Raw genomic sequence first — 55,903 nt, 5'->3', positions numbered from 1 at the left:
CGTCCGGCAAAGCGGTGGCGCCCGAGTGGTAGCATCGCCCGTCATGCCAAGGCGTACGACGGGCTCCAGGTCGCGAGGGGGCGTCAGCCGCGCCGAGCTGGAGCCGCCGCAGGATGGCGCGACGATGGCGGGAACGCGTCGGTCGGGCGCGAGGTCGATGATGTCAATGAGCCGGTGATCAGGGGTGGACCAGTCGTGACCGTTGGACAATCGATCGTCTTCAACGGCGACCTCGGCAGCGGCAAGAGCACCGTGTCGGTCGAGATCGCCAAGCGGCTCGGCATGCGCCGGGTCAGCGTGGGGGACCTCTACCGGGAGATGGCGCAGCAGCGGCAGATGACCGCGCTGCAGCTCAACCTGCACGCCGAGCTCGACCAGGCCGTCGACGGCTACGTCGACCAGCTCCAGCGGGACATCGCCGCCTCCGGTGAGCGCCTCGTCATGGACTCCCGGCTGGCCTGGCACTTCTTCACCGACGCGCTCAAGGTGCACATGATCACCGAGCCGGGCGAGGCGGCCCGCCGGGTGCTCGCCCGCCCCTCCGGGCCGGCGGAGAGCTACGCCTCCCTGGAGGAGGCCAAGGCCAAGCTCCGGGAGCGCAGCGCGAGCGAGCGCAGCCGGTTCATCATCCGTTACGGGGTGGACAAGGCCCGGCTGCGCAACTATGACCTGATCTGCGACACCACCCGGGCGTCCGCCAGCGAGGTGATCGAGCACATCGTGGCCGCGTACGAAGGCACGCTCGGCGCCGAGGTGCTGCGCGACGCGCCGCCGCTGCTGCTGCTGGACCCGGCCCGGGTCTACCCGACCGAGGACATCGCCACCCTGCGCGGTCTGTGGGACACCGACTTCGTCGGTGGGGTGGCCGAGGCCGGCGACGAGGCCCTCGAACCGCTGAAGATCGGGTTCACCGGCGAGTACTTCTTCGTCGTCGACGGTCACCGCCGCCTCAGCGCCGCCCTGCAGAACGGGTTCTCCCTGGTTCCCGCCCAGCTGGTCGCCGAGGTCGACGAGCCGGTAGTGGGTGGGATGACCGCGATCGACTACTTCGCCGCCCAGGTGCGCCCCGGCCTGATCTACGACTGGGAGGCGGCCCACAAGATCCAACTGCCGCTGCCCGAGCCTGCGCTGCTCCGCGGCGACGCGGTGCTCGCGGGCGACCCGGGCGCCAGCGTCTGAACCCAGCGTGAGGCCGGGCTGACGCGCGGGGTACGCGCGCCGGCCCGGAGTCGTACGGCCTTCGCCGCGACGGCTCAGCCGAGGATGACGCCCGAGGCGCCCACTGCGGCCATGCCGGAGAACATGTCCTCGTAGTAGCTCCGCCAGGCGCAGACCCGACGGGCGGTCACGTAGCCGGTACAGGCGACGTGGAACTGTCATACATTGGCAACCGTCTATCGAGCTGCGTCGGCCCGGAATTACCCTGCCCGTGCGCATCCGGGGGGCCGGATGACCGGGGGTGGGGGTCACATGTCCGAGCCGTGGATACCTTCCGGCACTCATCAGACGTCACACGGGTCAGCCCAGCTGGTCCGCGCCGGCATCGAGGCGCAGACACTTCCCGAGTTGGCCGGGCTGCTGCGCCAGCTGCGCCGCCGCGAAGCCCGGCAGCAGGGCGAGACCCTGCTGACGTACCGGCAGTTGGCAGCGAAGACCGGCTGGTCGCGCGGGATCATCGGGGAGTACTTCGCCGGCAACATCCTGCCGCCGCCGGAGCGGTTCGACGCCCTCATCCGACTGCTCGGGGCCACCCCCGCCGAGCAGGGGGTGCTGGCCACCGCGCGGGACCGGGTCGAGGAGCGACGTCGACGCCCGAACCGGGAGCACGCCACCACCGGGCGGGCGGTGCCGCGGGCCAGGGTCGGCGGCTCGCGCGCCGGCACCACGTCCCCCCGGTTCCCGATACCCCGCCAACTGCCCCCGGCGCTGCCCGGGTTCGTCGGGCGTGCGGCCCAACTCGCCCAGCTCGATGCCGAATGCGCTCGCGCCGTGGCGCCCGAGAACGACGGCGTGGCATCGGTCACCGTCATGACGTTGTCCGGTACGGCCGGGGTCGGCAAGACGACCCTCGCGGTCACCTTCGCGCACCGGGTCGCCGATCGCTTCCCGGACGGCCAGCTCTACGTCGACCTGCGCGGGTTCGACGCCACCGGAACGGTGGTGACGGCCGTCGAGGCGGTCCGAGGTTTCCTGGAGGCCCTCGAGGTGCCGCCCGAACGCATCCCCACCCACCTGCCCGCGCAGGTGGGCCTCTACCGCAGCCTGCTCGCCGGCCGCCGGGTGCTGGTGCTGCTGGACAACGCCCGCGACGCCGACCAGATCCGACCCCTGCTGGTCGGCAGCCCGAGTTGCCTGGTCCTGGTAACCAGCCGCAACCGGCTCGCCGGCCTGATCGCCGCCGAAGGTGCCCGGCCGATCGGCGTCGACCTGCTGAGCGCCGCCGAGGCCCGGCAACTGTTGGCCCGGCGGCTCGGCACGAACCGGTTGGCGGCCGAGCCACAGGCGGTGGACGAGATCATCGAGCGGTGTGCGCGGCTGCCGCTGGCGCTGGCCGTGCTCGCCGCGAGAGGAGCGGAGAAGCCCACGTTCCCGCTGGCCACCCTCGCGGCCGAACTGCGGGCGGCGCCGCGACCACTCGACTCGTTCGACGGAGGGGACGCCGGCACCGACGTGCAGGCCGTCTTCTCCTGGTCGTACCGGAGTCTGACCCCGGCAGCGGCCCGCCTGTTCCGGCTCTTCGGCTGCCATCCCGGACCGGACATCGGGTTCGCCGCGGCGGCCAGTCTGGCCGGACTGCCCCGGGCCCAGGTGCCCCGACTGTTGGCCGAACTGGCCCACGCGCACCTCGTCACCGAGCACGCCCCCGGCCGGTTCGGCGCGCACGACCTGCTCCGGGCGTACGCGGCCGAGCAGGTCGAACGTCTCGAACCCGAGCAGGCCCGGCGGGCCGCGATCCGGCGCGGGCTGGACCACTACCTGCACACCGCCCACGCCGCGGCGCTGCTGCTGCAACCGGGTCGGGACCCGGTCACCCTCACCGCCGCCGCGCCGGGTGTGCTGCCCGAGGAGATCACCGACCTCGGTCAGGCGCTCGCCTGGTTCAGCGTCGAGTATCCGGTGCTGCTGGCGGCGGTCGCCCATGCGAGGCGGGCCGGTTTCGACGGCCATGCCTGGCAACTGGCCTGGACACTGGTGGACTTCCTGCAACGCCGGGGGCGGTGGCCGGACCTGGCCGTGGCCCAGCGGAACGCCCTGGCCGGGGCGCAGCGGGCCGGCGACCGACCCGGGCAGGCGAACGCCCACCGCGACCTGGCCCGGGTGCTGTCCCGGCTGGGTCGGGTGAACGAGGCGGCGAGGAACTACCGACAAGCCCTGGTGATCTTCGCGGAGCTGGGCGACCACACCGGGCAGGCGCGCACCCACCGGGCGTTCGGCGCGATGCTGGACGGGCTCGGCCGGCACGCCGAGTCCCTGGAGCAGAGCGAGCGGGCCCTGGCGCTGTACCGGGCCGCCGGTCACGTCGCCGGGGAGGCCAGCGCCCGCAACGCGGTGGGGTGGGCGTACGCCCAGCTCGGCCGGTACGAGCCCGCGCTCGGGCACTGCCGGGAGGCGTTGGCGCTGCTGCGGACGACAGGCGACCGGCACGGTGAGGCGAACACCTGGGACAGCATCGGCTTCATCCACGCCCGACTGGCCGACCACCGGGCGGCGATCCGCTGTTTCCAGCGGGCCCTCGGGCTGTACCGGCGGGTCAGCGACCGCTACGACGAGGCGGACACCCTGTCCCGGCTGGGCGAGAGCCGACGGGCGGTGGGGGACGTGACAGGCGCCGCCCGTACCTGGCGGCGGGCCCTGGTCATCCTCGACGATCTCGGCCACCCGGACGCCGAACGGGTTCGGGAGCTGTTCGCCGGGACGCCCGCCGGTGACGCTGGGCACACCGGCGGTGGTTGAGCGAGGTGCGCCGCCCGGCGCCCGGCCGGGCACTCCGTAGACTGGTACGGCACCGCTCGTCCACCCGAAGAAGGAGCCGTCCCGCGTGACCGTCCAGCCCATCCGTCTGTTTGGGGATCCGGTGCTGCGCATGCCGGCCGATCCGGTGGTCGACTTCGACGCCGAGCTACGTCGGCTCGTCGCCGACCTCACCGACACGATGCGTGAGCAGAACGGCGCCGGCCTGGCCGCGCCGCAGCTCGGTGTGAGCCTGCGGGTGTTCACCTTCGACGTCGACGACGTCCTCGGGCACCTGATCAACCCGGTGCTGGAGTTCCCCGACGAGGAGGAGCAGGACGGCCCGGAGGGCTGCCTGTCCATCCCCGGGCTCTACTTCGACACCAAGCGTCGGCAGAACGTCGTCGCCAAGGGCTTCAGCTCGTTCGGCGACCCGATGCAGATCGTCGGCACCGGCCTGATGGCGCGCTGCGTGCAGCACGAGACCGACCACCTCGACGGGGTGCTCTTCCTGGACCGACTGGACCCGGAGGGGCGCAAGGAAGCCATGAAGGCGATCCGCCAGGCCGAGTGGTACGACGCGGCGGCCCCGCCCACTGTCAAGCTCAGCCCGCACATCAGCGACCCCTTCGGTCTGGGGCGCTGACCCGGATGCGCGTGATCTTCGCCGGTACGCCGGCCGTCGCCGTTCCCGCCCTGGCCGCCGTCGCCGCCTCGCGGCACGAGCTGGTGGCAGTGGTCACCCGGCCCGACGCGCCCGCCGGGCGTGGGCGGGGTCTGTCCCGCTCACCGGTCGGCGCGTGGGCCGACGAGCACGGCGTCGAGGTGCTCACGCCGGCCCGCCCCCGCGACCCGGAGTTCCTCGACCGGCTGCGCGAGCTGGAGCCGGCCTGCGTGCCGGTGGTCGCCTACGGCGCGCTGGTGCCGCCGGCGGCCCTGGAGATCCCCCGGCACGGCTGGATCAACCTGCACTTCTCACTGCTGCCCGCGTGGCGTGGCGCCGCACCCGTGCAACACGCCGTGCTGCACGGCGACGAGCTGACCGGGGCCAGCGTCTTCCAGTTGGAGGAGGGCCTGGACACCGGCCCGGTCTACGGCACGCTGACCGACGAGATCCGCGCCACCGACACCTCCGGCGACCTGCTGGGGCGGCTCGCCGAATCCGGCGCCGGGTTGCTGGTGGCGGTGCTCGACGCGATAGCCGACGGCACCGCCCGCGCCGAGCCGCAGCCGGCCGACGGGGTGTCGCTGGCGCCGAAGCTGACAGTGGACGACGCGCGGGTGCGCTGGAGCGACCCGGCCTTCGCCGTGGACCGGCGGATCCGGGCCTGTACGCCCGCGCCGGGTGGCTGGACCACGTTCCGCGACGAGCGGGTGAAGCTCGGCCCGGTCGTCCCGGTGCCCGACGGCCCGCAGCTGAAGCCGGGGGAGTTGCTGGTGGAGAAGTCCCGGGTGCTGGCCGGCACGGCGACAGTGCCGGTACGTCTCGGCGAGGTCCGCGCCGCGGGCAAGCGGGCGATGGACGCTACCGACTGGGCGCGCGGCGTCCGGGTCGGCACTGGAGAGGACTTCGCGTGACGGCACCGGAGGGAACCCGACCGACGCGCTCCGGCCCGTCGACCGGCCGTGGCGGGGACCGGCGCCCGGTCCGACCACCGCTGGACCGACCGCGCCGCGCCGCGTACGAGGCGGTGGCGGCGGTGCACCGGGACGACGCGTTCGCCAACCTGGTGCTGCCCATCATCCTGCGGGAAGAGGGGCTGTTCGGTCGGGACGCGGCCTTCGCCACCGAGCTGACCTACGGCACCCTGCGCCACCTGGGCACGTTGGACGCGATCCTGACCGACGCGGCCGGCCGGGACGTGGCCCGGATCGACCCGCCGGTACGCGACGCGCTGCGGCTCGGGGCGTACCAACTCCTGCACACCCGGGTGCCGGCGCACGCCGCGGTGTCGTCGACTGTGGACCTGGTCCGTTCGGTCGCTCCGGGCGCCACCGGTTTCGCCAACGCGGTGCTGCGCGAGGTGTCCAGCCGTGACGCGGACGCCTGGGTGGCGAAGCTCGCCCCACCGATGGAGACCGACCCGGTGGGGCACCTCGCGTTGGCGTACAGCCACCCGCAGTGGATCGTGCGGGCCTTCTCCGAGGCGCTCGGCGGCGATCTGGGCGAGACGGAGCGCCTCCTGATCGAGGACAATGAGCGCCCGCCGGTGCACCTGTGTGCCCGGCCCGGCCTGATCGACCCGATCGAGCTGGCCGACCAGGTCGGCGGCGCGCCCGGCGCCTTCTCGCCGTACGCCGTCTATCTGCCCGGCGGGTCGCCGGGCGACATCCCGGCGGTGGTCGACGGCCGGGCCCACGTCCAGGACGAGGGTTCCCAGCTGGTGGCCACCGCGCTCGCCGACGCGCCGCTGGACGGCCCGGACGGACGTTGGCTGGACCTGTGCGCCGGCCCGGGTGGCAAGGCCGGGTTGCTCGGCGCGCTGGCCGCGCAGCGGGGTGCCCGGGTGACAGCGGTGGAGGTGGCCGAGCACCGCGCCCGGCTGGTCTCCCTGGCGACCCGGGACCTGCCGGTGGCAGTGCTGACCATGGACGGCCGTGAGGTCGGCGGCGACCCGAAACTGCCGGAGCAGCACTTCGACAGGGTGCTGGTCGACGCCCCGTGTACCGGGCTGGGGTCGCTGCGTCGTCGGCCGGAGTCGCGGTGGCGTCGCCAACCGTCCGACCTGCCGCCGCTGACCCGGCTGCAACGGGAACTGCTCGGCGCGGCGCTGCGGGCGGTCCGCCCGGGTGGCCTGGTCGCCTATGTGACCTGTTCGCCGCACACCGTCGAGACGCACGTGACGGTCACCGAGGCGGCCCGCCGTAGCGGGGTTGCGGTGGACTTCGTGGACGCCCGCCCGCTGCTGCCGGCCGGCATGCCCGGTCTCGGTGACGGGCCGACAGTGCAGCTCTGGCCACACCGCCACGGCACCGACGCGATGTTCCTCGCCGTCCTGCGCCGAGGCTGATCCGTTCCACGCGTCCGGCCGGTCGACCGACCGGCCGGACGCCGTGCGCGGCGCGCTCAGGTGACCGGGAGGCCCTTGGTGCCGGCGTTCTTCATCGAGCGGGTCAGGTTCCGGTCGGAGATCCAGAGGAAGCACTGCACGCCCCGGTTCCCGTTGCGCCACTCCTCCTCGTACGGCTGGTAGTAGATCGTGCCGGCGCGGAAGTCGAGCTGGGAGTTGTCCGGGACCTTGGCGTACTTGGCGATCATCGTCTGGCAGGCCCGGTGGGTCCGCTTGGTGCTGCGGGTGAACTCGGCGTAGGTGGTGTCCGGCGCCTGCCAGACGCCGACGAACTCGGCGTGGTGCTTGGCGGTGCAGGAGACCGGCACCATCTCGTCGATGTCGTCCTTGACCAGCTTCGGGTTGAAGCAGCGGTACGCCAGCGGGGCCGCTCCGGACAGCGCGCCCCGGAGGCTGCCGGTGCGCAGGTCGACAGCGGTGTCGTCGATGCTGGCGATCTCGGTGACGTCGCAGCGGTACCAGCGGGCTCCGCCCGACCAGGCCTGCGGCGACGGCAGCACGACGGTCAGGCCGAGCCGCCCGGAACGCCAGTCGGCCCCCACCGCCTTGTTGACCGCCGTGTCGCACCCGGTCTGCGCGGCCCGCATGCCGGCGGAGCCGGGCTGCGGAGGCGTGCCGCCGTCGGCGCCCGGACCGGTGAGGGTGCCGACGTGCATGGTCTCCACCCGGTGCGCCTCGGTGCACGCCGTCGGGTTGTAGCCGGTCAGGAAGCCGACCTGCTGGGAACTCTGGTGGCAGACGTCGGCTGCGGGGACGAACTGCTGCGCCGCGACGGGCGCCGGCCAGTCGTCGATGAGGTCACTGTCGATTCCGGCGGGTGCGCCGCACCCGGCCAGCGCCAGGGCCAGCGCACCACCCCCGGCGAACGCCGCCAGCCACCGTCGCATCCCGACCTCCCGCTGCTGCTGGCCCCCGACCGGACCCAGCCGGTCGATAGCGCCACGGCGCAGCAGCATACGGCAACGATGTTCAGATCGCGGGCAGTCCCTCGGGACCGGCGCCGCGCATCGAGCGGGTGAGTTTGCGGTCGTCGCTCCACAGGAAACAGCGCACTCCACGGTCGCCGTCCTCCCACTCCCGCTGCGACGGCGGGTAGTAGATGGACCCGGCCCGGTACGGCAGCTCGCTGTTGTTGGGCACCGCCGCGTACTCGGCGATCAGCGCCATGCAGCGCCGGTGGGCCTGCTCGGCGGACTTGGCGAACTCCGCCCAGCTCATGTCCCGCTCCTCGTAGACACCCACGAACTCGGCGCGGTGCGGCTCGGTGCACAGCACCGGCGCCATGTAGTTGAGGTTGTCGCCGATCAGTTTGGGGTCGAAGCAACGGTGCGTCAGGGGCGTGTCGCCGATCAACGCGCCGCGCAGGCTGCCGGTGCGGTTCACCGGGCGGGTGTTGTCGATGCTGCCGGTCTCGCTGAGGTCGCAGCGGAACCAGCGGGCGCCGCCGGCCCAGGCGGGCGCGGACGGCAACGCGAGGGACAGCGCGAGTCTGGCCGTGTGCCAGTCGCCGCCGAGCACCTGGCGGGCCCGCTGGTCGCACTCGGCGCGAGCCGTGCGCAGCGCCGACGATCCGGGTTCCGGTCGGGCCTCGGTCAGCGCGTCGGGCCCGACGAAGGTGCCGACGTGGATGGTCTCGGCCAGGTGGTTGCGCGCGCAGTCCACCGTCTCGTACGTGCTGGCCTGCACGACAGTGGCGATCCGCGGCAGGCAGGTGTCGGTGGCGGGGGTGAACGGCTTCGGAACCCGCAGCGTCGGCCAGTCGTCGGTGAGATCACCGTCCGCGCCTCGCGCCGGCGCGCAGCCGGCCAGCAGCAGCATCGTCGTGACGCTGGCCAGCACCAGCGCTGGAAGCCACCGTCGCATCGTCCGCCCTCCCGGGAGCTGGCGGCCGGTCGCCGCGCCCCGCGGCGAGACCCCGGCGGGCGTGCAGCCTACGGCACCGTCCCGGTTGGAGTGTCGTCGCGTTTCCGTCGATCGGCCAGTGGCTGATGTCTGTTCGTCCGGATTCGAGGGTCCGGAGCGTCCAATTCTGCACCAATGGTCACTGCTGGGTCACAGGGCGTCCCCAAAGGTGCCGCGATGCGGGTGGCGGGTGGCCACCTTCGTACACTGGCCCCGTGACCGTACCGCCGCCGATCGTCGCGCCGAGCATCCTGGCCGCCGATTTCGCCCGCCTCGCCGAAGAAGTCCGTGCCGTCGAGGACGCCGCGGACTGGTTGCACGTCGACGTGATGGACAACCACTTCGTGCCGAACCTGACCATTGGGCTGCCCGTGGTGCAGAGCCTGCGGGCCGTCACGACGATGCCCTTCGACGTGCACCTGATGATCGAGGACCCGCGCCGGTGGGCCCCCGGGTACGCCGACGCCGGGGCGTACAACGTCACCTTCCACGCGGAGGCGTCCGACGACCCGGTGGCGCTCGCGAAGGACCTGCGTTCGGCCGGTGCGAAGGCGGGCCTGGCCATCGACCGGGACACCCCGATCGAGCCCTACCTGGACCTGCTGCCCAGCTTCGACACCCTGCTGATCATGACGATCAAGGCGGGCTTCGGTGGGCAGCGGTTCATTCCGCAGCTCCTGGAGAAGGTGCGGACGGCCCGGCGGCACGCGTCGGCCGGGCACCTGGAGCTGCGCATCGAGGTGGACGGCGGGATCGCCGCCGACACCATCGAGCAGGCGGCCGCGGCTGGCGCCGACGCGTTCGTGGCCGGCACCGCCGTGTACGGGGCCGCCGACCCGGCGGAGGCGGTACGGCACCTGCGGGCACTGGCGGAACGCGCGGCGCCCGGGGCCTGAGGTGGAGCCCGAGGCCGACCGCAAGGACATCATTCTCGTCGTGGACGACGACGCGGACATCGCTCGGTTCGTCGAGTTCAACCTGCGGCTGCACGGCTTCGAGGTGATCCACGCCAGCGACGGCCAGGAGGCCCTGGAGGTCATCGAACGCCAACGGCCGGACCTCGCGGTGGTCGACCTCATGATGCCCCGGATCGACGGGCTGGAGCTGACCCGCCGGCTGCGCGCCGACCCGATGACGTCAGCCCTTCCGGTGATCATGCTGACCGCCAAGGGGATGACCGTCGACAAGGTGCACGGGCTCAGCGCCGGCGCGGACGACTACCTGGTCAAGCCGTTCGACACCGCCGAGTTGGTGGCCCGGGTCTCGTCCACGCTGCGCCGCAACAAGGAGTTCCGGGAGGTCTCCCCGCTGACCGGGCTGCCGGGCAACAGCCGGATCCGTCGGGAGATCAGCGATCGGGTCCGAAACGGCGTGGACTACGCCGTCGGCTATGTCGACATCGACCGGTTCAAGAGTGTCAACGACCGGTACGGCTTCGTGCGCGGCGACGACTTCATCTCCGCGCTGGCCCGCAGCCTGCACCGGGCGGTGGTGGGCGTCGGGCTGCCACCGGCCTTCCTCGGTCACGTCGGCGGTGACGACTTCGTCATCGTCTGCGCCCCGGACCAGGTGCGCCCACTGACGTCCCGGGCGGTCGTCGACTTCGAGAACGCCGCCGACACGCTCTACGACCAGACCGACCGGGAGCGCGGCTTCGTCGAGTTGAAGGATCGACGCGGCAACATCCGGCGGGCGGCCCTGGTCACGCTCTCCATCGGGGTGTCCCTCTCCGACGCCGGCAAGCGGTTCACCGATCCGCTCGAGGCGATCGCGGTGGCCTCGGAGATGAAGACGGTGGCCAAGAGTCAACCGGGCTCGTACGTGGCGGTGGACCGGCGTCGCGGCGTCACCTGAGCGTGATACCGCTGTGAAGTAGCTCGCCTAGGTGGCGACGGAGCGGGATCGGCGTGTAAGACTTTCCGGGTACCCACCACGCGCTGGCGGGACTCGGTGAAATTCCGAACCGGCGGTGATCCACGGTCCAACCGTGGTCAGCCCGCGACCCGGACGGCTCTGCCGTCCGGTGGACCTGGTGAAAATCCGGGGCCGACGGTTGGGGGCGGTTCGTCCGCGCCCAGACAGTCCGGATGGGAGACAGCGCGCGGGACGGACGGGTCCGAGCCGGCCGCTGGCTTCAGCGTGCCGACCCGACCCCCCGGGGCGGCTGTGCCGTTCCCGGAATCCGCCACCGCCTGCCCGTGGCCCCATGGCCACCGCCTCCCTGACCGCCCGCGCGCGGACCGGCGAGTGAGAGGGCAGGGGCAGCGCGATGGCCAGCGTCTCCGTTGATGAGGCGATGCGGCGTGCGATCGAGTTGGCGGCGCGCGGGCTCGGCACCACCAGCCCCAACCCGGTGGTCGGGTGCGTGCTCCTCGACGAGAACGGCGAGGTCGTGGGCGAGGGCTTCCACGCGTACGCCGGGGGGCCGCACGCCGAGATCGTCGCCCTGGCGCAGGCCGGGCAGCGGGCCAAGGGCGGCACCGCTGTCGTCACTCTGGAACCCTGCGACCACACCGGCCGCACCGGCCCCTGTAGTTCCGCGCTCGTCCAGGCCGGGGTGGGCCGGGTGGTCATCGCCGTACCCGACCCGAACCCTGTCGCTTCCGGGGGCGCCGCCACCTTGCGCGCCGCCGGGGTCCGGGTCGATCTGGGGGTACGCGGTGAGGAGGCCGAGGCCGGCAACGTCGCGTGGTTGACCTCGATGCGCCGGGGCTGGCCGTACGTGATCTGGAAGTACGCCGCCACGCTCGACGGGCGCTCCGCCGCGGCGGACGGCACCAGCATGTGGATCACCTCGGAGGCGGCCCGGATCGACGTGCACGCGCTGCGCGGCACTGTCGACGCGGTCATCGCCGGGGTGGGCACCGTGCTCGCCGACGACCCCCGGTTGACCGCCCGCAACCTGCGCGACGGCAGCCTGGCCATCCGGCAGCCGCTGCGGGTGGTGGTGGACAGCTCGGGGCGTACCCCGGCTGACGCCAAGGTCCGCGACGGCGCCGCCCGCACGTGGATCGCGACCGCCGACGAGGTCGGCGCCGACCCGGACGGCCGGGTCGACCTGTCGGCGCTGCTCGCGGCGCTGCACCAGCGCGGGGTCCGCGCGGTGCTGCTGGAGGGCGGCCCCCGGCTGGCCGGCGCGTTCCTGGAGGCCGGCCTGGTCGACAAGATCGTCGGGTACGTCGCGCCGCGGCTGCTCGGCGCCGGCCCGACCGCTCTGGTCGACGCGGGAGTGACCACCATCGCCGAGGCCATCGATCTGGAGTTCGTCGACGTTACGCAGATCGGTCCGGATCTGCGGATCACCGCTTTGCCCCGCAAAAGGGAGGGCTGAGATGTTCACCGGCATTATCGAGGAATTGGGCGAGATCGTCCGGGTGGCGCCGACGGCAGGGGATTCGGCGCTGCTGGGCGTACGCGGCCCGCTGGTCACGTCCGACGCCCGGCACGGCGACTCGATCGCCGTCAACGGTGTCTGCCTGACCGTCGTGGAGGTGGCCGACGGGGTCTTCACCGCCGACGTGATGGGGGAGACGCTGCGCCGCTCCGCGCTGGGCGCGCTGCGCCCCGGCGACCCGGTCAACCTGGAGCGGGCCGCCGCTCTCGGTAGCCGGCTCGGCGGGCACCTGGTGCAGGGCCACGTCGACGGCGTCGGTGAACTGATCTCCCGGGAGCCGGCCGAGCAGTGGGAGACCGTCCGGTTCCGGCTGCCCGCCGCCCTGTCCCGCTACGTGGTGGAGAAGGGCTCGATCACCATCGACGGTGTCTCGTTGACAGTCGCCGCCGTCGGCGCGGACGAGTTCGCCGTCGGGTTGATCCCGACCACGCTGAAGCTGACCACGCTCGGCGCGAAGGGCGTCGGCGACCCGGTCAACCTGGAGGTCGACGTGCTGGCCAAGTACGTCGAGCGGCTGCTCGGCGACCGGCTCACCAACGCCGACGCCAGCGGGGCGGCCGCGAACCCGGGCGGGGCGGCCTGATGGGCCCGCTCAGTTGGCTGCTGGACGCCCAGGTGCACGTCGCCGGCTCGCCGGTGCTGGCCAGGGAGATCGTCGGCAACGCGTTCGGGCTGGTCTCGGCGCTGCTCGGGTTGCGCCGGCTGGTCTGGGCGTGGCCGGTCGGCATGGTCGGTAACGCGCTGCTCCTCACCGTCTTCCTCGGTGGGGTGTTCGCCACCCCACAGGAGCACGACCTGTACGGGCAGGCCGGCCGGCAGGTGTTCTTCTTCGCGGTCAGCGTCTACGGCTGGTGGCGCTGGCAGCGCAACCGTCGCGCCGACGCCGGGCAGGCCGCTGTCGTGCCGCGCTGGGCCACCGGACGGGAGCGACTGATGCTGCTGGTGGCCGCCGTGATCGGCACCGCCGCGGCGTACCCGCTGCTCAAGGCCTTGGGCTCGTGGGGCCCGCTGCCCGACGCCTGGATCCTCACCGGCAGCCTGCTGGCCACGTACGGCATGGCCCGGGGCTGGGTGGAGTTCTGGCTGCTCTGGATCGCTGTGGACGCGGTCGGCGTGCCGCTGCTGCTGCGCGGCGGGTTCTACCCGTCGGCCGTCATGTACCTGATCTACGGCGCCCTCTGCGTCTGGGGCTTCGCCGCCTGGTGGCGCACCTCGCGCGCCATGGCCACCGTCCGTACGCCCATCTACCGGGAGGCCGTCGCATGACCAGCTTCGGGAGCATTGAGCAGGCGATCGCCGACATCGCGGCCGGCCGGCCGGTCGTCGTGGTCGACGACGCGGACCGGGAGAACGAGGGCGACCTGATCTTCGCGGCCGAGTTGGCCACGCCGGAGCTGATGGCGTTCATGGTGCGTTACACCTCCGGCTACGTCTGCGTGGCGCTGACCGAGAGCGAAGCCGACCGGCTCGACCTGCCGCCGATGCACCACACCAACCAGGACCGGCGCGGCACCGCGTACACGGTGACAGTGGACGCCCGCGAGGGGGTCGGCACCGGCATCTCCGCGGCCGACCGCGCGCACACCAGCCGGCTGCTCGCCGACGCGGCGACCGACCCGACCGACCTGTCCCGCCCCGGGCACGTGGTGCCGTTGCGCGCTCGCGAGGGCGGGGTGCTGCGCCGACCGGGGCACACCGAGGCGGGGATCGACCTGACCCGGCTGGCCGGGCTGCGTCCGGCCGGCGTGCTCTGCGAACTGGTCAACGACGACGGCACCATGATGCGCCTGCCGGACCTGGAGAAGTTCTCCGCCGAGCACGGCCTCACGCTCGTCACCATCGCCGACCTGATCGCCCACCGGCGGCGTACCGAGAAGCAGGTCGAGCTGGTCGCCGACGCCCGGATGCCGACGAAGCACGGGGTGTTCCGGGCGCTCGGCTACCGCGCCGAGCACGACCCGGCCGAGCACGTCGCGATGGTGCTGGGTGACCTCGGTGACGGCCAGGACGTGCTGGTCCGGGTGCACTCCGAGTGCCTGACCGGGGACGTGTTCGGCTCGCTGCGCTGCGACTGCGGGCCGCAGCTGGACGCCGCGCTGGCTCGGGTCGGGCAGGAGGGCCGGGGCGTGGTGCTCTACGTCCGTGGGCACGAGGGGCGCGGCATCGGCCTGCTGCACAAGCTGCAGGCGTACCAGTTGCAGGACCTGGGCCGCGACACCGTGGACGCCAACCTCGACCTGGGCCTGCCGGCCGACGCCCGCGACTACGGCACCGGCGCGCAGATCCTCTACGACCTGGGCGTGCGGTCGATGCGGCTGCTGACCAACAACCCGGCCAAGCGGGCCGGCCTGGAGGGGTACGGGTTGACCATCACCGGCCGCGAGGGGCTGCCGGTCGGCGCGCACCCCGAGAACATGCGCTACCTGCGCACCAAGCGGGACCGGATGGGTCACCTGCTGGACGAGTTGGACGAGGTGTCCGAGGCGCCATTGGGGCGTCCGGTCGCCAACGACGAGATCGGAGCATGACGATGGCGGGTTTCGGTGAGCCGGGAGTCGAGGCGGTCGACGCCGCGGGGCTGACCGTCGGGGTCGTTGCCGCCCGCTGGCACGGCGAGCTGACCGACCACATGCTGGAGCGTGCGGTGGCCGCCGCCGAGGCGTGCGGCGCGCGTTCCGTGGTCGCCCGGGTCGCCGGCTCGGTCGAGCTGCCGGTGGTCGCGCAGGCCCTCGCCCGCCGCTGCGACGTGGTGGTCGCCCTCGGCGTGGTGGTCCGCGGGTCCACCGCCCACTTCGACTATGTGTGCCGTTCGGTCACCGACGGGCTGACCCGGGTGGCGCTGGACGAGGGCAAGCCGGTGGCGCACGGGGTGTTGACGGTGGAGACCATCGAGCAGGCCCGCGACCGTGCCGGTCTGCCCGGCTCGGCGGAGGACAAGGGTTGGTCCGCCACAGTGGCGGCGCTCGACGCGGCGCTGGCCGTGCGGACGGTGGCTGCGGGCAATGCCCAGCGGGTCGGCTTCGGCGGCTGACGCCTCTGCCGCCTCGGCCGTCTCTGAAGGCGGGCCTTCAGAGACGGCCGGCCTCGATGATCCGGCGCAGGAACTGCCGGGTACGAGGCTGGGTCGGCTCGCCGAGCACCTGCTCCGGCGGGCCGCTCTCGACGACCCGCCCGGCGTCGAGGAAGCACACCTCGTCGGCTACCTCCCGGGCGAAGCCCATCTCGTGGGTGGCCAGCACCATTGTCATGCCGTCGGCCTTCAGATCGCGGATCATCGCCAGCACCTCGCCGACGAGCTCCGGGTCGAGCGCGGAGGTGACCTCGTCGAGCAGCATCAGTCGAGGTGAGTTGGCCAGCGCCCGGACGATCGCCACCCGCTGCTGCTGCCCGCCGGAGAGCCGGTCCGGGTAGGCGTCCGCCTTGGCGCCGAGCCCCACCCGGTCCAGCAGCTCCCGGGCCTGCGCCTCCGCCTCCGCCCGGACCCGCCGGTGCACGTGGCGCGGCGCGAGGGTGATGTTGTCCAACACGCTCAGGTGCGGAAAGAGGTTGTACGCCTGGAACACCATGCCGATCCGCCGCCGGACCCGGTCCGGGTCCACCCGGGGATCGGAGATGTCCTCCCCGTCCAACTCGATGGTCCCGTCGTCGAGTTCGTCAAGCAGGTTGACGCAGCGCAGCAGTGTCGACTTGCCGGACCCGGACGCGCCGATCACTGCCACCACCTGGTGCTCGGCCACGGTCAGATCGAGGTGGTCGAGCACGACGTGCCCGCCGAACTCCTTGCGCAGGCCCCGACACCGCAACAACGCCATGGGTCAGCCCCCCGACTGTCGGCGGGCCGCACGCAGCGTCACCCAGTCGGTGACCGCGATCAGCGGGATGGCGAGCAGCACGAAGAGCACCCCCGCCACGACGTAGGGTGTGTAGTTGAAGGTCTGCGCGGTGGCGATCTGGGCGGCGCGGACCGCGTCGATCGGCCCGGCCAGCGAGACCAGCCCGACGTCCTTCTGCAACGCCACCACGTCGTTGAGCAGGGGTGGCGCCACCCGCCGGACGGCCTGCGGCAGGACCACGTGCCGCATCGTCTGCCGGTAGGTCAGGCCCAACGAGCGGGCCGCGGCGAGTTGGCTGGAGTGCACCGACTCGATGCCGGCCCGGAACACCTCGGCGAGGTAGCCGCCGTAGGTGAGGACCAACGCGATCCCACCCAGCACCAGCACCGGCGGCATGCCCTGCAACCGCAGCCCCGGCACGCCGAGGGTGAGCAGGTACAGCACGATGATCAGCGGTAGGCCGCGGAAGGTGTAGGTGTAGCCGGCGGCCAGCGCGCGGACCGGGAAGAAGACCGGCCCGCGCAGCGTCCGCAGCACGGCGATCACCAGCCCGAGCAGCAGCGCGCCGACCGCACAGCAGACCAGCAGCCGTACGTTGAGCCAGAGCCCGCTCAGCACCGTCGGCAGTGCGTCGCGGGCGATCTCCGGATCCAGGAACGACCGCCGGACCCGGTCCCAGCCCGGCGCCCCGGTCACCGCGATCACCAGCAGCGTGCCGAGCGCCGCCGTCGAGGACGCCGCGACGAGCACGCTGTAGACGGTCTGCCGACGCCGGTACGCCGACCGCCGCAGCTGCGCCTTCGAGGGCGCATGGTCCAGAAGCGTCACCTCAGCTCGGCCGCCCCTGCCACCTGCGCGAGCCACTTCTGTTCCAGTTCCTTCAGCGTGCCCGCCGCGGTGAGCTGACCGACCGCCCCGCTCACGCAGGAGGTCAGTGGGGAGTTCTTGTCCAGCAGCAACCCGAACGCCTCGGGCGTACCGACCTGCGGCACCTGCCCGACGATCGTCGCGTCGGTGATCTCCGCGCCGGTGATGTAGAAGGCGGTCGGAAGATCCACCACGAGACCGTCCAGCTGCCCGTTCTGAAGGGCCTTCTTCGCGTCGTCGTTGCTGTTGTAGACCAGCGGCTTGGCGGTCGGCTTGATCACGTCGGTGATCGCCTGGTAGCTGGTGGTGCCGACCTGCGCGCCGAGCCGGGCGTCCCGCAGCTCGGCCAGCGACTTGCGGCCGGCGATCTTCGAGGACTTCAACGCGATGACGGTCTGCCGTACCAGGTAGTACGGCGCGGAGAAGTCGACCGCCTGCTTGCGTTCGTCGGTGATGGAGAACTGGTTGATGTCGAAGTCGAAGTCCTTCGGCCCCGGCGCGATGGCGGTGTCGAACTTGACCCGGGTCCAGGTGACGTCGGCGCGGGCGTAGCCGAGCTTCTCGGCCACCGCGTACGCGACAGCGGATTCGAAGCCCTCTCCGCTGTCCGGCTTGTCCTTGGCGAACCACGGCTCGTACGCGGGCTGGTCGGTGGCGATCGTCAGCTTGCCCGGCGTACGCGTGGGCAGGCTGTCCTTGGCGCAGGACGGCGCTGCTGTGACATTGGGGGTGGGTTTCTCGTCCTGTGGCGCGCATCCGGCGGTGGCTACGACGACGGCGCCGGCGACGGTGAGCGCGAGGAGACGTGAGCGGCTGGCCATGGCGGACAGCGTAGAGCTCCATGGGCATCGATCGACAATTGTCCCACCATGTTGGTAGGGAATTGTCCGCTTGCTGGATTTTGGCGGACCCGGACGCGGGGTGCCGCCCGGGTGGCTGGAAGAATCGTTCCCCGTGAAGACGTTCGAGGAGTTGTTCGCCGAGCTGCAGGCCAAGGCCGCCGCCGGCACCCCGGGCTCGGGCACCGTCGCCGCGCTGGACAAGGGCGTGCACTTCATCGGCAAGAAGGTCGTCGAGGAGGCGGCCGAGTCGTGGATGGCCGCCGAGCACGAGGGGCCGGAGCGCACCGCCGAGGAGATCTCCCAGCTGCTCTACCAGGTCCAGGTGCTGATGCTCGCCAGCGGTCTCGAACTCAAGGACGTCTACCGACATCTGTGAGTGCCCCCACCCCTGTTGATCGCCAACCGGATCGAAGGAGCACTCCGTCATGCTGCGTGTCGCCATTCCCAACAAGGGCACCCTGGCCGAACCGGCCGCCCAGATGCTGCGCGAGGCGGGCTACCGCCAGCGCACCGACCCCAAGGACCTCGTCTGCCGGGACGAGGCCAACGACGTCGAATTCTTCTACCTGCGTCCGAAGGACATCGCCACCTACGTCGGCTCCGGTGACCTCGACCTCGGGATCACCGGCCGGGACCTGCTGATCGACTCGGCCGCGCCGGCCGAGGAGGTCGTCGACCTCGCCTTCGGCCGGGCCACCTTCCGCTTCGCCGCCCGCCCCGACGACATCGCCTCCGTGCAGGAGTTGGGCGGTCACCGCATCGCCACCGCGTACCCGGGGCTGGTCGAACGGCACCTCGGCGAGATGGGCGTCAAGGCCGACGTGATCCGCCTCGACGGCGCGGTGGAGAACGCCGTACGCCTCGGGGTCGCCGACGTGATCGCGGACGTGGTGGAGACCGGCGCGACCCTGCGCCAGGCGGGCCTGGTGGTCTTCGGTGAGCCGCTGCTGCGCTCGTCGGCGGTGCTGGTCCGGCGCGCCGACGCGCCCGCGCAACCGCAGGCCGAGCAGTTGCTGCGCCGCCTGCACGGTGTGCTGGTGGCCCGCCGCTACGTGATGCTCGCCTACGACGTGCCGGCCGGTCTGCTGGACCGGGCCAGCGGGCTCACCCCGGGCATCGAGTCGCCCACCGTGTCGCCGCTGCACCGCGAGGGCTGGGTGGCGGTGCAGGCGATGGTGCTCCGCGACGACGTGCACCGCATCATGGACGAGCTGTACGAACTGGGCGCCCGCGCCATCCTCGTCACCAACATCCACGCCTGCCGCCTCTGACCCTGCTCCGCGATCTTGCACTTTCCGCACCGACACAGGGCGCCTATCACCCTGTACCGACAACCGAAACCGCAAGATCGGCGACCCTTCCGCTCGCCAGGGGGCGCAGGACTCGGGGTTCTGCGGTGGTGGCTCGGCGGGTGGTGCGTTTGGTGGACGAGTGCGGGTGGCAAACTGGTGGGGTGAGTGAAACCGAACTGGTCCGCCTGAAGCCCCGCCGCATCCGCGTGGTCTGCTGGTCGGCGGCGGCTGCCCTGGTGGTGGTGTTCGCTCTGGTCGCTACCTCGTTGAGTGGCCCGACCGGCGATGGTTACGGCAGCTTCCAGCGCGGCGACCAGATCGCCATGATCGGCCTGGGCGTCTTCGGTGCGCTGGGCTTCCTGCTGTTCACCCGTCCCCGGGTCGAGGCGGACGCCCGGAGCATCCGGGTCCGTAACGTCATCAGCTCCTACGAGCTGCCCTGGGAGGTTGTCCGGGGCGTCCGCTTCGACCGGGGCGCGCCGTGGGCCAGCCTGGAGCTGCACGACGACGACCTGCTGCCGATGGTCGCGTTGCAGGCCGCCGACAAGGAGCTGGCCGTCGACGGGGTCCGCGCGCTGCGCCGGCTGCACGAGGCCCACCAGGCTCGCCTCGCCGAACGCGCCGTCGGCCGCTGACCCAGCGCGGTTGACCCGCCGACCTGCTGGGCTCGGCGTCTCTGAACACCAGGTCGTGCCCGGTTTGGGGGTCGCCGGGCCGCCGGTGTAGTGTTATCGAGTCGACCAGGCTGTCTCCGCGTGCGAGCAGGCAGCCTTGAAAGCGGAGCGCCTGCTCCCACCCGAGTCGCCGCTACGGTGGCCGGGTCCGGTCACCGGTTCCGGGCATGTCCCGGTGCCGGATGCGCGATCCTTGTGATCGTGCTGACCGGTCGAGCGGGCCCTGGCATATGCCGGGGCCTTCTGCTTTTCGGTCGGTTCCCTCCCGGGAGCCGCAGGGGTCGGCGAGTGAGCAGAAACGACTCGAGGAGGCCCCATCAGCGTCGAACCACGCGTGAACGAGCAGATCCGGGCACGTGAGGTCCGACTGGTCGGCCCAGAGGGTGAGCAGGTGGGCATCGTCCCGCTGGAGCGCGCTCTTCAGCTGGCCGCGGACGTCGATCTGGACCTGGTCGAGGTTGCGCCGATGGCGCGCCCGCCGGTGTGCAAGCTCATGGACTTCGGCAAGTTCAAGTACGAGAGCGCACTCAAGGCGCGCGAAGCGCGGCGTAATCAGCAGCAGACCGTCATCAAGGAAATGAAGCTTCGGCCGAAGATCGACCCGCACGACTACGAGACCAAGAAGGGTCACGTGGTGCGGTTCCTCAAGGCGGGCGACAAGGTCAAGGTGACGATCATGTTCCGCGGTCGCGAGCAGAGTCGTCCGGAGCTGGGTTACCGGCTCCTGCGCCGGCTCGAATCCGAGATCACGGAACTGGGATACGTCGAGGCCGCTCCGAAGCAGGACGGTCGAAACATGATCATGGTTCTCGCCCCGCATCGGGCCGTCAAGGCCTCCGCGGTCGCCGCCACGGCGTCTCGCGGCGGACCTCGGGACCGGGCAGCGGACGAGTCCGCCGCTCCGGAAGCCGATGAGACCGCAGCGGTCAGCGAGACCGCAGCAGCCGGTGACACCGGCCTCGCCGCCGACACCAGCAGCGAGTAACAGGGGAGAAGACGTTCCACATGCCGAAGATGAAGAGCCACACGGGTATGGGTAAGCGGGTCAAGGTGACCGGCAAGGGCAAGATCGTTGCCCAGCAGGCCGGCCTCCGCCACAACCTGGAGAAGAAGCCCTCCACCCAGACCCGCCGGCTGACCGGCACGGTCGTGCTGGCCAAGGCCGACGTCAAGCGCATCAAGAAGCTGCTCGGCCGCTGACGCGCGCCACCTTACGTAATTAGGAGTTGAGATGGCACGCGTCAAGCGGGCTGTAAACGCCCAGAAGAAGCGTCGTACCCTGCTGGAGTCCGCGAGTGGTTACCGCGGTCAGCGCTCCCGCCTGTACCGCAAGGCCAAGGAGCAGGTGCTGCACTCGATGCAGTACGCCTACCGGGACCGTCGCGACCGCAAGGGCGACTTCCGGCAGCTGTGGATTCAGCGGATCAACGCGGGCGCCCGGGCCAACGGGATGACCTACAACCGTCTGATCCAGGGCCTGCGTCTGGCCGGCATCGAGGTCGACCGCAAGATCCTGGCCGACATGGCTGTCAACGACGCCGCCTCTTTCGCGGCGATCGTCGAGCTGGCCCGGGCCGCGGTCACGGCCGAGGGCACCGGCGGCGCGGCGGCTCAGGCCGCCTGATCCCCACGCACCAGAGCGAGGCGTCTCCCGTGTCGGCACCGCCGTCCGGGGGGCGCCTCAATCGTGCCGGAGGAGCGCACATCATGGCTTTCACCCCGCGTACACCAAGGGTTGTCGCCGCCCGCCGGCTGCAACGCCGCCGGGACCGCGACGCCACCGGCCGTTTCCTGGCCGAGGGCCCGCAGGCGGTCCGCGAGGCCCTCGCGCGGCCGGAGGTGGTCACCGAGTTGTTCGGTACGACCACAGCGCTCGACAGGTACCCGGAGTTGGCCGCCACGGCGGCCCGCGCCGACGTGCCGGTCTCCGAGGTGACCGACGACGCGCTCGCGGCGCTGACCGAGACCGTCGCCCCACAGGGGTTGGTCGCCGTCTGCCGGCACCTGGACGTGTCGCTGGAGCAGGCCCTCGCGGGTGCTCCCCGGCTGGTGGCGGTGCTCGCCGAGATCCGCGACCCGGGCAACGCCGGCACCGTGCTGCGCACCGCCGACGCGGCCGGCGCGGGTGCGGTGATCTTCGCCGGAGACGCCGTCGACCCGTACAACGGCAAGTGTGTGCGGGCCTCGGCGGGCAGCCTCTTCCACGTCGACGTGGTGCGCGCCCCCGACCCGGTCGCGGTGGTCGACGCGCTGCGCGCCGCCGGGCTGTCGATCTTCGCCACCACCGGGTACGGCGACAACGACCTGGACGACCTGACCGACTACGGTCGGCTCGTCGGGCCCACCGCCTGGCTGTTCGGCTCGGAGGCGCACGGGCTGCCCGAGGAGTTGACAGCCGCCGCCGACACCACGGTGCGGGTGCCGCTCTACGGGCGCGCGGAGAGCCTCAACCTGGCTGCCGCCGCAGCGGTCTGCCTGTACGCTTCAGCGAGAGCGCAGCGCTGAGGGTGATTGCCTCCGGCGCGACTGACAGCAGGGGAGAGCGTCCGTCCATGAACGCGACACGGCGTTCGTTTAGCCAGCCCGCCGGTGTCGGCGGGCGGCGGGCCTGACCTGCTCCCTGCGCAACTCCTACCGGCGGGCTGCGGCACAGCCGCGCGTCCGTAGACTCGCCTAGCCGCCCCGGTGAGGGCTGGCGCCGCCGTGAGGGAGTGCCCGTACGCCATGAGCTACCGCAACGATCCGTACGACCCGAAGCAGGTCGCCCTGCTCGACCCCGCCGCCCTGGCCGAGGCCGTCGCGGACGCCACGAAGGCGTTCGAGGCCGCCGCCGACCCGGACGCGCTGACCGCGCTGCGCTCGGTGCACCTGGGTGACCGGTCACCGGTCTCCCTCGCGCGCCGGGAGATCGGCGCGCTGCCACCGGCCGCGAAGTCCGACGCCGGCAAGCGGGTCAACGAGGCCCGGCGGGCGATCGAGTCCGCGTACGCCGAGCGCGCCGAGGTGGTGGAGCGCGAGCAGGCCGAGCGGGTGCTGGTCGAGGAGCGGGTGGACGTCACCCTGCCCTACGACCGGCGTCCGCGCGGCGCCCGGCACCCGTTGAGCACCCTGATGGAGTCGATCAGTGACCTCTTCGTCGGGATGGGCTACGAGGTGGCCGAGGGGCCCGAGGTCGACCTGGAGTGGGTCAACTTCGACGCGTTGAACATCCCCGCCGACCACCCGGCGCGCGGGTTGATGGACACCTTCCACATCGCACCGGAGGGTTCCGGCCTGGTGCTGCGTACGCACACCTCGACGGTGCAGACCCGCACGATGCTCAGCCGCAAGCCGCCGATCTACGTGATCGTGCCGGGTCGCGTCTACCGCACCGACGAGATCGACGCCACCCACAGCCCGGTGTTCCACCAGGCCGAGGGCCTGGTGGTCGACAAGGGCATCACGATGGCCCACCTGCGGGGCACGCTGGACCACTTCGCCCGGGCGATGTTCGGCCCGGAGGCGAAGACCCGGTGGCGGCCGCACTACTTCCCGTTCACCGAGCCGTCGGCGGAGTTCGACGTGTGGTTCCCGGAGCACCGGGACGGCCCGCAGTGGGTCGAGTGGGGTGGCTGCGGCATGGTCAACCCCCGGGTGCTGCGCGCCTGCGGCGTCGACCCGGAGGTCTACTCCGGATTCGCGTTCGGCATGGGCATCGACCGGACCCTGATGGTCCGGCACGGGGTCAGCGACATCCGCCATCTCTTCGAGGGCGACGTGCGGTTCAGCCGCGCGCTCGGGACCGGGGCGTAGGCGATGCGGGTACGAGACACGGGAACGGTGGTCTGAAGTCATGCGAGTTTCTGTCAGTTGGCTGCGGGAGTACGTCGACCTCCCCGCCGACCTGCCCACCGGTGACCTGGAGCAGGCCCTGGTCGATCTCGGCATCGAGGTCGAGTCCGTGGTGGACCTGGCCGGGACCGTCACCGGCCAGCTCGTCGTCGGTGAGGTCCGCGAGATCGAGGAGCTCACCGGCTTCAAGAAGCCGATCCGGTTCTGCCGGGTCGACGTGGGTGCCGCCAACGGCACCGGTGAGCCGCAGGAGATCGTCTGCGGTGCCCGTAACTTCGCCCCGGGTGACCGGGTGGTGGTGATCCTGCCCGGCGGCGTGCTGCCCGGCGGCTTCGCCATCGGCGCCCGCAAGACGTACGGGCACAACTCGGCGGGCATGATCTGCTCGGTCAAGGAGCTGGGCCTGGGCGACGACCACTCCGGCATCATCGTGCTGGGGCCGGACGTGACGGCCAAGCCGGGTGACGACGCGCGCCCGGTGGTCGGCCTCGACGACGTCGTCCTCGATCTGGAGATCACCCCCGACCGGGGGTACGCGCTGAGCCTGCGCGGCCTGGCCCGGGAGCTGTCGCACGCGTTCGACGTGCCGCTGCGCGACCCGGCCCTGGCACCGGCTCCGGGCGGCACCGAGACGCCGGCGTACCCGGTGGAGGTCCGCGACACTGTCGGCTGCGACCGGTTCACGGCCCGCCTGGTCCGCGGGGTCGACCCGACCGCGCCCACACCGTCCTGGATGCAGCAGCGGCTCGTCACCGCCGGCATCCGCAGCATCTCGCTGCCCGTCGACATCACCAACTACGTGATGGTGGAGCTGGGCCAGCCGATGCACGCCTTCGACGCCGACCGGATCGCCGGGCCGCTGGTGGTCCGTCGCGCCGACGCGGGGGAGAAGCTGACCACCCTCGACGGGGTCAACCGGGTGCTCACCGCCGACGACATGGTGATCTGCGACGACACCGGCCCGATCTCCCTGGCGGCGGTGATGGGCGGCGAGACCAGTGAGGTCGTCGCCGGCACCACCACAGTGCTCTTCGAGGCGGCGCACTGGGACCCGGCGATGGTCGGGCGCACCGCCCGCCGGCACAAGCTGTTCAGCGAGGCCGCGAAGCGCTGGGAGCGGGGCGTCGACCCGGCCGTGGCGCTGGTCGCGCTGGAGCGTGCCGTGCGGCTGCTCACCGAGCACGGCGGGGGCACGCCGAGTGCGGAGATCCTGGACATCGACCACGTCCGGCCGCGTACCCCGATCAGTCTTCCGGCGGACCTGCCGACCCGGCGGGTCGGCGTCGAGTACCCGCCGGCGCGGGTGGTCGCCCTGCTGGAGCGGGTCGGCTGCACTGTCGCGCAGGGCGCGGACCGGTTGTCCGAGGACCCGGGCGCGGTCGGCGTGGCCAGCGGCGTCGGGACGGTGCTGAGCGTGACCCCGCCGACCTGGCGGCCCGACCTGACCGACCCGGCCGACCTGGTCGAGGAGGTGGTCCGCCTCGACGGGTACGACCGGGTGCCGTCGGTGCTGCCGACCGCGCCTCCGGGGCGCGGTCTGACCCCGCGGCAGCGTCGCCGCCGGGCCGTCGCCGGGTCGCTGGCCGAGCGGGGGTACGTGGAGGTGCTCGCGCACCCGTTCGTGTCGCCGGAGCTGGCCGACCAGCTCGGCCTGCCGGCCGACGACCCGCGCCGGCCCGCGGTGCGGCTGGCCAACCCCCTGTCCGAGGAGGAGCCGCTGCTGCGCACCACGCTGCTCGGCCCGCTGCTCGGCATCCTCAAGCGCAACCTCGGCCGGGGTCACCGCGACCTCGCCCTCTACGAGATCGGCGCGGTCTTCCACCCGCGCGTCGGCGCCGGCAGCCCGCCGGCGATGGGCGTGGACCGACGCCCCACCGACGCCGAGTTCGCGGCCGCCGACGCTGTGGTGCCGGCGCAGCCGGTGCACGTCGCGGTGGTGCTCTCCGGCGACCTGGACCCGGCCGGCTGGTGGGGTGCGGGTCGACCGGCCGGCTGGGCGGACGCGATCGAGGCGGCCCGTGACGTGCTGGCCGCCGCCGGGATCCCCGACGAGCGGGTCGAGGTGCGCGCCGCCGAGTACGCCCCGTGGCACCCGGGTCGCTGCGCCGAGCTGCGGGTCGACGACTCGGTCGTCGGACACGCTGGCGAGTTGCACCCGGTGGTGGTCGCGGCGTTGGAGCTGCCCCGCCGCACCAGCGCGATGGAGCTGAACCTCGACACGCTGCCGCCGACCCCGGTGACGCCGGCGCCGACGGTCTCCGGCTTCCCGCCGGCGCTGATCGACGTGGCTCTGGTGGTGGACGACTCGGTGCCGGCGGAGCAGGTGCGCCGGGCGCTGGAGGCGGGCGCCGGTGAGCTGCTGGAGGACGTGCGGCTCTTCGACGTGTATTCCGGCGCGCAGCTCGGCGCCGGCCGCCGCTCGCTGGCGTACAAGCTCACCTTCCGGGCACCGGACCGGACGCTCACCGTCGAGGAGGCGGTCGCGGCACGGGACGCGGCGGTCGCCGTCGCGGCGGAACGCCTCGGCGCCACCCTGCGCGGCGCCTGACGAGGGTCGGCCCGCCCCGCCCCGCGATCTCTTGATCCGCGGGTCCGGGGTCCGAGTCGCTGGCGGGGCACCTGCGATTAAAGGCCCTGGCCTGGTGATTTCTCACCAGGCCAGGGCCTTTAAAAGCGGTGGATTGAATACGGCACCCGTTACGGAGGCTCTCGTGGGTAGCTATTCAATGGATGAACGTGAAGCATTTGAGGTGATGTCAAAGTCGGCCGCGTGGACGGACTGGCTGGAATGTGTTCGGGTGACCATGGACAAGTGACGCCGCACGGAAGCCCGTTCTCAATGTTCAGGGCACCGGCAGTTGGTGCCGTGACCGGGGAGCTTAAGAGAAGTCTCGCAACTCCGAGCGCGGTTCGCAGCCGGATGCGATCCTGGGGGCATGGCGGGCCCAGGCCAGGATGACGCCGAGGTGGCGTACATGCGGGAGGTCACCGAGGCCGAAGGTGATCTCGACGACGAGGGGGGTAAGCATCGTTCCCCCGTCGTGAGAGGCGCGAACGGGAGTCAGGTGATGTCGACCACGCCGAGACCGGGCTCCGCGCACCTTCGCTTCGTGTTGGCATACGCCTTACCATGCAACGCGCGCGCCGTAGCCCTCCCCACGGCCCGCATTCACCGGTGAGGTCCGCCCCCCGGTTACCCCCACCGGTCGCAGCGGCTGAGGGGCCCTGAGAAAGATCTGCCTCGGAACCTGACATCTTCCTGGCCTGCGTCGTCATATTGGTGAGGGCGGCGACCGGTGGCCCGGAACGGGAGTGAAAAATGAAGGTTTTCATCGCTGGTGGGCGCGGCCGTGTCGGCTCCCCCCTTGCTGACAAGCTGGAGGCCAGGGGCGTCGAGGTGGTCTCGGGAGGACTTGATGACGGGATCGACGTGATCTCTGGCGAGGGGCTCGCCGAGGCCCTCGTCGGAGTCGACACCATCGTGAACGTCCTGAACACCCCCCGTTTTGATGCGGAGGGGGCGATTTCGTTCTTCGAGGGAGCGATCAACAATCTGAATGCGGAGGGCAAGCGGGCAGGTGTGCGTCATCACGTCCTGCTCTCCATCGTCGGCGTCGGACAAGGAGACGCGTCTGAGATTGGGTACTACCTCGGCAAGGTAGCGCAGGAGAAGGCCGCAAGATTCGGTTCGATCCCCGCAACCATCATTCGAGCCACTCAATTCCAGAGCTACCTTCCCGTCCTCATCGACCAGCACACTGTGGACGGAAAGGTTTTCGCTCCCAGGTCGTTCATCCAGCCCGTCGAACTGGACGAGGTCATCGAGCTGCTCGCCGAGGCTGCCACGACATTGGAGCCGGGAAGCGAGGTCGAGATCGCTGGACCCGACCGCTTCTACCACGATGACCTCTTCCGTGCCACGCTGGCTGATCGCGGAGACGACCGCGAGGTTGTGACCGTGGAGGCGGAAGGGGCACCCGATGCGATGGTTCCACGTGGCGCTCACCGGGTAGGGACTGTGAGGTACCCCATTTCAGGAATCCCCCTCGCCTGAAACCAAAATAAGAGGACGATGGAACGCTCGGGCGTCAGATGATAGTTGAGGCATGCCGCGCTCAGATCGGAAAGGGTGCCCAATGTCGGAAGATTTTCCTGCCGAATCCGTAGGGTTCGGAGGAGCCGAGCGTGATGAATCGCGGATTCTCGATTCCGTCGCGGCCGAGCGACGCCGTTTGATGTCGCTGGCCTTTCGTATGATGGGCACCCTGGCCGATGCTGAAGATGTTGTGCAAGAGACGTATGTCAGATGGTACCGCCTTGAGGCCGAGGAACGTGAAGCGATTGCCACGCCCGCTGCGTGGTTGATGCGAGTTGCGAGCCGTATCTCACTCGACATGCTGGGCTCCGCGCGGGCACGACGGGAGACGTACGTCGGACAATGGCTACCGGAGCCAGTCCCATCTGACCTCTTTGCGGACGCAGCGAAGGAGCCAACGAGCTCCAGTCATATCGCCGCCGACCCGCTCGATCACGTTTCCCTCGATGAGACGGTCAGTATGGCTTTGTTGACGGTCCTCGAGTCTATGACCCCAGCGGAGCGAGTGACGTTCGTACTGCATGATGTATTCGGTGTGCCGTTTGGCGAGATTGCCAGTGTTGTGGGCCGTTCACCAGGAGCCGTAAGGCAATTGGCGACGTCCGCACGTCGGCACGTTCGAGGAGGAAGGCGAGCACAAGTTTCTCCTCAACAGCATGATGAAGTTGTTCGGGCATTTCGCGACGCAACGGTTGGAGGGAATATTGAAGACCTGTTGCGCGTGTTGGCCCCGGACGTCGAACTGCGAGTAGATGGCGGCGGATTCGTCAATGCCGCACCTCGGGTTATCCGTGGTTCGGATCATGTAGCGCGGTGGCTCATGGGAGTGATGCGTAAGCAACCCGCTCTCCGTTTTGAGCGACGAGACACGGCTGACGGTCTCGGATACATGCTTAGAAATGAAGATCATCGATATGGGGTGGCCACCTTCGACGTCAGTGCTGAATGTGTGACGAACGTGTGGCTGATGCTTAATCCGCTGAAACTGACGAATTGGTCACTCGACTAAGGGATTGCAGATCATTAACACGTTGTTTTGATCTTGTTGTCCTCGCCGGTCTGTGCCCGCGGCTGGTGCCGAACAGCACGGCGAGGGGTTCCGCGGCCAGGGCGGCCACCGGCGGCGGATCGATTCCCACTGCGAACGCGGCGGTGTCGTGATCGGTGCCGACATTGACCCAGCCGGTGTTCGCGGTCAGATCGTAGATCCCGTAGGGACGGCTTTGCCCGACTGCGGGTCGGCGAAATCGTGGACGCTGACCGGGGCAGGCTCGCCGGCGGGACGCCACTGGCGGCCGCTGTTCTCGAAGTCGCCGACGAGCTCCTTCTTCTGGGTGTTCACGCTGTGACCGGCTGGCCGGCGTCCCGGTACCGGATGACTGAGACCGGCTCTCCGCAGCCCGATGAGCCAGAAGCATGAAAGGCTCTGGCTCATCGGGATTGGGACTACATCATCATGCAGAGCAGTGTATGAACTTGCAGTCCTGTGTCGTCCTTGTTAATCTTCGCTGCATAGTCATGCGGAGGTGAGTATGGGGATCCGAGTCGCGGTCGCCGGAGCGAGCGGGTACGCCGGAGGCGAGCTGCTGCGCCTGATCGCCGGGCACCCGGAGTTCGACCTGGTCGCCGCCACCGCACACAGCCAGGCCGGGCACCGCGTCGACGTGGTGCACCCGCAGCTCACCGGGCTCGACCTGGTGCTCGGCGAGACCGATCCGACGATCCTGGCCGATGCGGACCTGGTCTTCCTGGCCCTGCCGCACGGCCAGTCGGCGGCTCTCGCGGCCCAGCTTCCGGCCGAGGTGCGCATCGTCGACCTGGGTGCCGACCACCGGCTGGGCGACCCGTACGCCTGGGCGCAGTACTACGGCGGCACGCACGCCGGGCACTGGACCTACGGCCTGCCCGAGTTGCCCGGCCAGCGGGAGCTGATCGCCGGCGCCACCCGGGTGGCGAACACCGGCTGCTACGCCGCCGCGATCACCCTGGCGCTCGCGCCGCTGATCGCCGACGGCGCGGCCAACCCCGCCGACGTGGTGGTGGTCGCCGCCTCCGGCACCTCCGGCGCCGGCCGGGCGACCAAGCCGCACCTGTTGGCCAGCGAGGTGATGGGCGACCTGTCGCCGTACCGGGTGGGCACCCACCAGCACGTCCCGGAGATCAAGCAGGCCACGGGCGCGACCGGACTGTCGCTCACGCCGGTCCTGGCGCCGATGCCGCGCGGCATCCTGGCCACCGTCACCGCGGTGCCGGCGCGCGGCGTGGATCCGCAGGAGGTGCTGGCGCGGGCGTACGCGGACGCGCCGTTCGTGCACGTGCTGCCGGAGGGCCGTTGGCCGCACACCGCCGCGACCCTGGGCTCCAACTCGTGTCACCTCCAGGCCACCGTTGACGTCGACTCGGGTCGTCTGATCGTGCTCAGCGCGTTGGACAACCTGGGCAAGGGCGCGGCCGGTCAGGCCGTCCAGAACGCCAACCTGATGCTCGGCCTGCCGGAGACGACGGGCCTCTCGATCTGGGGGACCGCCCCATGAGTGTCACCACCCCTCGGGGGTTCCGGGCGGCCGGTGTGGCCGCCGGCCTCAAGACCAGCGGCGGCGCGGACGTCGCCCTGGTGGTCAACGACGGCCCGGACGCCGGTGTGGCCGGTGTCTTCACCACCAACCGGGTCAAGGCCGCGCCGGTGCTCTGGACCCAGCAGGTCGTGCAGGGCGGTGTGGTCCGCGCCGTGGTGCTCAACTCCGGTGGCGCCAACGCCTGCACCGGTCCGGCCGGCTTCCAGGACACCCACGCCACCGCCGAGCACACCGCCGCCGCGTTGACCTCGGTCAGCCCCCGGCTGATCCTCGGCGCCGGTGAGGTCGCGGTCTGCTCGACCGGTCTGATCGGTGAGCGGCTGCCGATGCCGAAGCTTCTGCCGGGCGTCCGCTCGGCGATCCGTGGGCTGTCCCGCGACGGCGGCCCGGCCGCCGCCGAAGCGATCATGACCACGGACACCCGGCCGAAGACCACTGTGGCCCGGGGGAGCGGCTGGACGGTCGGCGGCATGGCCAAGGGCGCCGGAATGCTCGCGCCCGGGATGGCCACCATGCTCTGTGTGCTGACCACCGACGCGGTGGCCGGGCCGGCGACGCTGGACGAGGCGTTGCGGGCGGCGACCCGGGTCACCTTCGACCGGGTCGACTCCGACGGCTGCATGTCCACCAACGACACGGTGCTGCTGCTGGCCAGCGGTGCGAGCGGCATCGAGCCGACGCCGGCCGAGCTGGCCGCCGCCGTCACCGCGGCCTGTCACGACCTGGCCCAGCAGTTGGTGGCCGACGCCGAGGGCGCCACGAAGCAGATCGCCATCGACGTGGTCGGCGCGGCGGACGAGGACGAGGCGGTCGAGGTGGGCCGTTCGGTGGCCCGCAACAACCTGGTCAAGACGGCGCTGTTCGGCAACGACCCCAACTGGGGCCGGATCCTCGCCGCCGTCGGCACCACCGCCGCCGCGTTCGAGCCGGACGAGGTGGACGTGGCGGTCAACGGGGTGTGGGTGTGCCGGGGCGGCGCCGCCGCCGAGGACCGTTCGAAGGTCGACCTGACCGGGCGGGACGTGACCATCCGGATCGACCTGCACGCTGGTACGTCGGCCGCCACGATCTGGACCAACGACCTGTCCCACGCGTACGTGCACGAGAACTCGGCGTACTCAACGTGAGCGCGAGGAACGCAGCGCAGCGGAGTCCCGCAGTCGCGAACGAAAGGCCGGCGCGGTGAGTCTCAGCAGCGATTTGGCTCGCGCCCAGGTCAAGGCGGAGACGTTGATCGAGGCGCTGCCCTGGTTGGCACGCTTCACCGGCTCGACGGTCGTGGTCAAGTACGGCGGCAACGCGATGACGGACCCGGAGTTGCAGCGGGCGTTCGCGGCCGACATGGTCTTCCTGCGCTATGCCGGCCTGAAGCCCGTGGTGGTGCACGGCGGCGGTCCGCAGATCTCCGCCATGCTGGGTCGCCTCGGCATCGCCAGCGAGTTCCGGGGTGGTCTGCGGGTGACCACCGCCGAGGCGATGGACGTGGTCCGGATGGTGCTGGTCGGCCAGGTGGGCCGGGAGCTGGTCGGTCTGATCAACTCGCACGGTCCGTACGCGGTCGGCCTCTCTGGCGAGGACGCCCGGCTGTTCACGGCGGTGCGGCGTCCGGCGTACGTGGACGGGGTGCCGGTCGACGTGGGCCAGGTCGGGGACGTCGAGTCGGTCGACGTGTCCGCGGTGACCGACCTGATCGAGGCCGGTCGGATTCCGGTGATCTCCACGGTGGCGCCGGACGTGGAGGGTGTGCTGCACAACCTCAACGCGGACACTGCCGCCGCGGCGCTGGCCATCGCGTTGCGGGCCCGCAAGCTGGTCGTGCTCACCGACGTGGCCGGCCTGTACGCGGACTGGCCGGACACCACCAGCCTGGTCTCCGAGATCGCCGCGGACGACCTGGCCAAGCTGCTGCCCAGCCTGGAGTCCGGGATGGTGCCGAAGATGGAGGCGTGCCTGCGGGCGGTGCGTGGGGGAGTGCCCGCCGCGCACGTCGTCGACGGCCGGGTGGCGCACTCCACGTTGCTTGAGGTGTTCACCTCGGAAGGGTTCGGAACGATGGTGGTGCCGGGAGACGGGACGGACGCGACATGAGCACGTTGGCGCAGCGGTGGAAGCAGTCCATGATGGACAACTACGGCACGCCGCCGATGGCGTTGGTCTCCGGTCACGGTGCCGTCGTGGTCGACGACGCCGGCCGGGAGTACCTGGACCTGGTGGGTGGCATCGCTGTCAACGCCCTCGGTCACGCCCACCCGGCGGTGGTGGCGGCGGTGTCGAAGCAGGTCGCGACCCTTGGGCACGTCTCCAACCTCTATGTGGCCGAGCCGCCGGTCGCCCTCGCCGAGCTTTTGTTGGCGCTCGCCGGCCGACCGGGCCGGGTGTTCTTCGCCAACTCGGGCGCGGAGGCGAACGAGGCGGCGTTCAAGCTGTCCCGGCGCACCGGCCGCACCCAGGTGGTGGCCACCAGGGGCGGCTTCCACGGCCGCACCATGGGCGCCCTCGCGCTGACCGGCCAACCGGCCAAGGCCGACCCGTTCCGGCCGCTGCCCGGCGAGGTGACCCACGTCGACTACGGCGACGTCGCCGCCCTCGAAGCGGCCGTCTCGGAGGCCACCGCGATGGTGATCCTGGAACCCGTTCAGGGTGAGAACGGTGTGCTGGTCCCGCCGGCCGGCTACCTCGCCGCGGCCCGGCGGATCACCGCCCGGCACGGCGCGCTGCTGGTCCTCGACGAGGTGCAGACCGGAGTCGGGCGTACCGGGCACTGGTTCGCGCACCAGGCCGAGGGTGTGGAGCCGGACGTGGTCACCCTGGCCAAGGGGCTGGGTGGCGGGCTGCCCATCGGCGCGACCCTGGCTTTCGGCCCCGCCGCGGACCTGCTCACCCCCGGCTCGCACGGCACCACGTTCGGCGGCAACCCGGTCAGTTGCGCGGCGGCGCTCGCCGTGGTGGCGACCATCGCCAACGAGGGCCTGCTCGACAACGTCAAGCGGGTCGGTGAGCGGCTGCGTCACGGCATCGAGGCGCTGGGCCACCCGCTGATCGGCGAGGTACGCGGCGCCGGTCTGCTGCTCGGCGTGGCGCTCACCGCGCCGGTCGCCTCGGTGCTGGCCGAGGCGCTGCGGGAAGCCGGTTTCCTGGTCAACCCGGTGCAGCCGGGTGTGATCCGGTTGGCCCCACCGCTGATCCTCACCGCAGCCCAGGCCGACACCTTCCTCGCGGCGCTGCCCGCCGCACTGGACGCGACCGCCCCGGCCGCCGCCGGCGCGCAGACCGCACCAGCCACACTGACCACCACGACGGGGACGACTCGATGACCCGGCACTTCCTGCGCGACGACGACCTCTCGCCGGCCGAACAGTCCGCGGTCCTCGACCTGGCGGCGCGGATGAAGGCGGACCGGTTCGGCCACCGGCCGCTGGTGGGCCCCCGCTCGGTGGCGGTGCTCTTCGACAAGCAGAGCCTGCGGACCAGGATCTCGTTCGACGCCGGGATCGCCGAACTGGGCGGGCACCCCCTGGTGGTGGACACGCAGGTCACCCACTTCGGTCGCGGTGAGTCGCTCGCCGACGCGGGGCGGGTGCTGTCCCGCTACGTCGCGGCGATCGTCCTGCGGACCCACGGCGACGAGCGGATCGCCGAGGTGGCGGCGGGCGCGACAGTGCCGGTGGTCAACGCGCTCACCGACGGTTTCCACCCGTGCCAGCTGCTGGCCGACCTGCTCACCATCCGGGAGCGGTGCGGTGGCACGGCCGGGCGCACCCTGGCGTACGTGGGGGACGGCGCGAACAACATGGCGCAGTCGTACCTGCTGGCCGGGGCGACCGCCGGGATGCACGTGCGGATCGCCGGCCCGGCCGGGTTCGCGCCGGACGCGGCCGTTGTGGAACGGGCCGCCCAGATCGCCGCGGCGACCGGCGGGTCGGTGCGGGTGCTGACCGACCCGGCCCAGGCGGTACGCGACGCCGACGTGCTGGCCACCGACACCTGGACGTCGATGGGGCAGGAGTCCGACGGGTTGGACCGGATCACCCCGTTCCTGCCGTACCAGGTCAACAAGGAGTTGCTCGGTCAGGCCGCGCCGGACGCGATAGTGCTGCACTGCCTGCCCGCACATCGTGGTGAGGAGATTACCGACGAGGTGCTCGACGGCTCGCAGAGCGCGGTCTTCGACCAGGCGGAGAACCGGCTGCACGTGCAGAAGGCGCTGCTGACGTTCCTGTTGGGAACCGCGACGGGAGGCGCCGGGACCGGCGATGCCGTCACCGGGGGGCAGCGATGACCGCGCCGCTGACTCGCGCGGCCCGGCACGCGCGGATCGTGGAACTGATCCGCGACCGGTCGATCCGGTCGCAGACCGAGTTGGCCGACATGCTCGCCGCCGACGGCGTCGGCGTCACCCAGGCCACTCTCTCGCGGGACCTGGAGGAGTTGGGCGCGGTCAAGGTGCGCGGCGGCGACGGCCCGGCCGTCTACCTGATCCCCGAGGACGGGCAGCGACCGTTGCGCGACGCCGAGGCCGCGCCGGCCAGGCTGGTGCGGCTGCTGCGCGAACTGCTCAACGGGGTCGACTCCAGCGGCAACATCGCCGTGCTGCGGACACCGCCGGGCGCAGCCCAGTACCTGGCCAGCGCGTTGGACAGGGCGGGCCTGCCCGAGATCGTCGGCACCATCGCCGGCGACGACACCATCCTCGTCGTGGCCCGTGAGGCCGTCGGCGGGGCCGCGCTCGGAGACAAGCTCGCCGGCTGGGCCCGCCGGGAAGACACCGCTGAAGGGAACACCACGTCATGACCGAGCGGGTCGTGCTCGCGTACTCCGGCGGGTTGGACACCTCCGTCGCCATTCCGTACCTGTCCGAGCAGACCGGCGCCGAGGTGATCGCGGTAGCGGTCGACGTCGGGCAGGGCGGTGAGGATCTCGACGCCATCCGGCAGCGTGCCCTGGACTGCGGTGCCGCCGAGTCCGAGGTGGTGGACGCGCGCGACGAGTTCGCCGCCGACTACTGCCTGCCGGCGATCCGGGCCAACGCGCTCTACATGGACCGCTACCCCCTGGTGTCGGCGCTGTCCCGGCCGCTGATCGTCAAGCACCTGGTGGCGGCGGCGCGCAAGCACGGCGGCACGATCGTGTCGCACGGCTGCACCGGCAAGGGCAACGACCAGGTCCGGTTCGAGGTGGGCCTGAACGCGCTCGCCCCCGACCTGAAGATCATCGCGCCGGCCCGGGACTTCGCCTGGACCCGGGACAAGGCGATCGCCTTCGCCGAGGAGAAGGGGCTGCCGATCGACGTGTCGGCCAAGTCGCCGTACTCGATCGACCAGAACCTGTGGGGTCGCGCGGTGGAGACCGGCTTCCTGGAGGACATCTGGAACGCCCCCGTCGAGGGCCTCTACTCGTACACCTCGGACCCGACCCAGGAGCGCGACCCCGACGAGGTCGTGATCACCTTCGACGGCGGCGTGCCGGTGGCGATCGACGGTGAGACGGTCACCCCGTACCAGGCGATCCTGGAGCTCAACCGGCGCGCCGGCGCCCAGGGCGTGGGCCGGCTCGACATGGTCGAGGACCGCCTGGTTGGCATCAAGAGCCGAGAGGTGTACGAGGCGCCCGGCGCGATCGCGCTGATCACCGCCCACCAGGAGTTGGAGGCGGTGACCGTCGAGCGGGACCTGGCCCGGTTCAAGAAGGGCGTCGACCAGCGCTGGGGCGAACTCGTCTACGACGGTCTGTGGTTCTCGCCGCTGAAGGCGTCGCTGGACGCGTTCATCGACGACGCGCAGCGGCACGTGAGCGGCGAGGTACGGATGATTCTGCACGGCGGCCGGGCCACTGTGACCGGCCGGCGCTCCGAGGCGAGCCTCTACGACTTCGGGATGGCCACCTACGACACCGGCGACACCTTCGACCAGTCCCTGGCCAAGGGCTTCGTGCAGCTGTGGGGGCTGCCGAGCCGGATGGCCGCCGCTCGGGACGCCCGTTTGGGCGGTGGCGGACAGTGACATGGGTGAGCGCGAAGACTGAGCAAGCGCGGCGAGCGGGCCCCGCAGTCGCGAGCGAGAGGCAACCAACGCAATGATGGGCGACGTGGACGACAAGAGCCTGACCGAGAACAGCGCCGCCACCAACCGGACGAGCCTCTGGGGTGGCCGGTTCGCGGGCGGCCCCGCCGAGGCGCTCGCCCGACTGTCGGTGAGCGTGCAGTTCGACTGGCGCCTGGCCCCGTACGACATCGCCGGTTCCCGGGCGCACGCCCGGGTCCTCGCCGGCGCCGGCCTGCTCGATCCGGAGGAGCTGGGCCGGATGCTGGCCGCGCTGGACGACCTGGAGGCCGCCTGCGCCTCCGGAACGTTCCGCCCCACCATTGACGACGAGGACGTGCACACCGCGCTGGAGCGCGGTCTGCTGGAGCGTCTCGGCAGCCTCGGTGGCAAGCTGCGCGCGGGCCGGTCCCGCAATGACCAGGTCGCCACCGACCTGCGGCTCTACCTGCGCGACCATGCCCGGGGCGTGGCGAGCCGCCTGGTCGAGTTGGCGGAGGCGCTGGTCGAGCAGGCCGAGCGGCACATCGACACCGCCGCGCCGGGCATGACCCACCTCCAGCACGCCCAGCCGGTCACCTTCGGGCACTGGCTGCTCGCCCACGTGCAGCCGCTGCTGCGCGATCTCGAGCGGCTGCGCGACTGGGACCACCGGGCGGCGATCAGCCCGCTCGGCGCGGGCGCCCTGGCCGGTTCCGGGCTCCCACTGGACCCGGTGGCGGTGGCCAAGGAGTTGGGCTTCCGTACGTCGTTCGCCAACTCGATGGACGCCGTCGCCGACCGGGACTTCGTGGCCGAGTTCCTCTTCACCACCGCCCTGATCGGGGTGCACCTGTCCCGGCTCGGCGAGGAGGTGGTGCTCTGGACCTCGCACGAGTTCGGCTGGGTGGAGCTGGACGACTCCTTCGCCACCGGCTCGTCGATCATGCCGCAGAAGAAGAACGCGGACATCGCCGAGCTGGCCCGGGGCAAGTCCGGGCGTCTGGTCGGCGGCCTGATGACAGTGCTCACCATGCTCAAGGGCCTGCCGATGACCTACGACCGGGACATGCAGGAGGACAAGGAGCCGGCCTTCGACGCGGTCGACACCCTGGAGCTGCTGCTTCCGGCCCTGGCGGGAATGATCTCCACGATGACGGTCCGGGTGGACCGCCTCGTCGCCGCCGCACCGGTCGGCTTCTCCCTCGCCACCGAGGTCGCCGACTGGCTGGTCCGACGCAACGTGCCGTTCCGCGACGCGCACGAGATCACCGGCCAGTTGGTGGCGCTCTGCGCGGCTCGGGAGTGCGAGCTGAACGACGTCTCCGACGAGGACCTGGCCGCTATCAGCGGGCACCTCGACCCGTCGGTGCGCGACGTGCTCTCGGTCCGTTCGGCTCTCGCGGCCCGGACCACCCCCGGTTCCACCGGCCCCGGCCCGGTCGCCGACCAGCTCGCCGACGCGGCGGACCGGCTGGCCGGCTGGCGGGAGTGGGCCACCGAGCGGGTCGTTCCGCGCTGAGCTGTGCCGTGGCGTCGGCGTTGGCCGCCGGCGCCGCGGCGGTTCAGGCCGTCGGGCGCTCCCGCTTGGGGAGCTTGGCCACCACCATGTCGTACGACGAGTCGACCGCCTCGGTCAGCTCCTCGTCGTCGATCCCGCCGTCCAGGCGCAGCGTGTTCCACCCGGACCGGCCGATGTAGGCCATCACGCTGGCGTCGTCGGGGTGCCGGTGCAGCCACTCGTCGGCCACCTCGCGAGTCGGCCCGCACTTGATGCCTACCGTCGGTTTGCCCCCGGCGCTGCCGAGGAACGCGAAGATCCGGCCGCCCACCTTCACCACCTCGTCGCCCTCCCACGGTTGGTCCAGCCACGCTCCCGGCTTGGCCAGGCAGTACGCCAACATCTCCGCGCGCTCCATGGGTGCCTCCTCGTCGTGCGCACAGTGTGCCCGCCCCGCGGCCGTCACACGCGCGGCGTGCCGATCCGCCCGGTCCCGGCCCAAGCTGCGCCGGATCAGGGGGTCTGCTCGGCCGAGCGGGCGGCGACCCGTTCGTAGCGCTGCCGGGCCGCCTGTGCGCTGCCCAACCCCAGCCCGTACGCGATCGCCTGCCAGGTCAGCCCTCGGTCGCGGGCCAGCGTCAGCAGGCCGGCCTCCAGGGCGTCCAGCTCGGCGCGGACGTGGGGCAGCAGGGTCAGCGCGGCGGTCAGGTCGGCGGCGTCGATCGGCTCCTCCGCGGGTTCGCGCTCGGCCCCGCCGGCGGCCAGCGCGGTGACCAGGGCGACCGCCTCCCACGGGTCGAGCACGTACGGGTGGGCCCACCGGCCGCGCCGCGTGTCGGTGCCGGCGTGCCGCTCGCTGATCCGCTGTAACGCCTCGTGGGTGCGGTGGGCGCGGGCCCGGCCAGGGTCCGGCGCGGTGAAGATGTCCTCGGTCGTCATACCCCGAGCACACCTTATGAACGCCTGATTGTCAACGAAATGTTGAAGCCTGGCGGCACGGGCATGCCGTGCCGCCAGGCGAGACCTCAGAGCGCCAGGTTGAACTGGCGCTCGTCGTGCATAGGTGTGCAGTACGGGTCACAGGGGTTCGCGGTCAGCACGCCGAACGCGACGCCCGCCACGAACGGACGCTCGACCGGGACCACCGCGATCCGCACCTGCTGGGTGCCCTCCGCGCAGGTGACCCTCCGCACCGTCGTGCCCGCGCGCATCGTCTGACCGACCGCCTGCGCGACCTTGACCGTGATGTCGAAGTCGATGGCCTTCGAGCAGGTCACAGTGACCGGCACGATCGCCGCCGCGCCCTTCGCCTCGATCTTGCCGGTGGCACCGACCACGAACGCGGTCACTGACGCGTCGTCGGCCTGCGCCGCGGCGCGCAGCGGGACGCTCGCGCTGGCCGACGGGGTGAAGGCCACTGTCGCGGCCGCCGCGACGAGGCCGGTGGCGATCAGTGGTCGCCGGATGCTCCGTACGGTCATGGTGACTCCTCCCGTGATGTCGTCGCTTCCTGCGACGACATCGGGAACACCCCCGAGCCGACGGTCCGGTTTCACTGTTCGGCCGGTTGTCTGATGTGCGACGTGAGTCTTGTTCGGGCCGGGGCTGAATGGTCGCCGCGCCCGGCCGGTGGCGGGATGGGTACCGTCGTGGACATGGCCCTGTCGTCCGGTGACCGCAGCACCGACACCGACCTGGCGGCGCTGGCGGACCTGCTCGCCGGTCCACTGCTGCCGGCGGCGCGCGGGCTGCTGGGCTGCCGGCTGCACGCCGACGGGGTCACCGTCCGGATCACCGAGGTCGAGGCGTACGCGGGAAGTGGCGGCGATCCCGCCTCGCACGCCCATCGGGGTCGCACCCCGCGCAACGCCGTGATGTTCGGCCCCGCCGGGTACGCCTACGTCTACTTCACCTACGGCATGCACTGGTGCATGAACGTGGTCACCGGGGTCGAGGGGGAGGCATCCGCCGTACTGCTGCGCGCCGGTGAGGTGGTCGACGGGCTGGCCACGGCACGGGAGCGCCGGCCGGCCATCCGGCGGGACGTGGACCTGGCCCGCGGACCCGCCCGGCTCTGCTCCGCGCTCGGCATCGACCGCGAGGCGTACGGGGCGTACCTGCTCGGCGACGCCCCGGTCCGGCTGCGCCCCCCGGCCCGACCGGTGCCGCCGGAGACGGTGGTGGCGGGTCCTCGGGTCGGCGTGACCGGCGCCCACGATCTGCCCTGGCGGTTCTGGCTGGACGCCGACCCTACGGTCAGCGCCTACCGCCGGCACGTGCCGCGCCTGCGCCGCTGAGCGCGTCGTCCGGCGTGTGGGCGGCGGAACCTGTCGGGGGGTGTGGCCATAATCACCGGACCTGCTCACCGACGGTTCGGAGGACGTCATGGCGACACTGCTCGCGATCGGCACGGCGAAGGGATTGTTCCTTGCCACCAGCACCGACGACCGGCGCAGTTGGGAGATCACCGGGCCGCACTTTCCGATGACGGGTGTCTACGCGGTCGCTGTCGACACCCGTCGTCCCACCCCGCGGCTGCTCGCCGGCATGACCAGCTCACACTTCGGCCCCAGCGTCGCCACCAGCGACGACCTCGGCGCTTCCTGGGACGAGCCCGACGAGGCGCCGGTCGCGTTTCCGGCCGACACCGGGGTCTCCCTCGGCCGGGTCTGGCAGCTGATGCCGGCCGGCCCCGACGAGCCGGACGTCGTCTGGGCCGGCACCGAGCCCTCGGCGCTGTTCAGGTCCACCGACGGTGGCCGCAGCTTCGAGTTGGTCCGTTCCCTCTGGGACCACCCGCACCGCCCGCAGTGGGAGGCCGGCTTCGGTGGTCAGGCCGTGCACACGGTGCTGCCCCACCCGCGTGACCCGGCTCGGCTGCTGGTCGCGATGTCCACCGGCGGGGTCTACCGCTCGGAGGACGCCGGGGCGAGTTGGGCGCCGGGCAACACCGGAATCCGCGCCTACTTCATGCCGGACGAGTGGCCGGAGTTCGGCCAGTGCGTGCACAAGGTCGCCCGGGACGCCGTCAACCCCGAGCGGCTGTACGCGCAGAACCACCACGGCGTCTACCGCTCCGATGACGACGGCCGCACCTGGTCCTCGATCGCCGACGGGCTGCCCAGCGACTTCGGCTTCCCGATGGTGGCCCACCCCGGGCGTGGCGACATGGTGTGGACCTTCCCGTTGGTGGCCGACGGCGAGCGGTTCCCGACCGACCACCGTTGTCGGGTGTTCCGTTCCGGCGACGCCGGCGGCAAGTGGGAGCCGCTGTCGGTCGGGCTGCCCGAGGGCCCGTTCTATCCGGCGGTGCTGCGGGACGCGATGTGCGCCGACGACTCCACCCCCGGTGGCGTCTACTTCGGCACCCGCTCCGGCTCGGTCTTCGCCAGCCGCGACGAGGGCGACTCCTGGTCGACGGTCGCGGCGCACCTGCCCGACGTGCTCTGCGTTCGCGCTGCGGAGGTCTGAGCGTGGTCACCGTGCTGCTGCCCGGCCCGTTGCGCGGCGAGGCCGGGGCGCGAGTCGGCTGAACGTCACCGCCGCCGGGACGCTGCGGGCGGTCCTCGACGAGATGGCCGTCGCGCACCCCCGGCTGGCCCGGCGCATCCGCGACGAGCGCGGCGAGTTGCGCCGCTACGTCAACGTCTTCGTCGACGGGGAAGACTGCCGGCACTCCGGCGGTCTGGCCACCCCGGTCGAGGACGGCGCGGAGGTGCAGGTGCTGCCCTCGGTGGCGGGCGGCTGACCGGGTCGACGCCGAGGGGGTTTCTGACCCGATGTCCGGTTGCGGGGGTGACCGGCGCCACTGCCAGGCGTCCCGCCCACGGAATAGTTGCGTCGTCAAATAAGTTGAGAGCTGCGTCCGGGTACCACGACGGCACCCGGTTGACACGCGAGGAGCTGGTCATGCAGTTCGGAATCTTCACCGTCGGTGACGTCACTGTCGATCCGACCACCGGTCGGGAGCCGACCGAGCATGAGCGGATCAAGGCGATGGTCGCGATCGCGCTCAAGGCCGAAGAGGTCGGCCTGGACGTCTTCGCCACCGGCGAGCACCACAACCCGCCGTTCGTGCCGTCGTCACCGACCACCATGCTCGGCTACATCGCCGCGCGCACCGAGCGGCTGCTGCTGTCCACCGCCACCACGCTGATCACCACAAACGACCCGGTGAAGATCGCCGAGGACTACGCGATGCTCCAGCACCTCTCCGGCGGCCGGGTGGACCTCATGATGGGCCGCGGCAACACCGGCCCGGTCTACCCGTGGTTCGGCAAGGACATCCGCGCCGGCATCCCCCTGGCCATCGAGAACTACGACCTGCTGCGCCGGCTGTGGCGCGAGGACGTGGTCGACTGGAAGGGCAAGTACCGCACCCCGTTGCAGTCGTTCACCTCGACGCCGCGCCCGCTCGACGGCGTGCCCCCGTTCGTCTGGCACGGCTCGATCCGCAGCCCGGAGATCGCCGAGCAGGCCGCCTACTACGGCGACGGTTTCTTCGCCAACCACATCTTCTGGCCCAAGGAGCACACCCAGCGGATGATCGCGCTCTACCGCCAGCGGTACGCGCACTACGGCCACGGCTCCGCCGACCAGGCCATCGTCGGCCTCGGTGGGCAGGTGTTCATGCGCCGCAACTCGCAGGACGCGGTCCGGGAGTTCCGGCCCTACTTCGACAACGCCCCGGTCTACGGGCACGGGCCGTCGCTGGAGGAGTTCAGCCGGGAGACCCCGCTGACAGTGGGCAGCCCGCAGCAGGTCATCGACCGCACGCTCGGCTTCCGGGAGTACGTCGGCGACTACCAGCGGCAGCTTTTCCTGATGGACCACGCCGGGTTGCCGCTGAAGACAGTGCTGGAGCAGCTCGACCTGCTCGGCGAGGAGGTCGTGCCGGTGCTGCGCAAGGAGTTCGCCGCGCTGCGTCCGGCGCACGTGCCGGCGGCGCCGACGCACGCCTCGCTGGTCGCCGCCGCAGGCGGTGCCAAGGACAGCACCGTGCACGCCGTCGACGACGTGACGGGCAAGGCTCCGGAGGGGGCGACCCGATGACCCACCGCACCCTGGCCGTCGTCTCGGCGGGGTTGAGTCAGCCCTCGTCGACCCGGCTGCTCGCCGACCAGCTCGCCGCGGCCACCCGCGACGAGTTGGTCCGGCGCGGCTCCGAAGTGGAGCTGCGCGTCGTCGACCTGCGCGAGTACGCCCACGACGTGGTGAACAACATGCTCACCGGGTTCGCGCCGGCCGCGCTGCGCGAGGTCGTCGACATGGTGACCGGGGCGGACGGGCTCATCGCCGTCACCCCGATCTTCAGCGCCTCGTACAACGGGCTGTTCAAGTCCTTCTTCGACGTGTTGGATTCCGAGTCGCTCGTCGACCGGCCGGTGCTGATCGGCGCGACCGGCGGCACCGCCCGGCACTCGTTGGCACTGGAGCACGCCGTCCGCCCGATGTTCGCCTACCTTCGGTCGGTGGTCGTCCCGACTGCGGTCTTCGCCGCCCCGGAGGACTGGTCCGACGGCACCGCCGATGGCGCGTTGCGTGCTCGGATCCGGCGCGCCGCCGGGGAGTTGGCCGACCAGATCGAGCGCCGGCCACCGGCCACCGGGCCGGCCGACCCGTTCGCCCTCACCACCGACTTCCTGCAGATGCTCGGCCGAGGCGACGGCGGAGCGCCGGTCAGCTGACCGGGTGGGCGACCAGCACCGGGCAGTGCGCGTGCTGGATCGCCGCCTGGCTGACCGACCCGAGCAACAGACCGGCGAACCCGGCCCGGCCCCGGGTGCCCACGACCAGCAGCGACGCCGTGCCGCTGGCCTCGATGAGCCCCTGGGCCGCGCCGGCCGCCCGGACCGGATGCTCCCGCACCACCAGGTCGGGGTGTTCGGCGCGCACCACGGCGGAGGCGTCGGCCAGGAGTCGCACCGCCTCGGCCTGGTACGCGGCCTGTGACTCCTCGATCTCCTCCGGCACCGTCCGGTCCCCGTCCGCAGGACCGACGTGCACCAGCACCAGCGGCACGTCCCGCAGCGCCGCCTCGTCGGCGCCCAGGCCCACGGCGAGCCGGGACGACTCGGACCCGTCCACGCCGACCAGCACCGGGCCGTCCACCGGGATCGGCTGCTCGTCCGGGCGGATCACCAGCACCGGGCAGTGCGCGTGCGCGGTCACCTGCGCGCCGACCGAGCCGAGCAGCAGCCCGGTGAATCCGCCCAGGCCCCGGCTGCCCACCACGACCAGCTCCGCCCGGCGGGACTCCTCGATCATGGTGGCCCCCGGGCCCCCGAGGACCTGACGCACCTCGACGGCGAGGCCGGGCCACCGGCCGGTCAGCTCGGCCGCCGTGCGCTCCAACATCTGCTGCGCCTCCTCGGAGGGCGCCGGCACCCCGAGGTCGTACGGGTTGAGTGGCACGCCGTACCCGGACGGATGCAGGTAGCCGTGCACCAGGAGCAGCGGTCGGGACCGCAGCACGGCGGCCCGCGCCGCGTGTTCGGCGGCGACGAGGCTGGACGGCGATCCGTCCACGCCCACCACGACAGGTCGGTTCATCGGCGCTCCCTGGGTCGGTCAGGTCATTGTCGACCTCGTACCCGCGCCGCGCCGCCGGACGCGCCGGCCGATAGGTGGCCGGCGCGTTCGGCGGTACGGCGTTCAGGCGTCCCGGCGGTGCCGGACGATCGCCAGCGGGCTGTGCGAGTGGTGCAGCACCGCGTGGCTCACCGAGCCGAGCAGAGCACCGGCGAGGGCGCCCCGGCCGTGTGCTCCGACCACGGTGAGCTGCGCGGTGGCGGACTGCTGCACCAGCACCCGCGCCGCCGCGCCGTACGCCACACACTGGCGGACCGGCACCTCGGGGTACCGCTGCGACCAGCCGGCCAGAGATTCGGCGAGCACCCGCTTCTCGTCGGCGGCCAGCGCGTCGACGTCGTACACCAACGGCAGGATGTCGCCGGGGCCGGTCGGCGTGGGGGTGAGCCAGGCGTGCACGGCCACCAGGTCGGTGCCGCGCAGCGCGGCCTCCTCGAAGGCGAATGCCAGTGCCTCCGTGGACAGGGCCGAGCCGTCGACGCCGACCAGCACCGGGCCGTCGGCGCGCGCCTCACCCTTGACCACCAGCACCGGGCACTCGGCGCGGGCGGAGACCTGCACGGCCACCGAGCCGATCAGCAGCTCGGCGAAACCTCCCAGGCCCCGACTGCCGAGCACCAGCAGCGCCGCGTCCCGGGACTCGCCCAGAAGCACCGGCGTGGCCGCGCCGTCGATCACCGCGCCGGTGACGGCGAGTTCCGGCGCGGTCTTGCCGGCCTCGGTCACCGCCTCGGCGACGGTCAGCTCAGCCTGGTTGCGGAGCCCGGCGTCGACGGGAGCGCCAGGCCCCGGAATCAGCGGTACGTCGTAGAGCGGCCAGATGAACGCGTGCACCACCCGCAGGGGGCGCTGTCGCACCGTCGCTTCCTGGGCGGCGACCCGCACCGCCTCCAGCGCCGAGGTCGAGCCGTCCACCGCCACCACCACGGGAGCACCGGATCTGCTGGTCATCATGTCCTCCTTCATCCGTCTTCATCCTCGTGCGAGGTTGGCCCGGCGGTCAGGGGCGTACGACAACGATCGGAGGGCCGTTGGTCCCGTCATTCGTCACGCCGTGTCAGCGTCATGGCGGGACGAGGCCAGCGACGGCCGGCGACGGGCCAGCCGCAGCGCCAGCCCGGGCACGACGCTGACCGCCGCGCAGGCCAGCAGCACGCTCGGCCCCAGCGGGTCGGTGCCGAGCAGCTCCCGCAGCGGAGCGAACAGCACCCCACCGACCTGGAGCAGCGCCGACGCCGCCACCGCGACGAGGAGGCCCGGGTTGCCGTGTCGGGCTCCAGGCAGCCGGGGCGCTCGGACCGCCAGCGCCACACCGAGCTGGGCCAGCCCGAGCACCACGAAGACCACCGACTGCCACGGCAGGCCCCGGTGTGCGGCGAACACGCCGGCGCCGAGCACCACGGCGGCGATCAGTGCGCCGGTGACCAGGACGTCCCGACCCAGCCCGGCGCCGAGCACCGACTCCTGGGGCGAGCGCGGCGCGCGGCGCAGGACGCCGGGTTCGGCCGGCTCGGCACCGAGCGCCACACCGGGCACACCGTGGGTCAGCAGGTTGACCCAGAGGATCTGGGCGGGCAGCAGCGGTACGGCCAACCCGAAGAGCGGGCCGATCAGCATCACCATGATCTCGGCCACCCCGCCGGCGAGGGCGTATCGCAGGAACCGGCGGATGTTGTCGTAGATCCGGCGGCCCTCGCCGATCGCGGCGGCAACAGTGGACAGCTCGTCGTCGACCAGCACCAGGTCAGCGGCCTGCCGGGCGACCTCGGTGCCGCTACCCATGGCCACCCCGATGTCGGCGCGCCGCAGCGCCGGGGCGTCGTTCACCCCGTCACCGGTCATCGCCACCACCTCGCCACGGGCCTGCAGGCCGGCGATGATGTCGAGCTTCTGTTCCGGCTGGGTCCGGGCGAAGACCCGGGTGTCCGGGTGCGCCGCTTGGTCGTCATCGCCGCTGCCGAGGGGGTCGCCAGCGCGCCAGAGGCCGAGCTGACCCCCGATCGCCGCGGCCGTGGCCGGGTGGTCTCCGGTGATCAGCAGCAGCCGTACGCCGGCGGTGTCGAAGCTGTCGGCGATCTCCGGGGCGCCGACGCGCAGCGGGTCACCGACGGCGACCAGCCCCACCGGACGCAGCCCGGTGGGTGCGGCGAGGTTGGGCATCCGGTCCACCAGGGCGGCCGCGACGGCGAGAACCCGCAACCCTTCGGCCGCCAGCCGATGGGCGGTGCTGGTCAGTTCGGTGATCTCCTCGGCGCTGGCGTCCAGCAGGGGCGCGCCGAGGATGCTCTCCGGTGCGCCCTTGCAGACCACCAGGTAACGCTGGTCGCAGGAGCGGTGCACGGTGATCATCCGGCGTTGTGCCTGGTCGAATGGGTGCTCAGCGATCCGGGGCCAGGCGGCGCGGGTGGTCTGTGGGTCGAGACCGCACCGGGCCGCGAAGGCGACCAGCGCCGCTTCCAGGGGATCACCGACAGCCGCCCAGTCGGATCGTTCGTCATCCGGGGGTGACAGGGCGGCGTCGTTGCAGAGCAGCCCGGCGCGCGCCAGTCGGCGCAGCCTCTCCGGTACGGCCACCGCCGCGCCGTCCCGGTGCACCATGCCGTACGGGGCGTACCCGGTGCCGGTGATTTCGTACCGGGCGCCGTCGGACGTGACCACCTGCTGCACCGCCATCCGCCCCTCGGTGAGGGTGCCGGTCTTGTCGGAGGCGATCACCGTCACCGAGCCGAGTGTCTCGACCGCGTGCAGTTGGCGCGGGATGGCGTGCGCGGCGGCCATCCGGCGCGCGCCGAGCGCGAGGGCCAGGGTCACCACGGCCGGCAGCGACTCGGGCACCGCCGCGACCACCAGGCTCACCGCTGTGATCGCCATGTCCACCACCGGGCGGCCACCGACCACGCCGATGGCGAACACCAGCCCGGACAGGGCCACGGCGACCAACCCGAGCACCCGACCCAGGGCGGAGAGCCGGCGCTGCAGTGGTGTGGTGGTGGGACGGGTACCCGCCACCAGTGCGCTGATCCGGCCCAGGGCGCTCACTGCTCCCGTGCGGAGCACGGTGCCGGCTGCCCGTCCCGTGGTGACGACCGTCCCGGCCAACGCCTCCTCGCCGGGGGTACGCCCCACCGTCACCGACTCACCGGTCAGCGCGGACTCGTCCAGGTGCAGCCGGCTCGCCTCGATCAGCAGCAGGTCGGCCGGGACGATGTCGCCGGCCTCGACGCGGACCAGGTCGCCGTGGACGAGGTCGGCGGCGGGCACCGCCAGTTCCCGGCCGTCGCGCACCACCCGGGCGGCGGGCGCGGCAAGCCGGTCCAGAGCGGCGATCGCGCGATCGGCGCGTACCTCCTGCACGACCCCGATGACGGTGTTCACCAGCACGACCAGGACGATCACCGCGGTGTCCGGGTAGTCGCCGAGCACTGTGGTGACGGCCGCCGCGGCAAGCAGAAGTGCCACCAGCGGGTCGGTGAGCTGGTGCAGGACCCGTACGGCCAGGTGTTGGCGGGGTGGTGGGGCGACCGTGTTGGGGCCGGTGGCGCGCAGCCGGGCGGCGGCCTCGGCCGCGTCGAGCCCGACCGGCACGGCCAGGTCGACGGGGTCCTCCAGGATCCCGCCTCGTCCTCCGGTCGTCGTCACCCGCGACCTCCCCGTCTTGTGCGCGTGTCGTCGGCACGCCGTCTCGTCCCACCATCCGGCTGTGCGATCGCGCCGGGCAGAGGCGTTGCGCCCATGCGGCCCGGGACCAACGGCCCTCGCGCCGCGTATCCGGGAGGGGGTCGGATGGGGTCAGGCCGGCAGCGGCCGCGACGGAAGGACGGCACCATGACCCCGTTGGACATGCTCCGGGAGCACCCTTTCCTGACCGGGCTGCCGCCGGAGTGCCTGCCGAGGCTCACCGGGTATGCCCGACCGGTGGTCTGGCACCCCGGCCACCGGGTGTTTCGCGCCGGTCAGCCGGCCGAACGGTTCTGGCTGCTCTCCGGCGGCGCGGTGGCCCTGGACTTTCCGGTGCCCGGCCGGGGCGATATCGGGATCGAGACGATCGGCGCGGGCGGGGTGCTCGGCTGGTCCTGGATCTTTCCGCCGTACCGGTGGCAGTTCGGGGCGGTCGCGGTGCGCCGTACCACAACGGTCGAGTTCAGCGCCGAGGGAGTGCGGCGGCTGATCGAATCCGACGACGCCCTCGGGCGGCAGCTCACCCTCCGGCTCATGGCCGTGGTCGTCGACCGTCTCCAGGCATCGCGGGGCCGGTTGCTGGAGCTGTACGGCTAGTCACGGATGTCGCTCCGCCCTTGCACGGAAGTACGTACTTTCGTAATATCGACGTATGAGCACGATGGAGGAGCGGCTTGCCGCACTGGAGGCGCAGGTCGCCACCCTGACCGAGCGGTTGACGGTCGCACCGCCGGCGCCGCCCGCTCCCGAGGGCGCCTTCTGGGCGCTCGACGGCCTCAAGCAACGACTGCCGGTCGATGGCACAGGCGCGGTCGTCTACACCGGCACCGTCCGCGTCGCCGACCAGCACTACGACTGGCAGTACGGCCGCACCGTCGACGACCTGCTCGCCGCCGACTGGACGGAGCTGGCCGGCACCCTCTCCGCGTTGGCCCATCCGGTGCGGCTGCGGCTACTGCGGGAGATCATCGGCGGCCGGCAGAGCACCAGCGAGCTGGCCGAGATCGAGGAGTTGGGCACCACCGGCCAACTGCACCACCACCTGCGCCAGATCACCGCCGCCGGCTGGCTGCGCAGCGCCGGCCGAGGTCGGTACGCGGTCCCCGCCGAACGCGTGGTGCCGCTGCTGGCCATCCTCACCGCCGCCGGCCGCTGACCAGACGCGGCTCGGCCGCCCATCCGACGAGCCCCACGGAGGAACCACCATGCGCCGGACGACCGTCACCGCCCTCGTCGTCGCGCTGATCGCCGGCCTGGTCGGGGTGGCGCTGATGCCCCAGGTGCCCCGACTCGACGCGCAGACCACCGGCGATCGTGACCTGGCCGCTGCCGCCCGGTCGGCCACGCCCGACCCGTCGGGGCTCCGCGGGCTCGCCGTCGCCCTGGTCGAGAACGGCCGGATCCGCACCGCCGGCCTGGGCGACCGGGACCTCGCCGGTCGGCCCGTCGAGCCTGGCACCCCGTTCGAGATCGGCTCGGTCACCAAGGCGCTCACCGGCATGCTCCTCGCCGACCAGGCCGCCGCCGGTGTCGTCGGCCCTGACGACCGGCTCGGCGCCACCTGGCCCGAGGTCAGCGGCCCCGCCCGCGACGTCACGCTCGCCGAACTCGCCAGCCACCGCGCCGGCCTGCCCCGGCTGGCCCCCGGCTCCCCGCTGGGGTGGGCACGCATCCTCTGGTCCAACGTCTCCGGCGGAAACCTCTACGCCGGGCAGGGCGTCGACGCCATCCGTAGCGCCGCCGACCGGGTCAGCACCGATGACGACGAGCGCGGCAAGGTCCACTACTCCAACCTCGGGCCGTCAGTGCTCGGCCACGCGCTCGCCGCGAAGGCCGGCGTCGCGTACCCCGAGCTGCTGCACGACCGGCTGCTACGGCCGCTCGGCATGACGGCCACGGTCGTCGCCACCCGCGACGACGAGTTGCCGGCCGATCGCGCCCAGGGCAGCCGGGCCGGCGGCCGGCCGCTCGATCCGTGGGCGGGAGCGGGTTACGCGCCGGCCGGCGCCGGCCACTGGTCCACGGCGGAGGACCTCGGCCGGCTGCTCGCCGCGACCCTCGCCGGCACCGCACCAGGTGCCGACGCTGCCACCGCCCGCTTCCGCGAGGACGAGGACACCCGCATCGGGTACGGCTGGTTCACCACCCGGCACGGTGATCGCGAGGTGGTCTGGCACAACGGCGCTACCGGCGGGTTCCGGTCCTACGTCGGCCTCGAACGGGCCACCGGCCGGGCGGTGGTGGTGCTCGGCAACACCGACAAGGGCGTCGAGCCGATCGGGCTGCGGCTGCTCGGGGTGTCGCCGAAGGAGGCCGACTCGGCGACGTCGATGGTGCTGCCGTGGATCGGCGCCGGCCTCGCGGTCGTCCTCACCTTCCTCGGCGGCCTCTCCCTGCTCGGCACCGCCCGCCGTCGCCAATTGGACCAGGTGACGCTGCTGGCCGCGGCGGTCTGGGCGTTCGCCTATCTCGGGTTGGGGCACCGGATGGGGGACTGGTCGATGGTGCCGGCCTGGCTGTGGCCGCTCGGCGTCGGCCTGTCGGCGGCGGGGGTGGCCCTGGCGGCGACCCGGTGGCGGGCCCTGCCGGTGGTCGACGCGCGGGTGCCGTGGCGTCGCCTGCTGTCGGTGGCGAGCTCCCTGGGCGCCGCCGTGCTGGCGGTCGTAGCCGTCGCCGGCTGACGCCGCGCCGCGGCTTCGTGTCACAGCCGTTGCGTACCCTCGGCCGATGGCCTCCGATCTGCTGCTGCGCCCGGTCCGTGAGGACGACCTCGTCGAGTTCTTCCTGCACCAGCAGGACCCGGAGGCCAACCGGATGGCCGCGTTCGGCCCCAAGGACCCGTCCGACCGTCGGGAGTTCGCCGCACACTGGGCCCGGGTGCTCACCAACCCGGCGAACCTGGTCCGCACCGCCGAGGTCGACGGCGAGGTGGTCGGCTACGTGAGCGCCTGGCCGGCCGAGGGGCAGACCGAGGTCAGCTACTGGATCGACCCGGCACGCTGGGGTCGGGGCCACGCCACGGCGGCCCTGGCCGCCCTGCTGCGCGAGCTGCCCCGGCCGGTGCACGCCCGCGCCGCCAAGGACAACGCCGCCTCCCTCGCGGTGCTCCGCAAGTGCGGGTTCGTGGTGGTCGGTGAAGACTCGGGGTACGCCAACGGCCGCGGCGAAGACGTCGAAGAGTGGCTGCTGGAGCTGCCCGCCGACGGCCCTGACCTGGGCGGGCACTAGTCTCGCGGCGTGAACTGGTTGGATCTCGTCGGCTGGGCCGGCTCCGCGGTGCTGGTCTGGTCGCTGCTGCAGTCGCGCATCCTGCGGTTGCGGGCGCTCAACCTCGTCGGCTGCTTCGTGCTGATCGGCTACAACGCCGCGATCGAGGTCTGGCCCGGCGTCGGGCTCAACGTCGTGCTCGCGGTGATCAACATCTGGTACCTGCGCGGGATGCTCGCCACCCGGCACGACGAGAAGACCTACCAGGTGGTGGAGGTCGGCGTCGGCGACCAGTTCCTCGCGCACACGCTGCGGGTGCACGCCGCCGACATCGCCCGGTTCAACCCCGGCTTCCACTGGGACCCGGACGCGTCCGGGTGCTCGGCGTTCCTCGTGGTCACGGCCGACGAGGTGGTCGGTGTGGTCCTGTCGCACGCCGAGGCGCCCGGCGTCGCCCAGATCGACCTGGACTACGTGACCCCGAAGTTCCGTGACTTCACACCGGGCGAGTTCGTCTACCGGCGCAGCCACCTGTTCACCGAACGGGGCTTCCACCGGGTGGTCAGCCCGCCCCGGATGGTGGCCCCCTACTACCACCGGCTCGGCTTCCGCCCGGAGGGCGACTCGTACGTCCTCGACCTGCCGGCGTCACCGACGCCCCAGGCGGCCTAACTCACCGACGCCCCAGCCGGCGTAGCGTCACCGTCGTCCGATTCGGCGTAGCCTCACCTCGCCCGATTCGGCGTAGCGTCGCCGGGGCAGGATTCGGCCGGCGCCGGACGGGGCAAAGACACGCCTACGCCGGGCGGGCTCGCCGACCGGCGGGTGCCGCGCGTAGCGGCCGGTGCCACCACCACGAGGGAGCGAACCGGGCGTGCAGAGCTACGGGAGCCAACTGGCCCTGGTCGGAGTCCTGGTCGTGATCAACGCGCTCTTCGCGGGCAGCGAGATGGCGTTGGTGTCGCTGCGAGACAGCCAGATCCAGCGGCTGGAACGCACCAGCCGGGCCGGGCGGGTGCTGGCTCGGCTCGCCAAGGACCCGAACCGCTTCCTGGCCACCATCCAGATCGGCATCACCCTCGCCGGGTTCCTGGCCTCCGCCGCCGCGGCGGTCTCGCTGGCCAAACCCCTGGTGCCGCTGCTCGGGATGTTCGGCGGCGCCGCCGAGACCGTGGCGATCGTGGCGGTCACCCTCGCGCTGACCTTCGTCACCCTGGTCTTCGGCGAGCTGGCGCCCAAGCGGATCGCCATGCAGTCCGCCGAGCGGTGGGCGTTGCTGGTGGCCCGCCCGCTCGACCTGCTGGCCAGCCTCACCCGGCCGGCCGTCTGGGCGCTCGGCGCCACCAGCGACGTGGTGGTCCGCCTGGTCGGGCTCGACCCCAAACACGAGCCGGAGGAGATCGGCCCGGACGAGCTGCGCGACATCGTCGCCGGCAACCACGGCTTCACCAAGGAGCAGCGCACCATCATCGCCGGCGCCGTGGAGATCGCCGACCGACGGTTGCGGGCTGTTCTCGTACCCCGGTTGCAGGTCTTCACGCTCGACAGCGGGACCACCGCGGAGGCCGCGCGGCTGGTCCTGGCCGCCACCGGGCACTCCCGGGCTCCGGTCGTGCGCCACGGCGGTCTGGACGACACGGCCGGAGTGATCCACCTGCGTGACCTGGTGGGTGTGCCCGACGACCGCCCGGTGGACGAGATCGCCCGACCGCCGATGCTGCTGCCCGACTCGCTACCGGTGGTGGACGCGCTGCGCCAGTTCAAGGCCGAGCGTCAGCACATCGCGCTCGTCGTGGACGAGCGCGGCGCCGTCGACGGCATCGTGACCCTGGAGGACATCCTCGAGGAGATCGTCGGCGAGATCTACGACGAGACCGACCGGGATGTGCGCTCGGTACGGCGCGACCCCGACGGTGCGCTGCTGCTGCCCGGCACCTTTCCGGTGCACGATCTGCCGGACATCGGCGTGGAGCTGCCGTCGCGCCCGGCCGGTGACTACACCACAGTCGCCGGGCTGGTGCTGGCTCGGCTCGGGCACATCCCGACCGTCGCCGGGGAGGACGTCACGCTGGACGGGTGGGTGCTGGTGGTGGCCGGCATCGACCACCGGGCGATCACCGAGGTACGGCTCCGCCGCGTACCCGATGAAGCTGACGGCGACGCCGACACCGACCAGGCCGCGGAGCCGATGCTGGACGAGGCCCGCAGCTGACCCGCCGGGCGAGTGCCGTCGCTCAGGCGGGCGAGAGGTTCTGCAGCCGGACCTGACCACGGGCGACCAGCCGCTCGTCGGCGTCGGTGACCTCCACCTGCCAGAGCTGCTGGCTGCGGCCCCGGTGCACCGGGGTGCCGACAGCCCTCAGCTCGCCGTCCCGGACGGCCCGCAGGAAATCGGTCTGGTTCGACACCCCGACCACAGTGCCCCGGTCGGCCAGCCAGAGGGAGCCACCCACGCTGGCGGCGGTCTCCACGACCGAGCAGTACACCCCGCCGTGCTGGATGCCGGACGGCTGGTGCAGCTCCGGGCGGACTCGCCAACTGATGACCACCCGGTCGGCGCTGGCCTCCTCGAACTTGAGGTCGAGCAGGGCGACGAGACCGCCCGTCAGATCCGGAATCTCCATGGCAAAGCCCTCCTCGATCAACGGGCGCAAGCCTAGCCGGGGCGGGTTGCGTCAAACCCGGTACGGGTTGGTGCCGGCGATGGGGGAGAATCGGTGACCGTGACCGACATCAGCCCTCCGCCGCCCGGGCGGGACTCCCTGACCGACGACCTGCTCTGGCGTGGCCTGATACAGGACTCGACCGGCCTCGACGAGCTGCGTGAGCTGCTCGACGGTGGGAAGTCCGCCACGTACTACGTGGGCTTCGACCCCACCGCGGCGAGCCTGCACGTCGGCTCGCTCATGCAGGTCACCATGGCCCGCCGGTTGCAACTCGCCGGCCACCGCCCGTTGCTGCTGGTGGGCGGGGCGACCGGGCAGATCGGTGACCCGAAGGAGAGCGCCGAGCGGACCCTCAACCCGCCCGACGTGATCGCCGGCTGGGTCGAGCGCATCCGTGACCAGCTGGCGCCGTTCGTGTCGTACTCCGGCGAGAACGCGGCCCAGTTGGTCAACAACCTGGAGTGGACCGGCGAGATGTCGATCGTCGAGTTCCTCCGCGACGTGGGCAAGCACTTCCCGGTGAACAAGATGCTCGCGCGGGAGGTGGTGCGCGCCCGCCTGGAGACCGGCATCAGCTTCACCGAGTTCAGCTACCAGCTCTTGCAGGCCAACGACTTCTTCGAGCTGCACCGCCGGCACGGCTGTCAGCTCCAGTTCGGCGGCTCCGATCAGTGGGGCAACATCACCGCGGGCGTCGACTACGTCCGCCGGCGGGGCGCGGGGCCGGTGCAGGCGTTCACCACGCCGCTCGTCACCAAGTCCGACGGCACGAAGTTCGGCAAGACCGAGGGCGGCACCGTCTGGCTCGACCCCACGATGACCAGCCCGTACGCGTTCTACCAGTTCTGGCTCAATGTCGAGGACCAGGAGGTCGACCGCTACCTGCGGTACTTCAGCTTCCGCACCCGTGACGAGCTGGAGGAGCTGGCCAAGGCGACCGCCGAGCGGCCGGCGGCCCGCCTGGCGCAGCGGGCGCTCGCTGAGGAACTGACCACGCTTGTGCACGGTGCCGACGAGACCCGACAGGCGATCGCCGCCAGTCAGGCGCTCTTCGGCCGCGGCTCGCTGGACGAGTTGGCGCCGGAGACTTTGCGCGCGGCCCTGACCGAGGCGGGTCTCGTACGGCTCAGCGGCGAATTGCCGGATGTGGCGGGTCTGCTGCGGGATTCCGGTCTGGTGAGTGGCCTCAAGGAGGCTCGGCGGGTGATCGCCGAAGGCGGGGCCTACGTCAACAACAACCGGGTGACCGAGGTGGACGCCAGGGTGTCGCCGGCCGACCTGCTGCACGGGCGATACCTGGTGCTGCGCCGGGGGAAGCGTTCGTTCGCGGGCGTTGAGCTGGGTGAATAGCCACCTGTCGACGATGTGACGGGGGACGCGTCCGGCGGATTTGACGATCATCCCGCCGGACGCGTAACTTTCTCTCTGCCAGCGCGGAACGGACGAAACAGACGAAAGTCTGAAGCGGCCGGAGCGCCGGCCAACGGCCTGGGGGTCGGGTGGGCACGCCCACCGGAACCCCGACCGGGAGGTGCCGCCAGAAACGTCGCGAGGCGGATTTGGCGCCGCGAAACCGACCGGGTATGGTTACGAACCGGCAGGGCACCGGGCGGGTCGCGAGAAATCGCGACGGCCGGCCTGCCGAATCCATGACGAGAGCGGCGCAAGCCGGTTGCGACATGGTGCCCGCGTTATCGGGTTGAAGCATGGCGAACCGCGAAATATCGGTTTGACACGGCGGAAACGAGCGGGTAACGTAGTAAAAGTGCCTGGCGCTGAAAGCGTCGGGTGTGGGAGCGGGAATTAGCCCCGATTGGGGTTCCACTGTGGTGGGGCTTCTGGTCGGTGTGTGGTTGTTCTTTGAGAACTCAACAGGGTGCTTGTAAAGCCAGTGCCAATTATGATTTATACCCC

General features: G+C 71.8%; 55 protein-coding genes, 1 pseudogene and 1 riboswitch. Of the genes and pseudogenes, 43 read left to right on the top strand and 13 right to left on the bottom strand.

Annotation, left to right across the window (positions count from 1 at the left end; all coding sequences use genetic code 11):
* Window positions 1–195 precede the first annotated feature (195 nt).
* The 5 genes from PSH03_RS20870 to PSH03_RS20850 all read left to right on the top strand — a co-directional run bounded on the left by PSH03_RS20870 (window position 196) and on the right by PSH03_RS20850 (window position 6,962).
* Window positions 196–1,179 carry an AAA family ATPase gene (locus PSH03_RS20870; protein WP_210785452.1) on the top strand — a complete coding sequence of 328 codons (984 nt, stop codon included), beginning with the start codon at window positions 196–198 and terminating at the stop codon, window positions 1,177–1,179.
* A 291-nt stretch (window positions 1,180–1,470) separates the two neighbouring features.
* On the top strand, window positions 1,471–3,954 hold the full coding sequence (locus PSH03_RS20865; RefSeq protein WP_238690156.1) for an ATP-binding protein: 2,484 nt from the start codon (window positions 1,471–1,473) through the stop codon (window positions 3,952–3,954).
* A gap of 85 nt (window positions 3,955–4,039) precedes the next feature.
* Window positions 4,040–4,597 carry a peptide deformylase gene (def, locus tag PSH03_RS20860; RefSeq protein WP_238690155.1) on the top strand — a complete coding sequence of 186 codons (558 nt, stop codon included), beginning with the start codon at window positions 4,040–4,042 and terminating at the stop codon, window positions 4,595–4,597.
* A 5-nt stretch (window positions 4,598–4,602) separates the two neighbouring features.
* Window positions 4,603–5,529: a methionyl-tRNA formyltransferase gene (fmt, locus tag PSH03_RS20855; RefSeq protein WP_238690154.1), complete on the top strand. Its 927-nt coding sequence runs from the start codon at window positions 4,603–4,605 to the stop codon at window positions 5,527–5,529.
* Entirely contained in the window at window positions 5,484–6,962 is a 1,479-nt protein-coding gene (locus PSH03_RS20850; RefSeq protein WP_247669886.1) for an RsmB/NOP family class I SAM-dependent RNA methyltransferase, read from the top strand. Before fmt ends, PSH03_RS20850 begins: the two co-directional genes overlap by 46 nt.
* Before the next feature lie 56 nt (window positions 6,963–7,018).
* Here PSH03_RS20850 and PSH03_RS20845 read toward each other — a convergent pair whose 3' ends face one another.
* Entirely contained in the window at window positions 7,019–7,909 is an 891-nt protein-coding gene (locus PSH03_RS20845; protein WP_210785465.1) for a septum formation family protein, read from the bottom strand.
* 82 nt (window positions 7,910–7,991) lie between these two features.
* Window positions 7,992–8,885 (bottom strand): septum formation family protein, encoded by an 894-nt coding sequence (locus PSH03_RS20840; RefSeq protein ID WP_210785448.1) that lies wholly within the window; start codon window positions 8,883–8,885, stop codon window positions 7,992–7,994.
* A gap of 254 nt (window positions 8,886–9,139) precedes the next feature.
* Between PSH03_RS20840 and rpe the strand changes: the two genes are divergently transcribed.
* From rpe to ribH, 7 genes are all read left to right on the top strand, one after another.
* Entirely contained in the window at window positions 9,140–9,820 is a 681-nt protein-coding gene (gene rpe, locus PSH03_RS20835; RefSeq protein ID WP_210785447.1) for a ribulose-phosphate 3-epimerase, read from the top strand.
* Window positions 9,711–10,778, top strand: coding sequence for a response regulator (locus PSH03_RS20830; protein ID WP_255750946.1), 1,068 nt, complete (start codon window positions 9,711–9,713; stop codon window positions 10,776–10,778). The genes rpe and PSH03_RS20830 overlap by 110 nt, the downstream gene beginning before the upstream one ends.
* 78 nt (window positions 10,779–10,856) lie before the next feature.
* A riboswitch (FMN riboswitch) is annotated at window positions 10,857–11,027 on the top strand.
* Window positions 11,028–11,193: 166 nt separating this feature from the next.
* Window positions 11,194–12,255 carry a bifunctional diaminohydroxyphosphoribosylaminopyrimidine deaminase/5-amino-6-(5-phosphoribosylamino)uracil reductase RibD gene (gene ribD / locus PSH03_RS20825; protein ID WP_210785445.1) on the top strand — a complete coding sequence of 354 codons (1,062 nt, stop codon included), beginning with the start codon at window positions 11,194–11,196 and terminating at the stop codon, window positions 12,253–12,255.
* A gap of 1 nt (window position 12,256) precedes the next feature.
* Complete coding sequence (locus tag PSH03_RS20820) at window positions 12,257–12,901, top strand: riboflavin synthase (protein ID WP_210785444.1); 645 nt, start codon at window positions 12,257–12,259, stop codon at window positions 12,899–12,901.
* Window positions 12,901–13,584, top strand: a complete 684-nt coding sequence (gene pnuC, locus PSH03_RS20815) for a nicotinamide riboside transporter PnuC (protein WP_210785443.1) — start codon at window positions 12,901–12,903, stop codon at window positions 13,582–13,584. Before PSH03_RS20820 ends, pnuC begins: the two co-directional genes overlap by 1 nt.
* A complete protein-coding gene (locus PSH03_RS20810; RefSeq protein WP_210785442.1) occupies window positions 13,581–14,846 on the top strand; it encodes a bifunctional 3,4-dihydroxy-2-butanone-4-phosphate synthase/GTP cyclohydrolase II in 1,266 nt (421 codons plus the stop codon). The genes pnuC and PSH03_RS20810 overlap by 4 nt, the downstream gene beginning before the upstream one ends.
* A 2-nt stretch (window positions 14,847–14,848) precedes the next feature.
* On the top strand, window positions 14,849–15,349 hold the full coding sequence (gene ribH / locus PSH03_RS20805; protein ID WP_210785464.1) for a 6,7-dimethyl-8-ribityllumazine synthase: 501 nt from the start codon (window positions 14,849–14,851) through the stop codon (window positions 15,347–15,349).
* A gap of 37 nt (window positions 15,350–15,386) precedes the next feature.
* Here the strand turns inward: ribH and PSH03_RS20800 are convergent, their stop codons facing one another.
* From PSH03_RS20800 to PSH03_RS20790, 3 genes are read right to left on the bottom strand one after another with little or no spacing between them, the layout of a single operon-like run.
* Complete coding sequence (locus PSH03_RS20800; RefSeq protein ID WP_282102866.1) at window positions 15,387–16,130, bottom strand: amino acid ABC transporter ATP-binding protein; 744 nt, start codon at window positions 16,128–16,130, stop codon at window positions 15,387–15,389.
* Window positions 16,131–16,133: 3 nt separating this feature from the next.
* On the bottom strand, window positions 16,134–16,970 hold the full coding sequence (locus tag PSH03_RS20795; RefSeq protein ID WP_255750944.1) for an amino acid ABC transporter permease: 837 nt from the start codon (window positions 16,968–16,970) through the stop codon (window positions 16,134–16,136).
* A gap of 5 nt (window positions 16,971–16,975) precedes the next feature.
* A complete protein-coding gene (locus PSH03_RS20790; protein WP_238690152.1) occupies window positions 16,976–17,839 on the bottom strand; it encodes an ABC transporter substrate-binding protein in 864 nt (287 codons plus the stop codon).
* A gap of 133 nt (window positions 17,840–17,972) precedes the next feature.
* On the opposite strand from PSH03_RS20790, the gene PSH03_RS20785 reads away from it, so the two are divergent.
* The 11 genes from PSH03_RS20785 to sigJ all read left to right on the top strand — a co-directional run bounded on the left by PSH03_RS20785 (window position 17,973) and on the right by sigJ (window position 28,762).
* A complete protein-coding gene (locus PSH03_RS20785) occupies window positions 17,973–18,236 on the top strand; it encodes a phosphoribosyl-ATP diphosphatase (protein ID WP_030335709.1) in 264 nt (87 codons plus the stop codon).
* A gap of 49 nt (window positions 18,237–18,285) precedes the next feature.
* Window positions 18,286–19,131 carry an ATP phosphoribosyltransferase gene (gene hisG / locus PSH03_RS20780; RefSeq protein ID WP_210785439.1) on the top strand — a complete coding sequence of 282 codons (846 nt, stop codon included), beginning with the start codon at window positions 18,286–18,288 and terminating at the stop codon, window positions 19,129–19,131.
* Between the two features lie 182 nt (window positions 19,132–19,313).
* Window positions 19,314–19,787, top strand: a complete 474-nt coding sequence (locus tag PSH03_RS20775; protein WP_238690151.1) for a PH domain-containing protein — start codon at window positions 19,314–19,316, stop codon at window positions 19,785–19,787.
* A 373-nt stretch (window positions 19,788–20,160) separates the two neighbouring features.
* Window positions 20,161–20,811 (top strand): translation initiation factor IF-3, encoded by a 651-nt coding sequence (gene infC, locus PSH03_RS20770; protein ID WP_030488427.1) that lies wholly within the window; start codon window positions 20,161–20,163, stop codon window positions 20,809–20,811.
* A 20-nt stretch (window positions 20,812–20,831) separates the two neighbouring features.
* Window positions 20,832–21,026, top strand: a complete 195-nt coding sequence (rpmI, locus tag PSH03_RS20765; RefSeq protein ID WP_007458415.1) for a 50S ribosomal protein L35 — start codon at window positions 20,832–20,834, stop codon at window positions 21,024–21,026.
* Window positions 21,027–21,057: 31 nt separating this feature from the next.
* Window positions 21,058–21,450, top strand: a complete 393-nt coding sequence (gene rplT / locus PSH03_RS20760) for a 50S ribosomal protein L20 (RefSeq protein ID WP_030488429.1) — start codon at window positions 21,058–21,060, stop codon at window positions 21,448–21,450.
* A gap of 83 nt (window positions 21,451–21,533) precedes the next feature.
* Window positions 21,534–22,331, top strand: coding sequence for a TrmH family RNA methyltransferase (locus tag PSH03_RS20755; RefSeq protein WP_247669881.1), 798 nt, complete (start codon window positions 21,534–21,536; stop codon window positions 22,329–22,331).
* 219 nt (window positions 22,332–22,550) lie between these two features.
* Window positions 22,551–23,618 (top strand): phenylalanine--tRNA ligase subunit alpha, encoded by a 1,068-nt coding sequence (pheS, locus tag PSH03_RS20750; RefSeq protein ID WP_030335722.1) that lies wholly within the window; start codon window positions 22,551–22,553, stop codon window positions 23,616–23,618.
* A 40-nt stretch (window positions 23,619–23,658) separates the two neighbouring features.
* The gene (pheT, locus tag PSH03_RS20745; protein WP_238690150.1) at window positions 23,659–26,205 is read left to right on the top strand and encodes a phenylalanine--tRNA ligase subunit beta; all 2,547 of its coding nucleotides are present in this window, start codon (window positions 23,659–23,661) and stop codon (window positions 26,203–26,205) included.
* Between the two features lie 771 nt (window positions 26,206–26,976).
* Window positions 26,977–27,711 (top strand): SDR family oxidoreductase, encoded by a 735-nt coding sequence (locus tag PSH03_RS20740; protein ID WP_210786260.1) that lies wholly within the window; start codon window positions 26,977–26,979, stop codon window positions 27,709–27,711.
* Between the two features lie 82 nt (window positions 27,712–27,793).
* Window positions 27,794–28,762: an RNA polymerase sigma factor SigJ gene (gene sigJ / locus PSH03_RS20735; RefSeq protein ID WP_210786259.1), complete on the top strand. Its 969-nt coding sequence runs from the start codon at window positions 27,794–27,796 to the stop codon at window positions 28,760–28,762.
* Between the two features lie 105 nt (window positions 28,763–28,867).
* Here the strand turns inward: sigJ and PSH03_RS20730 are convergent.
* Window positions 28,868–29,098: pseudogene (locus PSH03_RS20730) on the bottom strand (ISAzo13-like element transposase-related protein); the annotation flags it as partial.
* A 187-nt stretch (window positions 29,099–29,285) separates the two neighbouring features.
* On the opposite strand from PSH03_RS20730, the gene argC reads away from it, so the two are divergent.
* The 8 genes from argC (at window position 29,286) to argH (ending at window position 37,868) form a co-directional block, all read left to right on the top strand.
* Window positions 29,286–30,287, top strand: a complete 1,002-nt coding sequence (gene argC / locus PSH03_RS20725; RefSeq protein ID WP_210786258.1) for an N-acetyl-gamma-glutamyl-phosphate reductase — start codon at window positions 29,286–29,288, stop codon at window positions 30,285–30,287.
* Window positions 30,284–31,456 (top strand): bifunctional glutamate N-acetyltransferase/amino-acid acetyltransferase ArgJ, encoded by a 1,173-nt coding sequence (gene argJ, locus PSH03_RS20720; protein ID WP_210786257.1) that lies wholly within the window; start codon window positions 30,284–30,286, stop codon window positions 31,454–31,456. The genes argC and argJ overlap by 4 nt, the downstream gene beginning before the upstream one ends.
* 55 nt (window positions 31,457–31,511) lie before the next feature.
* The gene (argB, locus tag PSH03_RS20715; RefSeq protein WP_091402003.1) at window positions 31,512–32,417 is read left to right on the top strand and encodes an acetylglutamate kinase; all 906 of its coding nucleotides are present in this window, start codon (window positions 31,512–31,514) and stop codon (window positions 32,415–32,417) included.
* Entirely contained in the window at window positions 32,414–33,643 is a 1,230-nt protein-coding gene (locus PSH03_RS20710; RefSeq protein WP_210786256.1) for an acetylornithine transaminase, read from the top strand. Before argB ends, PSH03_RS20710 begins: the two co-directional genes overlap by 4 nt.
* A complete protein-coding gene (gene argF, locus PSH03_RS20705) occupies window positions 33,640–34,608 on the top strand; it encodes an ornithine carbamoyltransferase (protein WP_210786255.1) in 969 nt (322 codons plus the stop codon). Before PSH03_RS20710 ends, argF begins: the two co-directional genes overlap by 4 nt.
* Window positions 34,605–35,120 (top strand): arginine repressor, encoded by a 516-nt coding sequence (locus PSH03_RS20700; RefSeq protein ID WP_210786254.1) that lies wholly within the window; start codon window positions 34,605–34,607, stop codon window positions 35,118–35,120. The genes argF and PSH03_RS20700 overlap by 4 nt, the downstream gene beginning before the upstream one ends.
* Complete coding sequence (locus PSH03_RS20695; protein WP_210786253.1) at window positions 35,117–36,328, top strand: argininosuccinate synthase; 1,212 nt, start codon at window positions 35,117–35,119, stop codon at window positions 36,326–36,328. The genes PSH03_RS20700 and PSH03_RS20695 overlap by 4 nt, the downstream gene beginning before the upstream one ends.
* 76 nt (window positions 36,329–36,404) lie before the next feature.
* On the top strand, window positions 36,405–37,868 hold the full coding sequence (gene argH, locus PSH03_RS20690; protein WP_210786252.1) for an argininosuccinate lyase: 1,464 nt from the start codon (window positions 36,405–36,407) through the stop codon (window positions 37,866–37,868).
* Window positions 37,869–37,911: 43 nt separating this feature from the next.
* Here argH and PSH03_RS20685 read toward each other — a convergent pair whose 3' ends face one another.
* The 3 genes from PSH03_RS20685 to PSH03_RS20675 form a co-directional block, all read right to left on the bottom strand.
* Window positions 37,912–38,265 (bottom strand): MmcQ/YjbR family DNA-binding protein, encoded by a 354-nt coding sequence (locus PSH03_RS20685; protein ID WP_124771195.1) that lies wholly within the window; start codon window positions 38,263–38,265, stop codon window positions 37,912–37,914.
* A 95-nt stretch (window positions 38,266–38,360) separates the two neighbouring features.
* On the bottom strand, window positions 38,361–38,786 hold the full coding sequence (locus PSH03_RS20680; protein ID WP_210786251.1) for a DNA-binding protein: 426 nt from the start codon (window positions 38,784–38,786) through the stop codon (window positions 38,361–38,363).
* An 86-nt stretch (window positions 38,787–38,872) separates the two neighbouring features.
* Window positions 38,873–39,328 (bottom strand): hypothetical protein, encoded by a 456-nt coding sequence (locus tag PSH03_RS20675; protein ID WP_210786250.1) that lies wholly within the window; start codon window positions 39,326–39,328, stop codon window positions 38,873–38,875.
* Window positions 39,329–39,502: 174 nt separating this feature from the next.
* Here PSH03_RS20675 and PSH03_RS20670 point away from each other — a divergent pair, with 174 nt between their 5' ends.
* The 5 genes from PSH03_RS20670 to PSH03_RS20650 all read left to right on the top strand — a co-directional run bounded on the left by PSH03_RS20670 (window position 39,503) and on the right by PSH03_RS20650 (window position 43,534).
* Entirely contained in the window at window positions 39,503–40,144 is a 642-nt protein-coding gene (locus PSH03_RS20670) for a DNA-3-methyladenine glycosylase (RefSeq protein ID WP_210786263.1), read from the top strand.
* A gap of 88 nt (window positions 40,145–40,232) precedes the next feature.
* On the top strand, window positions 40,233–41,318 hold the full coding sequence (locus tag PSH03_RS20665; protein ID WP_238690149.1) for a WD40/YVTN/BNR-like repeat-containing protein: 1,086 nt from the start codon (window positions 40,233–40,235) through the stop codon (window positions 41,316–41,318).
* Window positions 41,319–41,421: 103 nt separating this feature from the next.
* Window positions 41,422–41,595 carry a MoaD/ThiS family protein gene (locus PSH03_RS20660; RefSeq protein ID WP_238690148.1) on the top strand — a complete coding sequence of 58 codons (174 nt, stop codon included), beginning with the start codon at window positions 41,422–41,424 and terminating at the stop codon, window positions 41,593–41,595.
* Between the two features lie 161 nt (window positions 41,596–41,756).
* Window positions 41,757–42,899, top strand: coding sequence for an LLM class flavin-dependent oxidoreductase (locus PSH03_RS20655; RefSeq protein ID WP_210786247.1), 1,143 nt, complete (start codon window positions 41,757–41,759; stop codon window positions 42,897–42,899).
* Window positions 42,896–43,534 carry an FMN reductase gene (locus tag PSH03_RS20650; protein ID WP_210786246.1) on the top strand — a complete coding sequence of 213 codons (639 nt, stop codon included), beginning with the start codon at window positions 42,896–42,898 and terminating at the stop codon, window positions 43,532–43,534. Before PSH03_RS20655 ends, PSH03_RS20650 begins: the two co-directional genes overlap by 4 nt.
* Here PSH03_RS20650 and PSH03_RS20645 read toward each other — a convergent pair.
* The 3 genes from PSH03_RS20645 to PSH03_RS20635 all read right to left on the bottom strand — a co-directional run bounded on the left by PSH03_RS20645 (window position 43,527) and on the right by PSH03_RS20635 (window position 48,023).
* The gene (locus tag PSH03_RS20645) at window positions 43,527–44,399 is read right to left on the bottom strand and encodes a universal stress protein (protein ID WP_238690147.1); all 873 of its coding nucleotides are present in this window, start codon (window positions 44,397–44,399) and stop codon (window positions 43,527–43,529) included. The two genes, PSH03_RS20650 and PSH03_RS20645, sit on opposite strands and share 8 nt — an antisense overlap.
* A gap of 102 nt (window positions 44,400–44,501) precedes the next feature.
* Entirely contained in the window at window positions 44,502–45,389 is an 888-nt protein-coding gene (locus tag PSH03_RS20640; RefSeq protein ID WP_238690146.1) for a universal stress protein, read from the bottom strand.
* Between the two features lie 96 nt (window positions 45,390–45,485).
* Window positions 45,486–48,023, bottom strand: a complete 2,538-nt coding sequence (locus PSH03_RS20635; protein WP_372494824.1) for a cation-translocating P-type ATPase — start codon at window positions 48,021–48,023, stop codon at window positions 45,486–45,488.
* A gap of 240 nt (window positions 48,024–48,263) precedes the next feature.
* On the opposite strand from PSH03_RS20635, the gene PSH03_RS20630 reads away from it, so the two are divergent.
* The 6 genes from PSH03_RS20630 (at window position 48,264) to PSH03_RS20605 (ending at window position 53,535) form a co-directional block, all read left to right on the top strand.
* A complete protein-coding gene (locus tag PSH03_RS20630) occupies window positions 48,264–48,713 on the top strand; it encodes a cyclic nucleotide-binding domain-containing protein (protein ID WP_238690144.1) in 450 nt (149 codons plus the stop codon).
* A gap of 55 nt (window positions 48,714–48,768) precedes the next feature.
* Window positions 48,769–49,272, top strand: coding sequence for an ArsR/SmtB family transcription factor (locus tag PSH03_RS20625; RefSeq protein ID WP_238690143.1), 504 nt, complete (start codon window positions 48,769–48,771; stop codon window positions 49,270–49,272).
* 49 nt (window positions 49,273–49,321) lie between these two features.
* Window positions 49,322–50,797: a serine hydrolase domain-containing protein gene (locus PSH03_RS20620; protein ID WP_238690142.1), complete on the top strand. Its 1,476-nt coding sequence runs from the start codon at window positions 49,322–49,324 to the stop codon at window positions 50,795–50,797.
* Window positions 50,798–50,843: 46 nt separating this feature from the next.
* Window positions 50,844–51,344, top strand: coding sequence for a GNAT family N-acetyltransferase (locus PSH03_RS20615; protein WP_238690141.1), 501 nt, complete (start codon window positions 50,844–50,846; stop codon window positions 51,342–51,344).
* Between the two features lie 9 nt (window positions 51,345–51,353).
* Window positions 51,354–51,995, top strand: a complete 642-nt coding sequence (locus PSH03_RS20610) for a YgjV family protein (protein ID WP_210786240.1) — start codon at window positions 51,354–51,356, stop codon at window positions 51,993–51,995.
* 202 nt (window positions 51,996–52,197) lie between these two features.
* The gene (locus PSH03_RS20605) at window positions 52,198–53,535 is read left to right on the top strand and encodes a hemolysin family protein (RefSeq protein ID WP_238690140.1); all 1,338 of its coding nucleotides are present in this window, start codon (window positions 52,198–52,200) and stop codon (window positions 53,533–53,535) included.
* A gap of 22 nt (window positions 53,536–53,557) precedes the next feature.
* On the opposite strand, the gene PSH03_RS20600 is transcribed toward PSH03_RS20605, so the two are convergent.
* A complete protein-coding gene (locus PSH03_RS20600) occupies window positions 53,558–53,947 on the bottom strand; it encodes a PaaI family thioesterase (protein WP_210786238.1) in 390 nt (129 codons plus the stop codon).
* 99 nt (window positions 53,948–54,046) lie between these two features.
* On the opposite strand from PSH03_RS20600, the gene tyrS reads away from it, so the two are divergent.
* Complete coding sequence (gene tyrS / locus PSH03_RS20595; RefSeq protein ID WP_238690157.1) at window positions 54,047–55,339, top strand: tyrosine--tRNA ligase; 1,293 nt, start codon at window positions 54,047–54,049, stop codon at window positions 55,337–55,339.
* The last annotated feature ends 564 nt before the right edge of the window (window positions 55,340–55,903 follow it).

It is taken from the genome of Micromonospora salmantinae, assembly GCF_022230905.1.
GTDB lineage: Bacteria > Actinomycetota > Actinomycetes > Mycobacteriales > Micromonosporaceae > Micromonospora > Micromonospora salmantinae.
The sequence above is the reverse complement of the archived record's forward strand: the minus strand, read 5'-3'. Positions and strand labels throughout refer to the sequence as shown.

Bases quoted from the DNA above. Each gene is read 5' to 3' on its own strand.
- PSH03_RS20645 (WP_238690147.1), bottom strand. From the start codon at position 44,399: ATGAACCGACCTGTCGTGGTGGGCGTGGACGGATCGCCGTCCAGCCTC.
- argH (WP_210786252.1), top strand. From the start codon at position 36,405: ATGGGCGACGTGGACGACAAGAGCCTGACCGAGAACAGCGCCGCCACC.
- PSH03_RS20660 (WP_238690148.1), top strand. From the start codon at position 41,422: ATGGCCGTCGCGCACCCCCGGCTGGCCCGGCGCATCCGCGACGAGCGC.
- PSH03_RS20680 (WP_210786251.1), bottom strand. From the start codon at position 38,786: ATGACGACCGAGGACATCTTCACCGCGCCGGACCCTGGCCGGGCCCGC.
- PSH03_RS20790 (WP_238690152.1), bottom strand. From the start codon at position 17,839: ATGGCCAGCCGCTCACGTCTCCTCGCGCTCACCGTCGCCGGCGCCGTC.
- PSH03_RS20820 (WP_210785444.1), top strand. From the start codon at position 12,257: ATGTTCACCGGCATTATCGAGGAATTGGGCGAGATCGTCCGGGTGGCG.
- PSH03_RS20625 (WP_238690143.1), top strand. From the start codon at position 48,769: ATGAGCACGATGGAGGAGCGGCTTGCCGCACTGGAGGCGCAGGTCGCC.
- PSH03_RS20695 (WP_210786253.1), top strand. From the start codon at position 35,117: ATGACCGAGCGGGTCGTGCTCGCGTACTCCGGCGGGTTGGACACCTCC.
- PSH03_RS20675 (WP_210786250.1), bottom strand. From the start codon at position 39,328: ATGACCGTACGGAGCATCCGGCGACCACTGATCGCCACCGGCCTCGTC.
- hisG (WP_210785439.1), top strand. From the start codon at position 18,286: ATGCTGCGTGTCGCCATTCCCAACAAGGGCACCCTGGCCGAACCGGCC.
- PSH03_RS20685 (WP_124771195.1), bottom strand. From the start codon at position 38,265: ATGGAGCGCGCGGAGATGTTGGCGTACTGCCTGGCCAAGCCGGGAGCG.
- PSH03_RS20600 (WP_210786238.1), bottom strand. From the start codon at position 53,947: ATGGAGATTCCGGATCTGACGGGCGGTCTCGTCGCCCTGCTCGACCTC.
- sigJ (WP_210786259.1), top strand. From the start codon at position 27,794: ATGTCGGAAGATTTTCCTGCCGAATCCGTAGGGTTCGGAGGAGCCGAG.
- pheT (WP_238690150.1), top strand. From the start codon at position 23,659: ATGCGAGTTTCTGTCAGTTGGCTGCGGGAGTACGTCGACCTCCCCGCC.
- pnuC (WP_210785443.1), top strand. From the start codon at position 12,901: ATGGGCCCGCTCAGTTGGCTGCTGGACGCCCAGGTGCACGTCGCCGGC.
- PSH03_RS20740 (WP_210786260.1), top strand. From the start codon at position 26,977: ATGAAGGTTTTCATCGCTGGTGGGCGCGGCCGTGTCGGCTCCCCCCTT.
- PSH03_RS20710 (WP_210786256.1), top strand. From the start codon at position 32,414: ATGAGCACGTTGGCGCAGCGGTGGAAGCAGTCCATGATGGACAACTAC.
- rpmI (WP_007458415.1), top strand. From the start codon at position 20,832: ATGCCGAAGATGAAGAGCCACACGGGTATGGGTAAGCGGGTCAAGGTG.
- PSH03_RS20800 (WP_282102866.1), bottom strand. From the start codon at position 16,130: ATGGCGTTGTTGCGGTGTCGGGGCCTGCGCAAGGAGTTCGGCGGGCAC.
- rplT (WP_030488429.1), top strand. From the start codon at position 21,058: ATGGCACGCGTCAAGCGGGCTGTAAACGCCCAGAAGAAGCGTCGTACC.
- ribD (WP_210785445.1), top strand. From the start codon at position 11,194: ATGGCCAGCGTCTCCGTTGATGAGGCGATGCGGCGTGCGATCGAGTTG.
- ribH (WP_210785464.1), top strand. From the start codon at position 14,849: ATGGCGGGTTTCGGTGAGCCGGGAGTCGAGGCGGTCGACGCCGCGGGG.
- PSH03_RS20810 (WP_210785442.1), top strand. From the start codon at position 13,581: ATGACCAGCTTCGGGAGCATTGAGCAGGCGATCGCCGACATCGCGGCC.
- PSH03_RS20640 (WP_238690146.1), bottom strand. From the start codon at position 45,389: ATGACCAGCAGATCCGGTGCTCCCGTGGTGGTGGCGGTGGACGGCTCG.
- PSH03_RS20700 (WP_210786254.1), top strand. From the start codon at position 34,605: ATGACCGCGCCGCTGACTCGCGCGGCCCGGCACGCGCGGATCGTGGAA.
- argF (WP_210786255.1), top strand. From the start codon at position 33,640: ATGACCCGGCACTTCCTGCGCGACGACGACCTCTCGCCGGCCGAACAG.
- fmt (WP_238690154.1), top strand. From the start codon at position 4,603: ATGCGCGTGATCTTCGCCGGTACGCCGGCCGTCGCCGTTCCCGCCCTG.
- PSH03_RS20665 (WP_238690149.1), top strand. From the start codon at position 40,233: ATGGCGACACTGCTCGCGATCGGCACGGCGAAGGGATTGTTCCTTGCC.
- PSH03_RS20865 (WP_238690156.1), top strand. From the start codon at position 1,471: ATGTCCGAGCCGTGGATACCTTCCGGCACTCATCAGACGTCACACGGG.
- PSH03_RS20655 (WP_210786247.1), top strand. From the start codon at position 41,757: ATGCAGTTCGGAATCTTCACCGTCGGTGACGTCACTGTCGATCCGACC.
- PSH03_RS20620 (WP_238690142.1), top strand. From the start codon at position 49,322: ATGCGCCGGACGACCGTCACCGCCCTCGTCGTCGCGCTGATCGCCGGC.
- PSH03_RS20615 (WP_238690141.1), top strand. From the start codon at position 50,844: ATGGCCTCCGATCTGCTGCTGCGCCCGGTCCGTGAGGACGACCTCGTC.
- argC (WP_210786258.1), top strand. From the start codon at position 29,286: ATGGGGATCCGAGTCGCGGTCGCCGGAGCGAGCGGGTACGCCGGAGGC.
- argJ (WP_210786257.1), top strand. From the start codon at position 30,284: ATGAGTGTCACCACCCCTCGGGGGTTCCGGGCGGCCGGTGTGGCCGCC.
- PSH03_RS20845 (WP_210785465.1), bottom strand. From the start codon at position 7,909: ATGCGACGGTGGCTGGCGGCGTTCGCCGGGGGTGGTGCGCTGGCCCTG.
- PSH03_RS20630 (WP_238690144.1), top strand. From the start codon at position 48,264: ATGACCCCGTTGGACATGCTCCGGGAGCACCCTTTCCTGACCGGGCTG.
- PSH03_RS20650 (WP_210786246.1), top strand. From the start codon at position 42,896: ATGACCCACCGCACCCTGGCCGTCGTCTCGGCGGGGTTGAGTCAGCCC.
- PSH03_RS20670 (WP_210786263.1), top strand. From the start codon at position 39,503: ATGGCCCTGTCGTCCGGTGACCGCAGCACCGACACCGACCTGGCGGCG.
- pheS (WP_030335722.1), top strand. From the start codon at position 22,551: ATGAGCTACCGCAACGATCCGTACGACCCGAAGCAGGTCGCCCTGCTC.
- PSH03_RS20840 (WP_210785448.1), bottom strand. From the start codon at position 8,885: ATGCGACGGTGGCTTCCAGCGCTGGTGCTGGCCAGCGTCACGACGATG.
- PSH03_RS20755 (WP_247669881.1), top strand. From the start codon at position 21,534: ATGGCTTTCACCCCGCGTACACCAAGGGTTGTCGCCGCCCGCCGGCTG.